This is a genomic window from Microbacterium sp. SORGH_AS_0505 (genome assembly GCF_030818715.1).
Lineage (GTDB): Bacteria > Actinomycetota > Actinomycetes > Actinomycetales > Microbacteriaceae > Microbacterium.
In genome coordinates this window covers 2,769,223-2,824,646 of sequence record NZ_JAUTAT010000001.1, presented here as the reverse complement: position 1 = coordinate 2,824,646, position 55,424 = coordinate 2,769,223, and the positions used below count along the sequence as shown (strand labels likewise).

Genomic DNA, 55,424 nt, shown 5'->3' with positions numbered 1-55,424 from the left:
TGATGTGCTGTCCGAACGCGGGCTCGCGGCGCGGACCGCCGACGCGATCACCGAGGTCCCCGACGCGGGCATCGCCGTGTCGACCGTCGCGACGCTCGAGGCGGGGTTCCTCTTCGCCGATGCGAAACTCGCCGTGTTCACCGAGAGCGACTTCTACGGGCGCACCATCGGCGGCGACAACCGCGTCGTGAAGAAGCTCGCCTCGCGCCGGCGCAACGTCGTCGACCCGCTGCAGCTGACGCCGGGTGACCACGTCGTCCACTCCACCCACGGCATCGGGAAGTTCGTCGAACTCGTTCAGCGCGAGGTGTCGTCGGGCGGACGGAACGCCGTGAAGAGCAAGCGCGAGTACCTCGTCCTTGAGTACGCGCCCTCCAAGCGCGGCCACCCCGGCGACAAGCTGTACGTGCCCACCGACCAGCTCGACCTGCTGTCGCGATACGTCGGCGGCGAGGCGCCGCAGTTGTCGAAGATGGGCGGGTCGGACTGGGCTGCGGCCAAGGGCAAGGCGCGCAAGGCCGTCCGCGACATCGCGGTGGAGCTCGTCAAGCTCTACTCGGCGCGCATGTCGTCGAAGGGCTACGCCTTCGGTCCCGACACGCCCTGGCAGCGCGAGCTCGAAGAGGCCTTCCCTTTCGCCGAGACGCCCGACCAGCTGCAGACGATCGACGAGATCAAGGCCGACATGGAGAAGCCGATCCCGATGGACCGCCTGCTCTCGGGCGACGTCGGCTTCGGCAAGACCGAGGTCGCCGTCCGGGCCGCCTTCAAGGCGATCCAGGAGGGCAAGCAGGTCGCGATGCTCGTCCCGACGACGCTCCTCGCCAAGCAGCACCTCGAGACGTTCTCCGAGCGGTTCGCCGGCTTCCCCGTCAAGGTGCGCCCGCTGTCGCGGTTCCAGACGGCGAAGGAGGCGAAGGACACTCTCGCCGGGCTCGCCGACGGCACGATCGACATGGTCATCGGGACGCACCGCATCCTCACCGAAAAGGTCGTTTTCAAGGACCTCGGCCTCATGATCATCGACGAGGAGCAGCGGTTCGGCGTCGAGCACAAGGACGCCCTGAAGAAGCTCAAGACGAACGTCGACATCCTCGCCATGAGCGCGACCCCCATTCCGCGCACACTCGAGATGGCGGTCACCGGTATCCGCGAGATGTCGACCCTCGCCACGCCGCCGGAGGAGCGGCATCCGATCCTCACCTACGTGGGGCCGCGCAGCGACAAGCAGATCGCCGCGGCCATCCGCCGCGAGTTGCTGCGCGAAGGACAGGTGTTCTTCGTGCACAACCGCGTCTCGTCGATCCAGCGGGTCGCCGCGCAGCTCGCCGAACTCGTCCCCGAGGCTCGCATCGCGGTCGCCCACGGCCAGATGGGCGAGCACGCCCTCGAGCAGGTCGTCGACGACTTCTGGGAGCGCCGGGCAGACGTCCTCGTCTCGACCACCATCATCGAGACCGGCCTCGACATCGCGAACGCGAACACGATGATCATCGACCGCGCCGACAAGTACGGCCTCTCGCAGCTGCACCAGCTGCGCGGCCGCGTCGGTCGTGCCCGCGAGCGTGCGTACGCGTACTTCCTGTACGACGAGAACAAGCCGCTGAGCGAGACCGCCGCCGACCGTCTCGAGACGATCGCGGTCAACAACGACCTGGGGTCGGGCATGCAGGTGGCGCTCAAGGACCTCGAGATCCGCGGTGCCGGAAACCTGCTCGGGGCCGAGCAGGCCGGCCACATCGCCGGCGTCGGTTTCGACCTCTACCTCCGCATGATCGGAGAGGCGGTCGCGACCTTCCGCGGCGAGGACACCGAAGGCCCCACCGAGCTGCGCCTCGAGCTGCCCGTCCAGGCCCGCATCCCCGAGTCGTACATCGACAGCGAGCGGTTGCGTCTGGAGGCCTACCAGAAGCTGTCCGCGGCGGCATCCGTCACGGCGGCGCCCGATGCGATCGACCTCGTCCTCGAAGAGCTCCGTGACCGATACGGCACGCCGCCCGCGGAAGTCGACGGCCTGATCGCGATCGCGCGACTGCGTCGCCGCGCCGCACAGTCGGGGCTCTCCGACGTCGTCGCGATGGGACCGAACCTCCGGATCGCCCCCGCGCACCTCGCGGACTCGATCCGCGTGCGTCTGCAGCGGCTGCACCCGAAATCGAAGGTCGTCTCGGGCGGCGAGGCCATGGTCGTGCCGCTGCCGACCGCCGGGGGAGAGGCGCTCGCGGACACGGACCTCATCGCGTGGACGAGCACGCTGCTCGATCAGATCTTCCCGCTGCCGACGGGCGACGCCACGGCCTGACTCACAGAACGGCCCGAACGAGGAACGCCCCGCCCGACGTCGTGTCGGGGCGGGGCGTTCCTCGTTTCGAGGGTCTCAGCCGGTGTTCTGCAGGCCGGCCGCGACGCCCGACACCGACAGCAGCAGCAGGCGCTGCAGGTCGGGGTCGACCTCGACGGCAGACGAGTCGCGGAGGCCGCGGAGCGCCCGCAGCTGCAGGAGCGACAGGGCGTCGACGTACGGGCTCCGCATCTTCACCGCGCGGCCGAGGACCGGACGGTTGGAGAGGAGTTCGGTCCCGCCGGTGAGCGTCACGACCCAGGCGCGCGTGAGCGCCATCTCGTCGCGGACGAGCGCCGCGAGGTCCTCGCGGTCCCCGAGTTCGAGGTAATGGCGGGCGATGCGGTCGTCGGTCTTCGCCAGGCTCATGGCGACGTTGTCGATGAGGGTGCGGAACAGCGGCCACTGCTCGTACGCCTCGCGGAGCGCATTCTCGTCGCCCACCGCGTCGAGCGCCGTGCCCAGGCCGAACCAGCCGGCCAGGTTGATGCGCGCCTGCGTCCACGCGAACACCCACGGGATGGCGCGGAGGTCCTCGAGGGACTCGACCGACAGTCCGCGACGCGCGGGGCGGGACCCGAGCGCGAGCAGTCCGATCTCCTCCATCGGCGTGACCTGAGCGAACCACGGAGCGAACCCGGGCGCCTTGACGAGGGCGAAGAACCGCTCCCGGGATGCCGCATCCATGACGCGGGCGATGCCGGCGTACCGCTCGGCCGCCGACCGGTTCCGCTCCTCGATCGAGGGTGCCGAGGCGAGCAGCATGGCGCCCGCCACCTGATCGATGTGTCGCATCGCGATCGAGCGGTCGCCGTAGCGGGCGAAGATGACCTCGCCCTGCTCGGTCAGCTTGAATCGGCCGTCGACGGAGTGCGGCGGCTGCGCGAGGATCGCGGAGTTCGCGGGACCGCCGCCGCGCCCGAGCGCACCGCCGCGGCCGTGGAACAGCGTCAGTTCGATGCCCTGTTCGACGGCCCACGCCGAGATCTCGGCCTGGGCCTCGTAGAGCGCGAGGTTCGCGGCAACGGGCCCCACGTCCTTCGACGAGTCGGAGTACCCGAGCATGACCTCGAGCCGCCGGCCGGTCGAGGCGAGGCGCGACGCGAACTGCGGGTGCTCGACGATCTCGGCGAGGATGCCGGGGGCCGCCTGCAGGTCCGCGAACGTCTCGAACAGCGGGATGACGTCGAGCACCGCGGGAGTGCCGCCGGGGCCGACGGCGTGCCGCGCGAGCGTGTGCACGGCGGCGAGATCCTCGGCCGACCGGGTGAAGGACACGATGTAGCGGCCCGCGGCGCGCGGCCCGTAGCGCTCCTGCAGGAACGCGATCGTGCGGAACACCTCGAGGACTTCGTCGGCGAGCTCGGAGCGCGTCGAACCGCCTTCTTCGAGCTCGGCGAGCACTTTCGCGTGCACGGCGGAGTGCTGACGCACCTCGAGCTCGGCCAGGTGGAACCCGAAGGTCTCGACCTGCCAGATGAGCTGCTGCAGGTGGCCGTAGGCCTGACGCGGCGCGCCGGCGTGCACCAGCGCGTCCTGCACGATGCGCAGATCCGCGAGCAGGTGCTCGGGATCGGCGTACGCGAGGTCCGCGTTCCGGGTGCGGGTGGCGGCGATCTTGCGTGCGAGCAGCAGCAGGATGCGGCGGTACGGCTCGTTCGGCGAGCGCTTGGCGATCTCGGCCGCTGCGTCCTCGTCGGCATCCTTCAGCTTCTGCCAGAGGGCGAGCGCGGCGGACGTCGGCGGGGTGGTCGTGGCGTCCAGGGTGAGGGTCCGGCCCACACGGCCCGCGGTCCGCTCGAGACCGAGGAGGACGTGCTCGCTCGCGATGCCGGCGGCTTTGCGGGTCGTCTTGGCCGTCACGAACGGGTTGCCGTCGCGATCGCCGCCGACCCAGGACCCGATGCGGACGAAGGGTTTCACGAGCGGCGGGCGGGCACCGGCATCCTCACCCTGCAGCGCGTCGTCGACGCGGCGGTACACATGCGGGATGGCGGTGTAGAGGGTCTCGTCGAAGACGCCCATGACCGAGCGCACCTCGTCGGTCGGCGAGGGCTTCTCAGCGCGCAGCGGCGCGGTCCGCCACAGGGTGTCGACCTCTTCGAGCATGCGGCGCTCCGCGCGACGACGGTCGGCGCTCTCGGCGTCGGTCGCGTCGCGGTCGGCGAGCAGCTCGGCGAGGCGTCGGATGCTGGAGGACACCGCTCGGCGTCGTGCCTCGGTCGGGTGCGCCGTGAAGACGGGGTGGAACCGGAGGCCCTGAAGGCGCTCGCGGGCGGCGTCCTCACCGATCTCGGATGCCAGGCTCCGGTAGGCCGCGGTGATCGAGTCGCTCGCGTTCTTCTCGTTCCCGCGGCCGCCGCGCTCGCGGAGGATGCGGACACGCTGGTGCTCCTCGGCGAGGTTCACGAGGTGGAAGTAGCACGTGAACGCCCGGGCGACCTCCTCGGCGCGTGCGAGCGTGTAGGACTCGGCGATCGCGGCAGCGCGGGCGAACGCCTCAGGATCGTCGTCGGTGTAGGCCTGGATCGTGGCGATCCGGAGGCGCTCGACGTCCTCGAACAGGCCCGGGGAACCGCTCTCGCGGAGTACTCGGCCCAGGAGCGAGCCGAGAACGCGCACGTCGGCGCGCATCTGTTCCGGGATGTTCTGCTCCGCCTCGTACCGTCCGACGAGGTCGATCGCTTCGGTGTTCGTGAGTTCGTGCACCGTCTCACGCTAGCGGGGGTTCTCGGGGCTTCCTGACACGATGACGCGGTGCGACCGCGTGGGCCCGGGCTCCGTCAGATCGAGATGGCGCCGGTTGCGATCAATGCGACGGCGGCCGCCGCGCCGGCCGCGGCGAGGCCGAAGAGCCCCCACTCGGCGGGCGTGAACACCCGGGCCCTCTGCTCGCGTCGGCCGATCACGTAGAGGATCGTGCCCGGCACGATGATCACCAGGCACAGCAGCAGGTAGGTGAGCCCCGCAGCCCAGAGCAGGTAGGCCGTGTAGATGGTCGCTGCGGCGGAGATGATCAGTTCGCCGGTGCGGCGCGACGCGCCGTCCTGGATCGCGAGCTTCAGCCCGTAGGCCGCTGAGAGGAAGAACGGGATGAGGACAAGCGCGCTCGTGAGCTCGAGGGCGGCGTCGAACGCGTTCTGCGCGAACAGGACGACGACGAGCATGACTTGCGCCAGCACGGTAGAGAGGGTCAGTGCACCGATGGGCGTGTCGTTCTTGTTGGTGCGGCGCAGGAACGCGGGGAGGTCGCCGGCCTGCGCCGCGGACAGAAGGACCTCCGCGGCCATGAGCGTCCACGCGAGGTACGCGCCGAGGACGGCCACGATGAGGGCCACCGCCACGAACACGGCGCCCCAGCCGCCCACGGCCTGCTCGAGCACGCCGCCCATCGAGGGCTGTCGGAGCGTCGCGAGCTCGGCGCGGGGGAGAACGCCGTAGGACACGATCGTCACGGAGGCGAAGACGGCGAGCACACTCACGAATCCGAGGACGGTCGCCCGTCCGACGTCGCTGCGACGGCGGGCGTGACGGGAGTTGACGCTTGCGCCCTCGATGCCGATGAAGACGAAGACCGTGACGAGCATCGTCGCGCGGATCTGCTCGCCGAGACCGGTCATGTCGCCGCCGCCCCAGTTCGCCGCGAAGACGGCGGGGTCGAACACCGTCAGGCAGAGCACCACGAAGACGACGATCGGCAGGACCTTCGCGACCGTCACGATGCGGTTGAGCGAGGCCGCCTGCCGCACGCCGCGGCGGATGAGCAGGAAGAACAGCCAGATCCCGACCGACGAGACGGCCACCGCGAGAAGCGTGTTGCCCTCACCCAGTTCGGGGAAGACGCCGCCGAGGGTGGAGGTGATGAACACCCAGTAGAAGACGTTGCCAACGCACGCACTCGCCCAGTAGCCGAACGCCGAGAAGAAGCCGAGGTAGTTGCCGAAGCCCGCCTTCGCGTAGCTGAAGATCCCCGCATCGAGATCGGGGCGGCGGAGGGCGAGCCGGTGGAAGACGAGCGCGAGCATCAGCATCCCGCCGCCCGCGATCGCCCACGAGATGAGCGCGCCGGCGACACCGGTCGATTCGGCGAAGGTCGAGGGCAGCGAGAACACGCCGGCGCCGATCATCGATCCCACGACGAAGGTCGACAGCGTGAACATCGAGACACGGGTCCCGCCGGCCGCGGGCGTCGCCGTCGAGACGGGGGAGGTCATCGAACCAGGGTACGTCGGCCGTCCCGGATGCCGCGGTCCGGCATCCCTCGTATCGTTGCGGTCATGTCGCAGCCCCTTCCCTCGTCCAGCGACGCTCTTCGTCGCGCCGCCGAGACGATGCACGCCGTCCGCGACCGGTGCGTCTGGACGCAGCGGATCGACCACGACGACCTCGTGCCGTACCTGCAGGAGGAGGCGGCCGAGCTCGTCGACGCCGTCGAGACCGGCACGCGCGCAGACCTGAAGGAGGAACTCGGCGACCTGCTGTGGCAGGTGCTCTTCCACGCCGAGATCGCGTCGCGGGACGATCAGGACCCCTTCGACATCGACGACGTCGCCGATGCGCTCGCCGAGAAGATGATCCGCCGGCATCCGCACGTGTTCGGCGACGCGGTCGCCACGACGCCCGAGGAGGTCCTCGTCCACTGGAACGCGGCGAAGGCGGCTGAGAAGCGGACGCGCACGAGCGTGCTCGACGGGGTCTCGACGCACATGCCCTCCCTTGCGCTCGCGCAGAAGATGCTCGGGAAGGCGTCGCAGGTGGGGGTGACGGGGTCGCCGGCACCGGCGGACCCCGCGGACGAGTCCGAGCTCGGCGACGCGCTCCTCGCCCTCGTCGCCCGTGCCCGTTCGGAGGGGTGGGACGCCGAGCGCGCCCTGCGGCAGCGACTGCGCGCGCTCGCCGACGAGGTGCGCGCGGCCGAGTCCTCCTGAGCGAGCGCCGCGGTCTGGAAGAATGGGGCCGTGCCCTCCGTGAACCCGCCGCGCGGTATGCGCGACTTCCTCCCCGCCGACAAGGCCCGCCGCGAGCGCGTGCTCGCCGTCATCCGTGACCGCTACCGCGCCCACGGCTTCGACGAGATAGAGACGCCCGTCGTCGAGGACTACGAGCGGCTGCACTCGGGGATCGGCGGCGACAACGAGAAGCTCGCCTTCAACGTCCTCCGTCGCGGTCTCGACGCCGACGCGATCCGGGATGCCGCGGACGACCCGGCGGCGCTGTCCGACCTCGGTCTGCGCTACGACCTGACGGTGCCGCTCGCGCGGTTCTACGCGACCAACCGCGCTCAGCTCCCGTCCGTGTTCCGCGCGATCCAGATCGCGCCGGTGTGGCGTGCGGAGCGCCCCCAGAAGGGCCGGTACCGCCAGTTCGTGCAGTGCGACATCGACATCATCGGCGACGCGACGCCGCGCGCCGAGGTGGAGCTCCTGACCGCGAGCCTCGACGTCCTCGACGCGCTCGGCCTCGAGGGGGGCACGATCCGGATCAACGACCGTCGCGCGCTCGACGCGATGCTCGCGGTCTTCGGCTTCGCCGACGCCGACCGCGCGGGCGTCCTCATCACGATCGACAAGCTCGACAAGGTCGGCGCCGACGGCGTCGTCGCCGAACTCCGCGACCGGGGAGCCGACGAGGCCGCCGTCGCCGCGCTGGAGGCGTTCCTGACCCGCCCGCAGACCCGCGAGTATCTGCCGTTCGGTGAGGCGCAGATCCGCAACGCGCTGCCCGACGGGGTCCCTGATGATGTGGTCGCGCACCTGGTCGGGATCGGCGAGGCGGTCGCCGCCGCGCGCGGCGAGACCGACGTGCCACTGCGGTTCGATCCCTTCCTCGTGCGCGGGATGGGCTACTACACCGGCACGATCTACGAGCTCGCCCACCCGTCGGTGTCGTACTCGCTCGGCGGCGGCGGTCGCTACGACGGCATGATCGGCCGGTTCCTCGGGCAGGACGTCCCCGCCGTCGGGTTCTCGATCGGCTTCGAGCGTATCGTCGACCTCGTGGGAGCGGCGGAGGATGCGGCATCCGCTGCCGTCGTCCTCATCGCCGACCGCGACGTCCCGCTCGCGGAACTGGCGACCCATAAGGCGTTCTTCGTCTCGCAGGGTGCCCGTGTGCGCCTCGAGCAGCGCACGAAGAACCTCAAGGGTCTGCTGGAGCGCTCCGCAGCCGACGGGTACACGTCGTTCGCGACCGTGTCGGCCGGCGCGGAATCGTCCTCGCTCCAGACGCGTCCCCTCGGGTGACACGGCAGGGTCCCGCTGCTAGCGTGCGGCCATGACCCTCCACGTCCGAACGGTGCTGCCGAAGAACGGGCCCGCCACCGCGATCGAACTGACCGACGAGCAGGTCGGGGACCTCGGCGGCGGCAAACGCGCCGCAGTCGTCGTCACGATCGACGGGCGTACCGCGCGCCTGCGTCTGGGCGTCATGGGCGGACGCACCCTCATCGGCCTGTCGAAGGCCGCGCGCGCCGAGCTCGGCGTCGAGATCGGTGACGAGGTCGACGCGCAGATCGACCTCGACGGCGAGGAGCGTGCCATCGAGGTCCCGGAAGACCTGGGACGCGCCCTGGATGCCGAGCCGCAGGTCCGCGCCGCCTTCGACGCCCTCGCGCCGTCGAGGCGCAAGGAGATGGTGCGCTCCGTCGTCGAGGCCAAGAAGGCGGAGACCCGCGAGAAGCGGATCGCGTCGGCCGTCGATTCGCTGCGGTCGCCCGGGAGCGTCTGAGGGCTCCTCCGTGACGCGTCGCCCGCCCGATACCGGCGCGTCGGATGCCGTTCACCCTCCCGGTGTGTGCTGTCCGCGTGGCACGGACGACGCGGACCCCCCTCAGACTCACCCTGCTCGCCTCGGGCGGCGCCGTGGCCGGAGCGCTGGCCGTCGGCATCCGTCTAGGGCTCTCGCGCCAAGCAGCGCTCGCGCGGCGACGGATCGGCAAGCCCCTCGGTGAGACTCCGCCCGTGGCCGATCGCGTCTGGCGGTCCGGACTCGGCGGCGAGCCCGTCGACCTGCTGATGCTGGGGGACTCGATCGCCGCGGGACTCGGCGCCCAGCACCGCAAGGAGACCCTCGGCGGCCGGCTCGCGAAGGCGCTCGCGGGGGAGCTCGACCGACCGGTGCGGCTCATGACAGGGGCTGTGGTCGGCGCCGAATCGTCCGACCTGGCGGGTCAGCTCGCCGCGCTGCCGAAGGACTACCGCGCCGACGTCGCGGTGATCATCGTCGGGGGCAACGACGTCACCCACCGCGTTCCGGTCTCCGTGGCGACCGCCCACCTCACGGACGCGGTCCGGCGGCTGCGAGAGATGGGCACCGCCGTCGTCGTGGGGACGTGCCCCGACCTCGGAGCGCTCCGTGCCGTGCCCCAGCCTCTGCGGAGCATCGGCTCGCGTGCCTCGCAGCAGCTCGCCGAGGCGCAGTCCGAGCACGCGCGTTCCGCGGGCGCGGACATCGTGTCGCTGCGCCGGGCCGTTGGACCGTTCTTCCGCATCGATCCCGACGGCATGTTCAGTCTCGACCGATTCCACCCCAGCGCGCTCGGGTACCGGCGGACGGCGGAGGCGCTCCTCCCCGTGGTGAGGGATGCGTTCAGGCGCGCTGACGCCGAAGCCGCAGCATCCGATACCCCAGCCCCACCAGGAGCACCCCGACCCCGACGGGAACAGCCGGCCACGGCAGCGTGACGACGAGCGCGGCGCACCCGGCCGCCCCGACGATCTGCAGGACGCGCGGATAGCGTCGGGCGTCGCCTGTCTGTCGGAAGGCGGCGATGTTGGCTACGAGGTAGTAGAGCAGGACGCCGAAGGACGAGAACCCGATCGCGCCGCGGACGTCCCCCAGGGCGACGATGACGACGACCACCGCGATGACGGCGATCTCCGCATTCCGCGGCACCCGCCACCGCGCATCCACCGTCGCCAGGATCCGCGGGAGGTCGCCCTCCCGAGCCATTGCGAACGAGGTGCGCCCGACCCCGGCTATCAGGGCCAGGAGGGCACCGAGGGATGCCGCCGCCGCACCGATCCGCACGGCCGGCGCAGCGGCATCCCACCCTGCGGCCCGAACGACGTCGACCAGCGGCGCGGAGGACGCCGCGAGCGCGTCGGGCCCCAGGACGCCCAGCGCGACGACGCCGATGAGGGCGTAGACCAGCAGGGCGCCCGAGAAGGCGAAGACGATCGCGCGCGGGATGGTGCGTTCGGGGTCGCGGACCTCCTCACCGAGGGTCGCGATGCGGGCGTACCCCGCGAAGGCGAAGAACAGGATGCCGCCCGCCTGCAGGATTCCGAGAGGTCCTGCTGCGAGGGGGCCGGCGCTCCACCCGCCAGCGGACGGCGCCGCGGAGAACCCCGCCACGGCGACGAGCGCCAGGATCACGAGCACGACCGTGACGAGGATGCGCGCCACCTGGGCGGTGCGGGTGATCCCGAACAGGTTGACGGCGCCGAGGGCGACGGCGGCGAGCGCCGCGAGGGGGCGTTCCCATCCGGGCGGTGCGACGTAGGCGGCGAAGGTGAGGGCCATCGCGGCGCAGCTCGCTGTCTTGCCGATGACGAAGCCCCAGCCCGCGAGGAATCCCCACCACGGACCGAGCTCCGCGCGACCGTACGCGTAGACCCCTCCCGACGTGGGGTGCACGGCGGCGAGCTGTGCTGTCGAGGTCGCGTTTCCGAAGGCGACGACCGCCGCGATCCCGAGCCCGATGAGGAGCCCGCTGCCGGCTGCCTGCGCCGCGGGGCCGAATGCGGCGAACACCCCCGCACCGATCATGGCTCCGAGACCGATGACGACGGCGTCGCCGACACCGAGGCGACGGGACAGGCCGGGGGAGGACACGGCGCGAGAGTACCGGACACGAGCAAACGTTCTGATAGTTATAGTTGCGCTATAATTAACGCATGCTGATCCGCGTCGACCCGCAGAGCACGGTGCCGTTGTTCGCGCAGATCGCCGACGCGCTCCGCGCCGATATCACCGGGGGTCGCCTCGCCGCCGGCGAGCGTCTGCCCGCCGCCCGGGACGTGGCCGAGGCGCTGCACGTGAACCTCCACACCGTGCTGCACGCCTACCAGGACCTCCGCGACGAGGGTCTCGTCGACCTCCGCCGCGGTCGCGGGGCGGTCGTCACCCCCGCCGGTGCGGCGCTCGCCGGCCTCCAGGCCGAGATCGTCGCGCTGGTCGACAAGGCGCGGTCTCTGAACGTCTCGCCCGACACCCTGTCCGCCCTCGTCAAGGAGGCTGCTCGTGACCGCTGACACCCTGAACATCGCCCGCCGCCGGTTCACTCTGATCGCCCTGGTCGTGCCGGCCGCCGTGACCGTCGTCACGGCCGCGGTGCAACTGCTGCTCGTGGCGCGCGTCCCCTCGACGGTCGCGACCCACTGGGGGTGGAGTGGCGCGCCGGACGGTTTCGCTCCCGCCTGGACCGTCCCCCTCGCCACGGTGCTCATCGGGATCGGGATGCCCGTCGTCCTGTTCGCCGCCAGCGTCGGAGGACTCCGCCGCGGCGACCACGGCGCGGCCTATCGCCTGCTGGGCGCAGTCGCCACGGGTGTCGCCGTCCTGGTCGGTGCGCTCGGCACGGCGACCCTCGGCATCCAGATCGATCGGACGGACCCCGCCGTGACGCTCCCGGTCCTCCTCATCCCGACCGTGATCCTCGCCGCTGTCGCCGCGGGCCTCATCGGGTGGGCGGTCCAGCCCCACGTGCCGTGGCGACCGACTTCGGCGGGCGCGGCGATCGACGTGCCGGTCCGGGCGGGGGAGCGGGTCGTCTGGCTGCAGGGCGTCACGCTCGCACGGGCGGGCGCCGTCGTCCTGTGGATCGCCTTCGGGATCGGATGCCTCGCGGTCCTGCCCGTGCTCTTCCTCGGAGACCTCGTCTCGGCGGTCATCGCGGGAATCGTGGTCGTCGTCTTGTTCGTGGTCGTCGCCACGACGCTCCGCTTCCACGTGCGCGTCGACCCGGAGGGACTGACCGCCGTCTCGGCGGCGGGGTGGCCCCGGGTCCACGTCCCGAGCGCCGACATCGTCTCGGCCGAGGTCGTAGAGGTCTCACCCATGGGCGAGTTCGGCGGCTGGGGCATCCGCTGGGCGTCCGGCGGACGTCAGGGAGTCGTCCTCCGCACTGGTGAAGGCGTGCTCGTCCGCCGGCGCGACGGACGCACGCTGACCGTCACCGTCGACGACGCGGCCACCGCTGCCGGGCTCCTCACCGCCTACGCGGCGTTGACGCCCGGGCGCGGGACCGATTGAGTGGCGGCATGGTCCATCCCGCGCCCCTCGATCCCGTGCCCGACCGATGGAACGGCGTCGACACCTACCTGACCGAGACGCTCGTCGCCCAGGACGACGCGCTCATCGCGTCGATCGCGTCACTCGCGGCGGAGGGGATGCCGGAGATCGAGGTGGCGCCGCTGTCGGGCAAATTCCTGCATCTGCTGGCGCGACTCGCGGGTGCCCGGCGCGTCCTCGAGATCGGCACGCTCGGCGCCTACTCGACGATCTGGCTCGCCCGCGCCCTCCCCGAGTGCGGACGCGTCGTGACGATCGAGGCGGAGCCACGCAACGCCGCCGTCGCCCGCCGAAACCTCGAGCGCGCCGGCGTCGCAGGCCGCGTCGACGTTCGGGAGGGGCGCGCCGCGGACATCCTCCCGTCCTTGGCGGGATCCGAGCCGTTCGACCTCGTCTTCATCGACGCCGACAAGGAGTCCAACGTCCTCTACCTCGACTGGGCGGCGAGGCTCGGGCGCTCCGGCGCCGTAATCGTCGTCGACAACGTCGTGCGATCCGGGCATGTCGTGGAGACGGATGCCGGGTCCCAGGTCGACGGCGTCCGCGCCGGGCTCGAGATGCTCCGCGATGATCCGCGGTTCGAGGCGACGGCGCTCCAGACCCTCGACCGCAAAGGCTGGGACGGCCTCGCGATCGCGCTCCTCGTGTGACACCCGGTCCTGTGCGGCATCCCTCGCCTCACTAGACTCGATGGCGGACCGAAGACGCTCCCGTTCCATCCTCCACAAGCAAGGAGAAACCCCCGTGGCATTGATCGAGGCAGTAGGCGCACGCGAGATCCTGGACTCGCGCGGCAACCCGACCGTCGAGGTGGAGGTTCTGCTCGACGACGGCATCGTCCAGCGCGCAGCCGTCCCCTCCGGCGCGTCCACCGGCGCCTTCGAGGCGTATGAGCTCCGCGACGGCGACAAGAGCCGCTACGGCGGCAAGAGCGTCCTGAAGGCCGTGAACGCGGTCATCGACGAGCTCGGCCCCGAAATCGAAGGCATCGACGCCAGCGAGCAGCGCATCATCGACGAGGTCCTCATCGCGACCGACGGGACCGAGAACAAGTCGCGCACCGGCGCGAACGCCATCCTCGGCGTCTCGCTCGCCGTCGCGAAGGCCGCCGCCGACAGCGCCGACCTGCCGCTGTACCGCTACCTCGGCGGACCCAACGCGCGCGTCCTGCCCGTGCCGCTGTTCAACGTCATCAACGGCGGCGAGCACGCGGACAACGGCATCGACATGCAGGAGTTCTTCCTCGCACCCATCGGCGCCGAGACCTTCTCCGAGTCGCTGCGCTGGGGCGCGGAGGTCTACCAGGTCCTCAAGAAGGAACTGCAGGCCGCCGGCTACGCCACGGGCCTGGGCGACGAGGGCGGCTTCGCCCCCGACCTCCCCAGCAACCGCGAGGGCCTCGACTTCCTCGTCAAGGCGATCGAGAAGGCCGGCTTCACCCCCGGGCGCGAGATCGCCCTCGGCCTCGACGTCGCCGCCACCGAGTTCTTCTCCGACGGCGTCTACCGCCTCGAGAACAAGGGACTGGTCCGCCGAGCAGCTCGTCGACTACTACGCCGACCTCGTCGACTCGTTCCCGATCGTCACGATCGAAGACGCGCTGGCCGAGGACGACTGGGAGAACTGGACTGCTCTGACCGAGCGCCTCGGCAGCAAGGTGCAGCTGGTCGGCGACGACCTGTTCGTCACCAACCCGCAGCGTCTCGCCGATGGCATCAAGCGCGGGGCCGCGAACTCGCTCCTCGTCAAGGTGAACCAGATCGGCACGCTGAGCGAGACGCTCGACGCCATCGACGTCGCGCACCGCGCGGGGTACACCACGATGCTCTCGCACCGCTCCGGCGAGACCGAGGACACCACCATCGCCGACCTCGCCGTCGCGGTGAACTCGGGTCAGATCAAGTCGGGCGCGCCCGCTCGGAGCGAGCGCGTCGCGAAGTACAATCAGCTTCTGCGCATCGAGGAAGACCTGGGCGAGGCAGCGGAGTTCATCGGCGCCGCCGCGTTCCCGCGCTTCACCGCCTGACCCGCGAGCGCACCGCACCGACATCCACGAGAAGGGGGAGCCATGGACAGACCATCGGCTCCCCCTTCCCGCGTCTCCAGGTCCCGACGCGGCCGGGGTGATGGGGCGTCGGAGCGCCGCGTAAACGTCCGCGACTGGGTCGGCGGCATCCGGATGTCGGGGTTCATGGGCATCATGCTCGGACTCGTGGTCCTGGCTTCTCTGGTCCTCGTCCCGACGATCGGGACGTACGTCGATCAGCGTCAGCAGATCGCGGCGCTGCAGCACGACGTGAAGGCGACGCAGGACGAGATCGCCGAGCTGACCGCGGAGCGCGAGCGCTGGCGCGACGAGTCCTACATCGTCGCCCAGGCGCGCGAGCGTCTGTACTACCGGCGTCCGGGCGAGGTGGTCTACCTCGTCGCCGACGACCGGCCCGCCGACGTCATCGAACCCGAGCAGCGCCCGGTGAGCGGAAGCGTCCAGGAGACGCAGCGCGACTGGATGACGCAGTTCCTCCGGTCCGTCACCGAAGCAGGCCTCGCCAAGACCGTCGCGCCTGGCTGACACCCAGCCCCGACGTGCGTCGCCGGGTACCCTTGAGCGGTGCCCCATCCGACACTCTCGCCCGCGTCCGCTGCTGACCACGAGACCATGCGCGAGCAGCTCGGTCGGCCGATGCGAGGCGTCATCGGAATCGCGGCCCGGTGCGCCTGCGGCAATCCGACGGTCGTGGCCACCGAGCCGCGGCTGCCCGACGGCACGCCGTTCCCGACGTTCTACTACCTCACTCATCCGGGTGCGACCGCAGCCATGTCGGCGCTGGAAGCCACCCAGGTCATGCGCGAGATGAACGACGAGCTGGCTGAGGACGACGAGCTCGCCGCCGCATACTCCGCTGCGCACACCGCGTACCTCGCCGACCGAGAGGTCCACGGCACGGTTCCGGAGATCTCCGGAGTGTCCGCCGGCGGGATGCCGACCCGCGTGAAGTGCCTGCACGCCCTCGCCGCGCACGCTCTTGCGGCGGGTCCGGGGGTGAATCCCATCGGCGACATTGCTCTCGCCCGGGGATCGTGGTCGCCGGAGCGCTGCACATGCGCGACACCGAGGACGACCGGATGAGGGCAGTCCGCGCCGTCCTGGCCACCATGCTCGTCGCCGTCACGGCTGCGCTCACGGCCGCTGCGCCCGCGCCCACGCCCACGGCCGCCGTCGACCCTGTCCGCAACATGGAGTACTGGCTCACGGAGTACGGGATCTCCGACGCCTGGAAGACGACCAAGGGCGCGGGGACGACGATCGCGGTCATCGACACCGGCATCGCGAGCGGCCCGAAGGAACTGGACGGAGCCGTCGTCGGCGGCGCGGACTTCTCGGGCGTCGGCAAGGCCGACGGTCGCACCCCGGTGGGTGAAGAGGACCGCAATCACGGCAGCTGGGTCGCGTCCCTGGCCGCAGCCCGCGGAACCGGGGACGACAAGGGCATGATCGGGGTCGCGCCCGAGGCCGACCTCCTCTCGCTGTCGATCGGGTTCGGTGAAGATGCGAGCGTCCCGTTCGTCGATCAGGTTGCCGAGGCGATCCGGTGGGCGGTCGACCACGGCGCGGATGTCATCAACCTCTCCTTCACGACCAACACCCTTGACTGGGACCGGTCGTGGGACGACGCGTTCCTGTACGCCGCCGACCACGACGTCGTCGTCGTCGTCGCTGCCGGCAACCGCCAGAGCGGAACGGAGGAGGTGGGTGCCCCCGCCACGATCCCGGGAGTCCTCACCGTGGGCGGCGTGGACAAGGAGGGTCGCGCCAGCAGCACGGCATCGACCCAGGGCATCACGATCGGGGTCTCTGCCCCCAGTGAGGAGCTGCTGGGCGTCTCGCCGAACGGCGACCTCGTCATCTGGGACGGCACGAGCGGCGCCGCGCCCATCGTCGCGGGTGTCGCTGCCCTCGTCCGATCCGCCCACCCCGATCTCGACGCGGCCAATGTGATCAACCGCATCGTCCGCACCGCGACGCCGTCCGACCGCGAGAAGAAGGTGCCGAACGCGCTGTACGGGTATGGACTGATCAACGCGGCGAAGGCGGTCGCGGCGCCGGTATCGGCGGTGTCCGTCAACCCGATGGGCGACCTCCGCGAGTGGATCCGGCTGTATCGCCGCGCCGAATCGACGCCGGCCGCCAGTCCCACCCCGACACCCTTCAGTGTCGCGCCGCTGCCCGAGGCCGAGCCTCCTCGTGCGGTCGTCTCACCGCTTCTCCCCAGCAATGAATCACTGCGCTACGGTACGGTGCCGCTGATCGCGCTCAGCCTGGGGACTATACTGGTCGTGCTCGGGGTCACCGCTGCTGCCCGGCGCATCCGATCGGCGCGCACCCCGCGACCGCCGAGCCGTTGAATCAAGGAGTTCTTCCGACTGTGACTACCACTGTGCCCAAGATCCTGGTCGTCGGAGGCGGCTACGCCGGTTTCTACACGGCGTGGAAGCTCGAGAAGCACCTCCGCAAGGGCGAGGCCGAGGTCACCATCGTCGACCCGCTTCCGTACATGACGTACCAGCCCTTCCTCCCCGAGGTCGCGGCCGGTGAGATCGAGCCCCGCCACGTCGTGGTCGGTCTCCGTCGTCACCTGAAGCGCACCCGTGTCGTGATCGCCAAGGTCACCGGGATCGACCATGCGAACAAGACCGCCACCATCACTCCCGAGCTCGGTGAGCCGTGGCAGGAGCAGTACGACCAGATCGTCGTCACCGCAGGTGCCGTCTCGCGGACCTTCCCGATCCCTGGCATCGCGGAGAACGCGATCGGGCTCAAGACGATCGAAGAGGCCGTCGCCATCCGCGACCGCATCCTCACCAACTTCGACCGCGCCGCCAGCCTCCCGCCGGGGCCGGAGCGCGATCGCCTGCTGACGGTCGTCGTCGTGGGGGGCGGCTTCGCGGGCATCGAGGTCTTCGCCGAGACCCGTGCCTTCGCCAGCGCACTGCTGAAGGACTACCCGAACATCACGTTCGAGGAGACCCACTTCCACCTCATCGAGGCCATGGGCCGCATCATGCCCGAGGTGTCGCTGAAGACCAGCGAGTGGGTGCTCAAGGACCTCGCCAAGCGCGGCGCGAACGTGCACCTCGACACGCAGGTGAAGGGCGCCGTCGACGGCAACGTCGAGCTGTCGACCGGTCAGGTCATCCCGACCGACCTCATCATCTGGACCGCCGGTGTCATGGCGAACCCGACCGTCGTCCGCGGCGGCGACCTCCCCGTCGAGGAGCGCGGTCGCCTGCGCGCCCGTGCCGACCTCCGCGTCGGAACCCCCGAGGAGTTCGTCGAGGGCGCCTGGACCGCCGGTGACGTCGCGGCCGTCCCCGACCTCTCGGGCGGCGGCGTGGGCGGGTTCTGCGTGCCCAACGCCCAGCATGCCGTGCGTCAAGGCAAACTGCTCGCGAAGAACGTCGTGGCGGTGCTCCGCGGTGAGGAGCCCAAGGAGTACTTCCACAAGAACCTCGGGGCCGTCGCCGGTCTCGGCCTGTACAACGGCGTCTTCCAGTCCGGCAAGATCGCCCTCAAGGGGTTCGTCGCCTGGATCGCGCACCGCGGCTACCACGGCCTCGCGATGCCGACCTTCGAGCGCAAGTTCCGGGTTGTCGGCGACTGGTGGCAGAACTTCTGGCTCGGCCGCGACAACGTCTCGACCGAGACCCTCCAGAACCCCCGCCAGGTCTTCGAGGAGTTCGCCGCGCGCCCGCGGCCGGCCGCTCCGGAGAACCCCGCGATCGACCCGAAGACGGTCGCCGCGGAGAAGACCGGCAAGGTCGCCGCGAGCTGACCTCACCGCATCGAGCGACCCCCGCGACGGCACCCGCCGAACCGGGGGTCGCTCTGCGTGACCGCTGGGTCGGGATACCCTGGCCGCGGGCCCCCATAGCCCAATGGCAGAGGCAGGCGACTTAAAATCGCTTCAGTCTGGGTTCGAGTCCCAGTGGGGGTACGGTCCTAACCGGCGAGGATGCTGGGCGGATCGGCATCCCGCCATCTTTCGATCGTCTGCGTCGTCCAGAACACGGCGAATGCCGTTAGGGCGACGGTCTCGCCGATGAGCACTCCACCGTCCTCGGGGCGGACGATCGCCGCGACGACGGTCAGCACCAGGGCGACCGCGATGAGGAGGGCGACGGTCAGGTAGATGAGGCGGTATCGCCTTTCCGTCCGTTCCGCAGAACCGAACGCGGTGATCAGGGGGATCGCCGCGAACATCGCGAAGAAGCATATCGTTGCGACGAGGTGGAGATTCACGCGCCCCGCGAACGGGAACGACTCCGACACCCCCGGTGCGAAGGCGAGTACCGCGAGCGCCGCGGACACCGCGCCCGCGATACCCCCGACGATCGCGACCCGCCGCCAGGCCACCTCGCCCCGCGTCGCGAGGATCACGGCGAGCACGAGGAGGGCGGCGACCATCACGAGGTAGACGCCGACGCCGTTGCGAACGGTCGGCAGCACGTCCGCCGGGACGAACGGCTGGCCGCGGTAGCCGGTGGGGATGATCGCGATGAGTGGCGCGAACACGGCGGCGACATCGAGCATGATCGACTCCGTGTCGCGACCGGACAGCGCCAGCAAGGCGACGGAGGCAGCCGTGAGCCCGCCGACGAACACGCCCCTGGCGGGGGAGTAGAAGTAGTCGCTGATGGACGGCAAGAGGACCCAGCCGTCCTGCGCGAGCTGGATGAGGACGGATGCCGCGATCGCCACCGCGACGGCGACCAGAGCGAGCCGAAGAGAGCGATGCGTGCGCAGACCCGTCACACAGCGACCCTACAAGTGCCGCCCCGTGTGGAACGTCTGAGAAGAGGCATCCTCCATCCGCACGGGCGCCACCCGCGTCGTTAGGATGAGGAGGCTATCGATCGGAGATTCATGGAATACCTCATCCCGGTCCTCGTGGTCCTCGCCCTCCTCGTCATCGTCGGCGTCTACCTCTGGGCCACCTACAACTCCCTCGTCGCCCTCGCGGTGCGCGTGGATGAGGCGTGGAGCGACATCACCGTCCAGCTCAAACGCCGCGCCGACCTCCTGCCGAACCTCATCGAGACGGTGAAGGGCTACGCGGCTCATGAGAAGGCGGTCTTCGAGAACGTCACGCATGCGCGCGCGGAGACCCTCACCGCGACGACGCCCGCTGATGCGGGGGTTGCCGAAGGGCACATGCAGCAGGCGCTGAAGTCGCTGTTCGCCGTGGCCGAGGCTTATCCCCAGCTCCAGGCGAGCCAGAACTTCCTGCAGCTGCAGCAGGCCGTCGTCGACACCGAGGACAAGATCCAGGCCTCGCGACGCTTCTACAACGGCGGCGTGCGGGAGCTGAACACGAAGATCAAGGTGTTCCCCAACAACCTCTTCGCCCGGCGACTCGGCTTCGGGGAACGCGAGTTCTTCGAGGTCGTGGACGGCGCAGCGATCGCCGAGCCGCCACGGATCCAGTTCTGACGTCCGCCGAGCGGGGCGGGCGTCCCCTCGAAGCGCCGAGTCCTAGGATGGGCCAGTGAGCGGTACCGACGACAAGCCCCGAGGCGGGTTCTTCGACTCCCTGCGCGTGCGGACGGTGTCCACGGACGTGTCGGGCACGGTTCCGCGCGGTCTGAAGATCGCGACCGCGTACGCGTGGCGGTTCCTCGTTCTGGCAGCGGCGATCGCCGTCCTCGTGTGGATCGTCATCCAGCTCCGGCTCCTGATCATCCCGTTGCTGGCGGCCATCCTCGTGACGGCTCTCGTCTGGCCGCTCTTCTCCCTCCTGCTGCGACGCCTGCCGCGATGGCTGTCGCTCATCATCACCCTGCTTCTGACCGTCTCCGTCATCGCGGGACTCCTCTGGGTCGCGATCTGGCAGATCACACGCGACGCGGCATCCGTTCGGGACCGCACCGTCGCCGGTATCGGTCAGTTCCGGGACTTCCTCATCGAGGGCCCGCTGCATCTGACGGGCGGCCAGATCGACGACGCCGTCCGGCAGGGGTTCGGCATACTCCAGGAACAGGCGCAACTGCTGTGGTCGGGGGCACTCGCGATCGGGTCGACGCTGGGGCACGTGGCCACCGGCATCCTGCTGACGCTCTTCATCCTCATCTGCGTCCTCGCCGACGGTGCGGGGATCTGGCGCTGGGTGGTGCGCCTGTTCCCGACCCGCGCCCGTTCCGCCGTGGACGGTGCGGGGCGGGCCGGATGGCGGACGGTCATCACCTACGCGCGTACACAGCTGCTCGTCGCCACGATCGACGCCATCGGGATCGGGGTCGGCGCGGCACTCCTCGGCGTTCCGCTGGCGGCACCCATCGGCGTGCTGGTGTTCCTCGGCGCCTTCGTCCCCTTCGTGGGAGCCGTCCTGACGGGCGCTCTCGCCGTCTTCCTCGCGCTCGTCTACAACGGCCCGTGGATCGCCCTCTGGATGCTCGTGATCGTCCTGGGCGTCCAGCAGGTCGAGGGACACATCCTCCAGCCCCTCCTCATGGGCGCCGCGGTGAAGGTGCACCCGCTCGCCGTCGTCCTCGCCGTCGCGGGCGGCGCCATGGTCGCAGGTATCGCGGGCGCCGTCTTCGCCGTCCCCCTCGCGGCGTTCGTGAACGTCGTCTGGCTGTATCTGTCCCGACGCGGGTGGGAACGTCCGGTGGATCCCGGGCCGGACGACCTCATCTGGAGCACCGTGCCGCGAGCAAGAAGGACGACCGCGTGAGCGAACAGACGAAGATCATCGCCCCGACCCTGGCCGAGTTCGAGACGGCCGCCGCGGAGCTCGCGGGCGTCGTGTCCCGGACGCCCGTCGAGGATTCCGAGTTCCTGTCCGGCGTTCTCGGAGCGCCGGTCCACCTGAAACTCGAGAACCTGCAGCGCACGGGGTCGTTCAAGATCCGGGGAGCGACGTATCGCCTCTCACGATTGACGGACGAGGAGCGTTCGCGCGGCGTGGTGGCGGCGTCGGCGGGGAATCACGCGCAGGGAGTCGCTCTCGGCGCCCAGACGCTCGGCATTCCGGCGACGATCTTCATGCCGCTCGGTGTTCCCGTCCCCAAGCTCCTCGCCACACGCGGGTACGGCGCAGACGTGATCCTCGAGGGGGCGACCGTCGAGACGCCGCTTCGCCTCGCCCAGGAGTTCGCCGAGCGCACGGGAGCGGTCTTCATCCCGCCGTACGACAACCACGACATCATCATCGGTCAGGGCACGCTCGGTCTCGAGCTGATGGACGAGATCCCGGGGCTCGACACGGTCGTCGTGGGAATCGGCGGGGGAGGCCTCGCTGCAGGCGTGGCCGCCGCCGTCAAGGCCCGCGCCGCAGCGGAGGGTCGCACGATCCGCGTGATCGGTGTGCAGGCTGAGAACTCCGCCGGCTACCCCGGCTCCCTGGTCGCAGGAAAGCCGCTCGACGCCGAGCACGTCTCGCCCACGATCGCCGACGGCATCGCCGTCAAACGGCCGGGGACGATCCCGTTCGACATCATCCGAGACCTCGTGGACGAGGTCGTGACCGTGAGCGACGACGACATCGCACGCGCGATCCTCGTCCTCATCGAACGCGCGAAGCAGGTCGTCGAGCCCGCCGGTGCCGTCGGCGTCGCCGCGATCCTCACGGGCAAGATCAGCGCGTCCGGCCCTACGGCCGCGATCCTGTCCGGCGGGAACATCGATCCGCTGCTGCTGCAACGCGTCGTCGCGCACGGGCTCGCGGCATCCGGTCGCTACATGACCATCCAGGTGCCGCTGCCCGACCGTCCGGGGCAGCTGGCCCGCGTGTCGGAGCTCCTGTCCGTCGTCGGCGCGAACGTCATCGAGGTCCTGCACACACGACACGGTCAGGGACTGCAGATCAGCGAGGTGATCCTGCAGCTGAGCGTCGAAACCCGAGGCGAGGAGCACCGGGCGCAGGTCCTGGCGATCCTGCAGGACGCCGGCTACGCTCCGACGGTCGTCCCGAACTGAGCGTGCCGGCGCCGGCGCGTCACTGACCCGAGTAGGTCTCGACCTTGACGATCTCGACCGAGATCTCCTTGCCGTTCGGCGCGGTGTAGCTCGTCTTCTCGCCCTCGCGCAGGCCCATGATGGCCTCGCCGAGGGGGGATGCCTCGCTGTAGACGTCCAATTCGCTGTTGGCGCCGATCTCGCGGTTGCCGAGGAGGAAGACCTCTTCACCGCCGGCGACGATCGCCGTGACGACCGTGCCTGACAGGACCGTGCCGTCGGACTCCGGTGCGACGCCGACCTTCGCGTCCTTCAGCAGCTGCTGGAGGGTGCGGATGCGCGCCTCCTGCTTGCCCTGCTCGTCCTTCGCCGCGTGGTAGCCGCCGTTCTCCTTGAGGTCGCCCTCTTCGCGCGCGGCTTCGATGCGCTTGGCGATCTCCTCACGGCCCGCCGTCGAGAGCTGCTCGAGCTCGGCGGCGAGGCGGTCGTAGGCCTCCTGGGTCAGGAACGTCTCGGACACGTGATCTCCCGGTGCGGTCGATGGGTAAGCCAAACGCCCCGGCAAGTCACCGGGGCGCGAGAACCCTCAGCTTAGAGGATCCAGCAGGAGCGGACAAAACCCGTCGTCGCCTCTGCGGTGGTCGGGATGCGTTCGATGAGGGTGCGCGTGTGATCGGTCGAGGGAGCGAGCTCCACGACCTTGAAGCCGACGATCCCGTGATCGGGATCCTGCGCCTCGAGCGCGCACGCGACCTCTGTGTCGGGTCGGATGGACACCTGGAACCGGACCTCGACGGAGTGCTCGTCCACGACGTCGAATCCGGTCGCGTCGGCGTCCACCGAGTTGATCGCGTTCGAGACGGTCGACCACCCCAGCAGCCCGGTGGCGGCGACGGCGACGACACCGACGATCACCCAGGTCAGGCGCCGGGATGCGGACGACCGGGTGCGTCCGTACCGCTCCGCGAGCTTGCGGTCGAGGTCGGTCGGGGTCATGCGGCATCCGTTCTAGGCTGGAATCCCAGGCTATTCGCTCTGGCTGAGGAATGAGGTCACATGCCGGATCTGCGATGGCTCGCCGCCACCCCGTCGCCCACCCCCACCGGTCCGCCGGCCGAGGCGGTGACGCCCGGCGTCGCGGGGTTCATCGCGATCGCGCTCGTCGCCGTCGTGATCGTGCTCCTCGCAATCGACATGCTCCGTCGCATCCGGCGCGCGCAGTACCGCTCGGACGTCAACGAGATGCTCGACGCCGAGGAGGCCGCCGCGCGGGAGGGCGACGTTCCCGACGGGAACGACGGGAGCGGCTCGGGCGAGATCAGGCCGGAAGGCCCAACGAAGGGCTGAGCGGCTCGAGCGAGATCAGCAGACACGCGGCCCAGTGGCAGAGGAACGCCAGGACCGTGCAGACGTGGAAGATCTCGTGGAATCCGAAGTGCCCCGGCCACGGGTTGGGGCGCTTGAGGGCGTAGACGATCGCTCCGCCTGTGTACAGCAGACCCCCGACGATCACGAGCACCATCATCGCGACGCTCGCCCGAAGCAGGTCGCCGAGGTACATGACGGCCGCCCACCCGAGGAGCAGATACAGGGCGACGTACAGCCATCGCGGAGCGCCGATCCAGAAGACCCGGAAGAGGATGCCGAGCAGGGCACCGGACCAGACCAGGATGAGCAGCAGCGTGCCCTGCGGGGGCAACAGGGCGAGCGTGGCGATCGGTGTGTAGGTGCCGGCGATAAGCAGCAGGATGTTCGCGTGGTCGATCCGCTTGAGGACGATCTTGGTCCGCGGGCCCCAATCGAAGCGGTGATACAGCGCCGAGTTGCCGAACAGCAGCAGCGACGTCGCCATGAACACGGCAGCCGCCCATTTGGCGGGAGCACCCTGCGCCAGGGTGATCAGCACGATCCCGGCGGCGATCGCGACAGGGAAGGTCCCGGCATGGATCCACCCGCGCCAGGTCGGTCGGATCTCGACCTGGGTGTCGACCGCCGCCGCTTCGAGGAGGGGCAGCTGAGGCATCTCGGCCCCGTCGTCGGAAAGGTGTCGGGTCACAGGGCTGAGCCTACGCGCGCCGTCATACCCACCGCTGAATACGCGGCCATCCCGTCCTGGCGGTGCGGTCGGAGTAGCGTATCCCTGTGACCCGCGCATCCTCGACCCAAGGCCGAGGGCTCCTCTACCGCCTGTACAGCTCGAGGCTGCGGCGGGAGATCGAGGCGGGGACGGTCCCACACCATGTGGCGATGATGATCGACGGCAACCGTCGGTGGGCGAGGCAACTCGGTTTCACGACGGTCTCGCACGGTCACCGCGCCGGCGCCGCGAAGATGCACGAATTCCTGCGGTGGTGCGACGAGCTCGGCATCCAGGTCGTGTCGCTGTATCTGCTCTCCACCGACAACCTCGTCAAGCGCGATTCGCAGGAGCTCACCGATCTCATCGAGATCATCGCCGACCTCGCCGAGACCCTCTCGCACGAGCCCGGCTGGCGGGTGAAGCACGTGGGCCGCGCCGAGATCCTGCCGCCCGACCTCGCCGCGGGCCTCCGCACAGCTGAGGAGCGGACACGCGAGAACACGGGACTGCACGTCAACCTCGCGGTCGGTTACGGCGGCAGGGGCGAGATCGTCGATGCCGTCCGGAGCATCATCGCGAAGCACAACGAGAAGGGCGGGTCGCTCACCGAACTCGCCGAGAGCCTCACACCCGAGCAGATCGGCGAGCACCTGTACACCGGCGGTCAACCGGATCCGGATCTCGTGATCCGCACGTCGGGCGAGCAGCGTCTGAGCGATTTCCTGCTGTGGCAGTCGGCGCACAGCGAGTTCTACTTCGTCGAGGCTCTCGGTCCCGACCTCCGAGAGGTGGACTTCCTCCGCGCGATCCGCGATTTCGGCGACCGGGACCGGCGCTTCGGGAGCTGATTCCCCGAGGCGCTTATTCTCCGAGGCGCTGCGGAGGTCGCACCAGCGGCATCCGTGGGAAAATCTGTCGGTGAGTGATCTGCAGTCCTATCTGGCCGGCTTCGAGGTCGAGACGGGCTACCTCAACTGGGCCTCGTTCGGCCCGCTGTCCGTCGCGGTCCGTGAAGAGGCACGAGCCGACGAGGAGCTCTCGGCGTCGGGACGGCCGTCCGGCATCGACCTCGTCGCGTCGCATGTCGACGAGGCTCGCGCGCTCGTGGCGTCGATGCTGGGCGCGGATGCCGACGAGGTCACCCTTGCACCCTCGACGACCGACGCGATGTTCCACGCCCTGTTCGGGCTGTCGGGAACCGTCCTCCTCTCCCCGAACGAGTACCCGACGATCCCGGTCGCGGCGCGCCGCGCCGCGGACCTCCGAGATCTGCTGAGCGTGCGCGAGCTCGATCGAACGATCACGCGTGTGACCCCCGACGCCGTCCGCGCCGCCCTCACCGACGAGGTGACGGCCGTCGCGGTCAGCCTCGTGGACTACCGGACCGGGTACGTCGCCGACCTGCCGGCCCTCCGCGAGGTCGTCGGCGATCGACTGCTGATCGTCGACGCCATCCAGGGCTTCGGCGTCGTCGACACCGACTGGGCGGCGGCGGACGTCGTCGCCGGGCACGGGTACAAGTGGATCCGCGCGGGCCGGGGCACCGGGTTCGCCCGATTCTCGGCCCGCGCCCGCGAACGCATCACTCCCGTCCTGGCCGGAGTCGCCGGCACTGCGGCCGAGCTCGGCGACCTCGAGGTGGGAGAACCCCGCGACGGTGCCGCCGCCTACGCGATCTCCCGCCCCGACCCTCAGGCGGCGGGACGATTGAGTGCCGCGCTCCGGGAGGTGACGGATGCCGGGGTGCCGGCCATCGCCGCGCTCGTCGCCGAGAAGGCTCGCCGCGTGATGGAGATCGCCGACAGCCACGGCATCCCGGTGCTGACCGATCGCGATCGCCACGCGGGGATCGTCGCCCTGACTCCGGAGCCGGAACGCACGGGCGCCATCGCTGCGGGACTGGTCAACGCCGGGATCACCGCGACCGTCCGCGGCGGGATCGTCCGGATCTCGCCGCACGCGGGGACATCGGACGATGTGTTCGGGCTGCTGGATGCCGCGCTGGCGGCGTCACGCGTCGGCCCCGTCGTGACGCCTCCCTCTGTTCCGCTTCCACTCGAGCCCTAACACGGAGAGTTCACGCGTCGGACACATCCGGCGGCGTGTCGCGACCGTGCCGCGTCGCCGGGCGACCCTAGGTTCATCCCAACGGGCAGAGCGCCTGTTCGAGTCGGCCTCTCACGACTCGTGACCCCTGGTCGACTCGTGACTGCCGGGTGGGTTCCCACCCGGGGCGGGAGTGGGTTGTGACTACACGAGCACCTGAGAAGCAGCGTCGCCAGCACGAGTCCGTGGAGGCGGCTCAGGACCAGGAACTCCGCACCTACGTGCTGGACACCTCCGTCCTGCTGAGCGATCCGCGCGCGCTGTTCCGTTTCGCCGAGCATTCCGTCGTGCTGCCGGTCGTCGTCGTCACGGAGTTGGAGCGCAAGCGCCACGACCCCGAAATCGGGTACTTCGCCCGCCAGGCCCTGCGCCACCTGGACGAGCTGCGCGTCGAGCACGGCCGTCTGGACTTCCCGGTCCCCGTCGGTGCCGACGGGACCCTGCGTGTCGAGCTGACGAACACCGACCCCACCGTCCTCCCCGCCGGCATGCGGCTCGGCGACAACGACACGAGGATCCTGTCGGTCGCCATGCACCTCAGCCAGGAGGGACAGGCCGTCACCGTCGTGTCGAAGGATCTGCCGATGCGGGTGAAGGCCGCGTCGCTCGGCCTCAACGCGGAGGAGTACCTCGCCGAGCAGGCCGTCGACTCGGGGTGGACGGGGATCGCCTCGATCGACCTCTCCGGCGACGAGGTCAGCGACCTCTACGACAGCGAGGTCGGAGTGAGCGAGGATGTGCGGGGTCTTCCGGTCAACACGGGCCTCGTCATCCATTCGGAGCGCGGGTCGGCGCTCGGCCGCGTGACCGGCGACGGGTCGTACAAGCTCGTCCGCGGCGATCGCGACGTCTTCGGTCTGCACGGCCGATCGGCGGAGCAGCGCATCGCCATCGACCTGCTGCTGGACCCGGAGGTCGGGATCGTGTCACTCGGCGGGCGCGCCGGCACGGGGAAGTCGGCTCTCGCGCTCTGCGCGGGGCTCCAGTCGGTCCTCGAGCAGCAGCAGCAGAAGAAGATCATCGTCTTCCGCCCGCTGTTCGCCGTCGGCGGGCAGGAGCTCGGCTACCTCCCGGGCGACGCGCAGGAGAAGATGAACCCGTGGGGTCAGGCGGTGTTCGACACCCTCGGCTCGGTGGTCACGGGCAACGTCCTCGAGGAGGTCGTCGCGCGCGGCATGCTCGAGGTCATGCCGCTCACCCACATCCGCGGACGCTCGCTCCACGATGCGTTCGTGATCGTGGACGAGGCGCAGTCCCTCGAGCGGAACGTGCTCCTCACCGTCCTCAGCCGCATCGGCCAGAACTCCCGGGTCGTGCTGACCCACGACGTCGGCCAGCGCGACAACCTCCGGGTCGGACGCCACGACGGCATCGCCTCCGTCATCGAGACCCTCAAGGGCCACGACCTGTTCGGACACGTCACGCTCGTGCGTTCCGAGCGTTCGGCGATCGCTGCGCTCGTCACGGACCTGCTGGAGGCCGGCGAACTCAGCTAAAGCTCCTCGGACGCAGGACACCCCCGGCCGCGCGGCCGGGGGTGTCCTGCGTCACCGGGTCACTGGTCACTCCCAGAGGTAGCCCTCGCCGCGCACGGTGACGATGTGATCCGCTCCGAGCTTGGCCCTCAGATACCGGACGTAGACGTCCACGACGTTGGATCCCGGGTCGAAATCCAGCCCCCAGACGCGGCTCAGCAGGACCTCGCGGGTGAGGACCTCGCCCGCGTTCCGGACGAACTGCTCGGCCAGAGCGAACTCCCGGCTGGAGAGTTCCACCTCTCGCCCCGCGACGCTCGCTCGACGCGCCAGGATGTCGAGCGTCACATCGCCGCGGGTGAGCGAGGTGGGCGCACTCGCGGCCACGTCCCGCAGGCGTGATCGCACGCGCGCCATGAGCTCGGCCACCGCGAACGGCTTCGGAACGTAGTCGCTCGCCCCGGCATCCAGTCCTTCGATCGTGTCGTCCGTGCCGCTCCGTGCCGTGAGCATGATGACGGGCGTCGTGTGCCCTGCTCCCCGGAGCTCCCGCAGCACCTCGAAACCGTCCATCGTCGGAAGCCCGACGTCGAGCACGATGAGGTCGATGTCGCCGGCGAGGGCGATCTCGAGGGCGTCAGGGCCGTCCTCGACGCCCACCGCCTCGAAGCCCTCGGCGTGGACCGCACGCGAGACGAGCGAGACGATGTGCGGCTCGTCGTCGACGATCAGGATGCGGGTCATTCGGTTGCCTCTCGCTGCAGCAGTACGTCGCCAGCGCGGATGGGGGACGGCAGCGCCCCACGCGTGCCGATCGGTATCTCCAGGGTGAACGTAGCACCGCCGCCGGGGGTGTCCGCGACAGTGCAGTGTCCGCCATGCGCTTTGGCGATGACATCGACGATCGCAAGACCCAGTCCGGACCCGCCGATGTGACGTTTTCCCGCGCCGCGGTCGAAGCGGCGGAAGATCCGGTGACGGACGGCAGGAGGGATGCCGGGGCCGTGATCGCGGACCCAGAGCTGCGCGCCGGCGGCGTTGACCGCACTGCCGATCTCGATCGCCGTCCCGGTGGGGGAGTACTTCGCGGCGTTGTCCGCCAAGGCCACCCACGCCTGCAGGAGGCGATCCCCGTCCGCGCGGATGACGGCGTCCGCCGACTGCTCGACGCGCCAGGCATGGTCGCCGATGACGCCCACCATCTCGAAGACCCGCTGCGTGAGCGCCGCGAGGTCCACGTCGCCGCGCGAGAGCCGTCCGCCCTCGACCGCCGCGAGGACGTCGATGTCGCCGATCAACCGCGTCATCCGGTCGAGCTCCGCGATGCCGAGGGCGCGGATCGACTCGACGTCGTCGGAGTCGGCGGCATCCATCATCTCCAGGTGGCCGCGCACGATCGTGATGGGCGTCTTCAGCTCGTGCCGGACGTCGTCGAGCAGTCGCTGCTGGGTCTCGAACGCGCCCTCGATGGAGTCGGCCGTGATCGCCGCGGCGAGACCGCGCCGCTCGAGCACCGCCCATCCGACGACACCGATGCCCGCAAGCGCCGGTACTGCCGCGACGGTCCACGCCAACGCCGTCCAGCCCGCGGCCTGAGGTGCGACGAGCAGGACGACGACGAACGCCGCCGCACCCACGCCGACGAGGCCCGCTGCGGCGACGGCGAGAAGGATCCCGAGTCCCGGCGTGCCCCGTCGCGGCGGTGCGGCGGCGCTGTTCACGCTCCGATTATCACCCCGGGTGCGTCATCGAGAGGAGGTCGAGCTTCTCGTCGAGCTGCTGCTCGGTGAGCTCGCCCCGCTCGACGTACCCGAGGTCGATGACGGCGTCGCGGACGGTGATGCCCTTGGCGACCGAGTGCTTCGCGATCTTCGCAGCCGCTTCGTAGCCGATCAGCTTGTTGAGCGGCGTCACGATCGAGGGCGACATGCCGGCGTATGCGGCCGCGCGATCCACGTTCGCCTCGAGACCGGACACCGTCTTGTCCGCCAGGACGCGCATCGCGTTGGAGAGCAGGCGGATGGACTCGAGCAGGGCGGTTCCCATCACCGGGATCGCGACGTTCAGTTCGAACGATCCGGATGCCCCGGCCCAGGCGACCGTCGCGTCGTTGCCGATGACGCGCGCCGCGACCATGAGGGTCGCTTCGGGAACGACCGGGTTGACCTTGCCGGGCATGATCGAGGAGCCGGGCTGGAGGTCGGGGATGTGCAGCTCGCCGAGGCCGGTGTTCGGGCCCGAGCCCATCCAGCGGATGTCGTTGTTGATCTTCGTCAGCGACACCGCGATGGTGCGGAGCGCACCGGATGCCTCGACGAGACCGTCGCGGTTGGCCTGAGCCTCGAAGTGGTCCTTCGCCTCGGTGATGGGCAGCTCGGTCTCGGCAGCCAGCAGCTCGATGACCTTCTGCGGGAAGCCGAGGGGCGTGTTGATGCCCGTGCCGACGGCGGTGCCGCCGAGGGGGACCTCGCCCACGCGGGGGAGGACCGACTGGACGCGCTCGATGCCGAGCCGCATCTGCCGGGCGTAGCCGCCGAACTCCTGACCGAGGGTCACCGGGGTTGCATCCATGAGGTGGGTGCGGCCGCTCTTGACGACGCTCTTCCACGCGTCGGCCTTCTCTTCGAGCGCCACGGCGAGGTGGTCGAGCGCCGGGATCAGGTCGTCGATGAGCGCCTGCGTGACCGCGATGTGGACCGAGGTCGGGAAGACGTCGTTCGACGACTGCGACGCGTTGACGTGGTCGTTGGGGTGAACGGGGCTGCCGAGCTTGCGGGTGGCGAGCGTCGCGAGCACCTCGTTCATGTTCATGTTCGACGAGGTGCCCGAGCCGGTCTGGTACGTGTCCACGGGGAAGTGCGCGTCGTAGGCCCCGGTGACGACTTCGTCCGCCGCCCAGGCGATCGCGTCGGCGATCGCTCCGTCGAGCGTGCCGAGGTCCTTGTTGGCGAGCGCTGCGGCCTTCTTGATGCGCGCCAGCGCCGCGATCTGCGTCGACTCGAGGCCGGACCCGGAGATGGGGAAGTTCTCGACCGCTCGCTGGGTCTGCGCGGCGTAGAGGGCGTCCTTGGGTACGCGCACCTCACCCATCGTGTCGTGCTCGATGCGGTAGTCGGTCTCGTCGGTCATGGTGGTCAACGTCCTCGCTTCACGTGTGTGCGGTGGGAAAGGAGTGGTCAGCCGGCTTCGCCGACGACCACGTCGGGGATGGCGGTCCCATCGGCCAGGCGGTAGTTCGCGCCGACGACGGCCAGGCGTCCTTCGGCGACCGCGTCGCTGATGAGCTCGGAAGAGTGCAGGATGCCGGCGATAGTGTCGCGCAGGTGCTCACGACCGACCTCCTCGGCGTCCACCGTGGCGGATGTCGTGCCGGGGGATGCTTGGAGCACGCGACGGACGGCGGGGACGATGGGGGCCACCTGGCGCCAGATCCCCGCCGGGAGTGCCGGAGCATCCGGTGCGGTGGAGTCGATCGCCGCGCGGACGGCGCCGCATTCGTCGTGGCCCAGGACCACGATCAGGGGGACGCCGAGCACGGCGACGGCGTACTCGAGGCTGCCTACGACGGAGTCGGAGATGACCTGCCCCGCGTTGCGGATGACGAACAGGTCTCCGAGCCCCTCGTCGAAGATGATCTCCGCGGCGAGGCGGGAGTCCGAGCATCCGAAAAGCGCGGCCGTCGGGCGCTGTACGTGTGCGAGCTCGTGGCGACGCTCAGCGTCCTGCCGGGGGTGCTCGGGTTCGCCTGCGACGAACCGCCGGTTCCCGGCGAGCATCGAGGACCACACGTCGGACGGGGTCGGGTGTGCGCTCATCGCGCCTCCTCTCGCAGGGTGCGAATCTGGTCGCCGAGGCTCTCGGCGACGGTTGCGGCGGCCGAACGATCAGTGGACTCGGACAAGCCGATGATCACCGTGTCGGAGCCGATGGTGGTGGCCAGCGCGTAGTCGATCTGCTGGACGGGGCTCGGGAGCTCGTACACGTCCCAGTCGACTGCGTCGATCGTGGTCGTACCGGTCGGCGCGAATCCGCCCAGCTCGCGGGAGACCCAGCCGTCCGGAGCGCTGAAGGACTGGGTGACCTCGACATAGCCCCGAGCGGGGGCGTAGACGATGCGCCACTCTCCGCCCTCGACGAGCGCGGAGTTGGCACGCCAGGCATCCGGGACATCGGGGATCACCACGCCGTGCCCCGCGACCTTCTCAGCCTGCGCCGCAGATGCGGCGACATCGGCTTCGGGGACGTCGGCGGGGGTCCCGCGCGGCACGCCCAGGTAGACGACCGCCATGATCCCCACGCACACGATGAGGGCGGCGATGAGGTTCCGGAAGGTCTTGCTCGACCGGTAGCGCTGAGACGCCGCCGCCTTGCGCGCGGCGGTCTCCGCCGGGGTCTCGGGCCGTCCCAGCTCGGCGACGATGCGCTGCCTCGCCATCAGGACCCGGCCTCGCCATCCGGGCGGGCTTGGTCGAGCCGGCGTTTGGCGCCGAGGAGCCACTCCTCGCAGCGGGCGGCCAGTGCTTCACCGCGGGTCCAGAGCGACAGCGACTCCTCGAGGGTCGGTGACCCCTGCTCCAGCTTCGCGACGACCTGCACGAGCTCATCGCGGGCCTGTTCGAAGGAGAGGGCCGACACATCCCCGGCGTCGCTCGTCATGTCTCCCATCCTAGATCGCGGAGTCGGCGGCATCCGTCTCCGCCACCTCGCCGGTCGACCGCGCAGCGAACGATCCACGGCCGACGGTGACCACGACGTCCGCGCCTGCCGGCGCCTGCTGTGCGTCGCGGACGATGCCGCCGCCGGGAAGGTGCGCGATGGCATAGCCCCGGTCGAGGGTCGCGCCGGGGGAGAGGGCGCGCAGAGATGCGCGCAGCTCCGCCGTCGTGCGGGCCGCGGCATCCCACCGCCTGGCCATCACGTCGCGACCGCGTGACGAGAGCGCGACGACCTCCTGCGCACGGCTCGTGAGGAGGGACTCGGGATCTCTCAGCACCGGACGCGAGCGCAGCTGCGCGAGAGCGGCGATGTCGTGCGTCACGCGCTGGGTGAGCCGGGTACGCGCTCGGCTGCGCAGCTGCTGGACGAGGGCGCGCTGCTCCGACACGTCGGGGACGACGCGCTTGGCGGCATCGGTGGGCGTCGATGCGCGCAGGTCGGCGACGTCGTCGAGGAGGGGATGGTCGTTCTCGTGCCCGATCGCCGAGACGACGGGGGTGGATGCCGCGGCCACCGCTCGGAGCAGTCGCTCGTCGCTGAAGCCCAGCAGTGTCTGCGGGTCGCCGCCGCCTCGGGCGATGACGATGACGTCGACCTCGGGGTCGTCGTCGAGGGTCCGTAGCGCGGCGAGGGTCTCGGGGACGCAGCGGTCGCCCTGGACCGCCGCGTGGATCGTGCGGAAGCGCACGTGCGGCCAGCGCAGCTCGGCGTTGCGATGGACGTCCTTCTCGGCGTCGCTGCGTTCGCCCGTGATGAGGCCGATGACGTGCGGGAGGAAGGGGAGCGGCTTCTTGCGGGCTGCGTCGAACAGGCCCTCCGATCGCAGCGTCGCCCGCAGCCGTTCGAGACGCTCGAGCTGATCGCCGAGGCCCACGTGGCGCATGGCCGACACGGTGAAGCTGAAGTCGCCGGTCTTGACGAAGTAGTCGGCCTTGACGCAGGCGACGACGCGGTCGCCCACCTTGAGGTCGCCCGGGGTGCGTTGCAGGGTCGAAGACCACATGCGGAACGAGAGCATGCCGTCGGCGTCGGCATCCTTCAGCCGCCCGAACACGTGGCCGCCGCGAAGGTTCCACGCGGTGATCTCACCCTCGACCCAGACCGCGCCCCACTTCTGCACGAAGTCGCGGATCGTCTCGTTGAGCCGGGAGACCGACGTGGGCGTGTCGGGAGAGGAGTCCCGCGGGTGCACCGCATCCGGCGGGGGGACGGCTCCCGCCTCGGTCTGGAAAGTGGTCACGGACACCCATCTTGGCCTACACGTCCCCCACCCAGCCGGGGGTTCGTACAATCGAGGGGTGACCTCACCAGCCGTTTCGCTGCCGATGCCCCGTATCCCGGGAGCCCGCGGGCGGCTCGTCGACCTCCCCGTCCAGGGCGACAAGCGCGTCCTCCTCGCCGCCCCTCGGGGGTACTGCGCCGGCGTCGACCGGGCGGTGATCGCCGTCGAGAAGGCGCTCGAGCGCTACGGCGCACCCGTCTACGTCCGCAAGCAGATCGTCCACAACATCCACGTCGTGACCGAGCTCGAGTCTCTCGGGGCGATCTTCGTCGACGAGGTCGATGAGGTCCCCGAGGGCGCCCACGTCGTCTTCAGCGCCCACGGCGTCTCGCCCGCCGTCGTGAACGCCGCGGCGGACCGCGGTCTTCAGGCCATCGACGCGACCTGCCCCCTCGTGACGAAGGTCCACCGCGAGGCCGTGCGCTTCGCCCGCGACGACTTCGAGATCCTCCTCATCGGACACGACGGTCACGAGGAGGTCGAGGGCACCGCCGGTGAAGCTCCCGAGCACGTGACCATCGTGAACTCTCCGGAGGACGCCGACACGGTCGTGGTGAAGGACCCCGACAAGGTCGTGTGGCTCTCGCAGACGACCCTGTCGGTCGACGAGACGATGGACACCGTCCGGCGCCTCCGCGAACGCTTCCCGAACCTCCAGGACCCGCCGTCGGACGACATCTGCTACGCGACGCAGAACCGTCAGGTCGCGATCAAGAAGGTCGCGCAGGATGCCGACCTCGTCATCGTCGTCGGCTCGGCGAACTCGTCGAACAGCGTCCGCCTCGTCGAGGTCGCGCTCGAGTACGGCGCGAAGGCCGCCTATCGCGTCGACTACTCCCATGAGATCAAGCAGGAGTGGCTCGACGGCGTGCAGACCGTCGGCGTGACGTCCGGTGCATCGGTTCCCGAGGTGCTCGTGACGGAGGTGCTCGAGGATCTCGCAGGAGCGGGGTACCGCGACGTGGCCGAGGTGAAGACCGCGGAGGAGGACCTCATGTTCTCACTGCCGAAGGAACTGCGGCAGGACCTCGAAGGCCGCCGCGACGAGCGCGCTCTCGGGGGGCGGAACCGCTCGTGAGCGACGAGCCCCGACCGCGACCGCAGTACGGGGAGTACGCGACGCCCGAGGAGCAGCGGGCCGCCATCCGTCAGCCCACGCCGGAGCCTGCGGCACCCGTCGATCCGCCGCATCCGCCGACCGCACCGGCGACGACCGTGGCCGCGCGTCCGACGCGGATGGCCGATCGCGTGATCACCCTCGCGCTCCTCGCGTACGGATTGGTCACGGTGATCGGCGCGATCCCGCAGCTGGTCGACTACGGCTCGTTCGCGAAGACGTGGATGGAGGTCGCCGGCGTCAGCGGCGAGTTCACCAACACGGACCAGGGAGCCCTCTGGGGTGGGATCGGTGCGACGGTGTTCGCGGTGGGGTGGCTGCTGACCGCGATCCTGTCGTGGTGGTCGTTGTCGCGCGGGAGGCTGAGCTGGTGGATTCCGCCCGTGGGTGCCATCGTGACGTTCCTCATCGTCAGCGTGTGTCTCGTCGTGCCGCTGTTCGGCGACGCGGATCTCCTGCGGGGGATCGCGCTCGGCTCGTGACCGCCGTTCCCGCCCACGCGGATGAGCGGTAGGAGACCGTTCGCCTGACCTGGTACTTTTACGGCTGGTGCGGGCTCTCCCTCGCGCGTCGGATTCGGGAGGAGAACCGTGACCAGAACCCGGAGGATCGCCTCCCTCTCGATCGCTGCGGCGTCGGCCGTGGCCCTGCTGCTGTCTGCGCCGAGTGCGGCGACCGCAGCGCCCGGGGCACTCTCCCCATCGAGCATCACCGTGGCGCCCGCCGCGACCCAGGCCGCCTTCACGCGGGCCCCCGCACCCACCATCAGCGGTACCGCCGTCGCCGGCAACGTGCTGACGGTCACCGCGGGTTCCTGGCAGCCCGCACCCAGCCGGCTCGACATCCAGTGGCGAGTCGACGGCAACCCCGTCGATGGTGCGACGGGAACCGAGTGGGAGGTTCCGACCGGGGTCGCGGGCCGCTCGGTCTCGGTCTCGGTCTCGGCCAGTCGCGCGGGGTATCAGACGAAGACGACGACCTCGGCGGCTCGCGCCGTCTCGTGGTCGCTCGGATCCGTGATGACGCCGGGAACCATCCTCCGGCCCGGGGTGAAGCTGACCTCGCCGGACGGCCGGTACGCCTTCGGCATCCTCGGCGACGGCAATGTCGCGCTCACCCGGGGGACCGCTCTCGTCCGCACCGCGAAGACGACGCTCGTGCTCGACGGCAGGCTGTCCTTCACGAAGGACGGTGAGCTGCTGCTGCTGAATCAGTACGACGTCGCGCTTTGGAGCTCGGAGACCGGCGGACTCGGCGCCACGGGCGCGGTCCTGGGCAACGATGGTGTGCTACGTCTCGTCGACGGCAACAGGGACGACGTGTGGACGAGCGCGAAGATGGCGGCGCAACCGGACGCGACCGCAGCCGCGGCATCCGTCCCCGGTCGTTTCGGTTGGGCCTACCCCTTGCGTCCCTCGGGCACGTTCACGACCTACGCCGGCCACAGCGGCGATGACATATCGGCCGCGACCGGGACACCGATCTATGCGATGCGTGGCGGTACGGTCTCGGTTCGCGAGCTCTGGATCACCTCGGGCTGCCCCTCCTGGGCGCCGAACACCACGAAGCAGAAGGAGGTCGTCGTCACCTCGACCGTCGACGGCCGCCGGCTCGAGCAGGTGTACGCGCACCTCAGCGCCTTCTCGGTCAAGACCGGGCAGAGCGTGACCGCCGGGCAACGCATCGGTTCCGTCGGATCGACGGGCTGCTCGACCGGCCCTCACCTCCACACGGCCTTCACCGTCGACGGGGTGAGGTTCGAGCTCTACCCGCGCGACGTCCTGGGCGGGTCGAGCTACTGATCTGCACGGTCCGCCCGCCTACGACGAAGCCCCGGTCCGATGCGGACCGGGGCCTCGTCGTGAACGGGAGATCAGACGCCGAGCGACTTGCCCGCTGAGCCGAGCTGCTGCGTCGCGGCGACGACGCGCTGAGCCATCGCGGACTCGGCGACCTTGCCCCAGGCGCGCGGGTCGTACTGCTTCTTGTTACCCACTTCGCCGTCGAGCTTCAGGACACCCTCGTAGTTCGCGAGCATGAAGCCGGCGACCGAGCGAGTGAACGCGTACTGGGTGTCCGTGTCGATGTTCATCTTCACGACGCCGTTCTGGACGGCCAGGGCGATCTCTTCGTCGGTCGAGCCGCTGCCGCCGTGGAAGACGAGGTCGAGGGGCTTCGGGCCGGTGCCGAAGTGCGCGGCGATTCCCTCCTGGATCTCGCCGAGGAGCTCGGGGCGCAGCTTCACGCCGCCCGGCTTGTACACGCCGTGGACGTTGCCGAAGGTGAGGGCCGAGATGTAGCGGCCGTTCTCGCCGAGGCCGAGGGCCTCGACGGCCTTGGTCACGTCTGCGACGGTCGTGTAGAGCGCATCGTTCGAGCCCTCGTGCTGGACACCGTCCTCTTCGCCGCCGACGACGCCGACCTCGATCTCGAGGATGGCGTTGATGTTCTTCATGCGGGGGAGCAGGTCCTTCGCGATCTCGATGTTCTCGTCGAGGGGAACGGCCGAGCCGTCCCACATGTGCGACTGGAAGATCGGGTTGCGGCCGGCCTTGACCTCGGCCTCCGAGGCCTCGATGAGCGGCAGAACGAAGCCGGGGAGTGCGTCCTTCGGGCAGTGGTCGGTGTGGAGGGCGACCGTGATCGGGTAGTTCTTCGCCACCTCGGTGACGTACTTCGCGAACGCGAGGGCACCGGTGGCGCGGCCCTTGACCGTGTGGCCGGCGAAGTAGTCCGCACCGCCGGTGGTCACCTGGAGGATGCCGTCGGAGCCGGCCTCGGTCAGGCCCTGCAGCACAGCGTTGATGGTCTGCGAGCTCGACACGTTGATCGCGGGGTAGGCGAAGCCGCCTGCCTTCGCGCGGTCCAGCATGTCGGCGTACTGGTCGGGTGTGGCGACGGGCATGTCAGCTCCTCAGAGAAGTCGGTGATTCGCTGCAACTCTATCGAAGGGATGCCGCCCCCTCCGGAGCGTGACTGCTGATCGAGAAGGTGCCCTCTCTTCCGGATCGGAAAGAATCCGCATTCCTTCGTCGCCGTGGGGCGAGAAACCGGCGGCGGACCAGGCTGGCAGTCCTAGGCTGAGCGCATGGTGAGCCTGACTGCCGATATGAGCCCTCTGCACCCCGACCGGAACCTCGCGCTGGAGCTCGTCCGCGCGACCGAGGCGGCGGCGATCCGCTCCGTTCCCTTCATCGGGCGGGGGAAGAAGGAGCTCGCCGACGGCGCCGCGGTCGACGCGATGCGCGCCTTCCTCACGACCGTCAATTTCGACGGCGTGATCGTCATCGGCGAGGGCGAGAAGGACAACGCGCCGATGCTGTTCAACGGCGAACGCGTCGGCACGGGCAGGGGACCGCAGTGCGACATCGCCGTCGATCCGATCGACGGAACCACACTGACGGCGGAAGGGCGCAACAACGCTCTGTCGGTCATCGCCGTCGCCGACCGAGGCGCGATGCTCGACGCATCCACCGTGTTCTACATGGACAAGATCGTCACCGGACCCGAGGGCGTCGGCGTCGTCGACATCCGCCTCCCGATCGCGGAGAACATCCGTCGTCTCGCGAAGGCTCTCGGCAAACCCGTCGAGGAGCTCGTCGTGTCGGTGTTGAACCGGCCCCGGCACGCTCAGCTCATCGACGAGATCCGGGATGCCGGTGCAGGAACGCGCCTCATGAGTGACGGCGACGTTGCCGGCGGGATCAATGCGGCGCGCCACAACGCGCGCACCGACATGTGCGTCGGCGTCGGCGGGAGCCCCGAGGGCATCGTCACCGCCTGTGCCATCAAGGCGCTAGGCGGACACATCCAGGGTCGCCTCTGGGCCCGCGACGACGACGAGAAGCAACGGGGGATCGACGCGGGACTGAAGCTCGACGATCACGTGTACGAAGCGGACGACCTGGTCCGGGGGAACAACACGCTGTTCGTGGCGACGGGTGTCACCAACGGCGAGCTCGTGGCGGGGGTGCGCCGTGCCGGCGACTTCGTGTACACCGAGAGCGTGGTGCTCCGTGGGGCCTCGGGCACGCTCCGTCGCATCTCGTCGGAGCACCTCACGTCGAAGTGGCTGTGACCCCATGACGAGCAGCCGAGCGCTGTAGCGGACACGCGCGCGGAGCGTCAACCCAGGATCGCGGACGTCCCCTCTGGCACAATGGGCGGTGGTGTCAGCGGTCCCCGGCACTCGTCACCGCCCCTCAGGAGTCCCCATGTCCACCGCATCCAGTGACCCGCGCACAGGTCAGCTCTCGCTCACCGGTCACCTGCCCGTCACGCCGACGGGGCAGATCCCGATCGTCGGTCAAACGGCGGGCGGCGTACGTCCGGTGACGGCACAGGTCCCTGTCGTCGACGACCCCGCGCGTCGCCCCGACGTGCTGCTGCGTCGCCGCATGCCTCCCGGCCATGAGATCAGTGCGTGGTGGATGATCGGCGCGTTCGTCGCCGTGTCCCTCAGCGTCATCGGGCTCATGACGTTCTTCCCGGCCTGACCTCCCCGTCGCGTTCCAGCCTCTCCCGCAGGTCGCCGAGGTCCGCCGGCTGGGGGATGTCGTCGAGGAGTTCCGGCGCGGTCAGCCGACGAGTCGTGGATTCGATGGGCTGCGGCGTGGACAGTGTCTCGAGCTGCGTGTCGTCGATTCCGGGGAACCTCCGCGCGCTGACCAGAACCCGCGTCTCGAGAGACCCGGCGAATCGGTTGTAGCTGTCGACGGTCCGTTCGATGGCTCGACGCAGGTCGTCCGCATGTCCGGCGAGCGATCCCAGTCGGTGGTAGAGCTCGTTCCCCAGGTCGAAGAGCCGTCGAGCCTCGGTGGACACCTCCTGCTGCGTCCACGTGTAGGCCACCGTCTTCAGGACGGCCCAGAGGTTCACCGGGGAGGCGAGTGCCACCCGCCTGCCGAAGGCGTACTCCAGCAGCGCGGGATCCTCCTCGAGAGCGGCCGCCAGGAGCGATTCGCTCGGGATGAAGCAGACGACGAATTCGGGGCTCGACGGCATCCCGGCCCAGTACCGCTTCTTCGCGAGGGCGTCGATGTGGGCACGGACGGCAGCCACATGCTTCGCGAGCAGGCGCGATCGGCGTGCCGCTTCTTCTCCGACCGCGGTGACGGGGATCGCGCTCGCTTCGAGGTAGGCGTCGAACGGGGCCTTCGCGTCGACGGCCAGCGCCTTCTGGCCGGGGAGGCGGACGATCAGATCGGGTCGTCCGCTCCCGGCATCCGAGGAGATGGATGCCTGCGTGTCGAAGTCGACGTAACGCGTGAGGCCCGCGGACTCGACGATACGGCGCAACTGCGTCTCGCCCCAGACTCCCCGGGTGCCGTTGGAGCGGAGCGCCCCGGCGAGCGATTCGGTCGTCGCGCGCAGGGCCTCGTCGGATTCCGCGGAGCGCCGCAGCTGCTCGGCGAGAGAGCCGAACTGCTCCTGCCGGTCGCGCTCGAGGTGGTCGACCTTCTGCTGCATGGCGGAGAGCGTCTCCTGCACGGGAGCGAGAGCGCGCAGGACGGTCTGCTCGCGTCGTTCGCGTTCATCGCGTGCGGCTTGCTCGGCGTGCACCCGGCTGGTCACGTCGCGATGCAGAGCCCGCTGCTGATCGAGCTGGGTCTGGAGGGCGTCTCTCGCCGCTTCCGCGGCGGACGCGCGCGCCCGCAGGCCGACGCGGCGATTCGCCTCGCGTGCGGCGATGAACGCCCCGGCCGCGAGCGCGCCGACGATGAGGCACACGAGAGCGAGGACGGTGACGAAGGCGGCATCCATGTCGTCCATCGTGGCGGAGGCCACCGACATCGAGGCGCCGCCGCGCGGTCCCGCTCGAGTCAGGCCGCCGAAGCGGGCACCGGGTGCGGGATCTGGGGGATGCGGACGCCGAGCAGCATCGCGAGCTCCACGAGGTCCTCAGCGCCGGCGCGAACGGCGGAGTCGATGACGACCTGGGCGCACGCCAGGGCGTCGGCGGTCGCATCGTGATGCGCGAAATCGAGGTGACCGGCGGCGGCCGCGACGAAGGGCAGTCGGTAGGAGGGCAGATCGTAGGTCTTCCGGGCGACGTGCAGGCTGCAGAGGTAGCGAGCCGGCGGTGCCGCATGACCCGTGACCTCGCACGCTGTGCGGAGCACCCGCATGTCGAAGCCGGCGTTGTGGGCCACCAGGATGTCGTCGCCGACGAAGTCGAGCAGGCGGGGAAGCTGGTCGGCCCACGTGTCTGCGGTCCGAACGTCGTCCGCCTGGATGCCGTGGATGCCGACGTTGATCTCGAAGAACCGGTCGTGACCCGCCGGCGGGCGGATGAGCCATCCCTCAGAGGCCACGACCCGGCCGTCTCTGACCCGGGCGAGTCCCACGGCGCAGGCGGAGGCGTTGGAGGAGTTCGCCGTCTCGAAGTCGATCGCGGTGAAGTCCAGACCCATGCGCCCAGCCTCTCCGCCGGCATCCCGGCTCAGGGGGAGGCGCGCCGCGGGTGGTCTCAGCCGGCCTTCGGCGCAGGCTCCGGCCCGCCCGCCGCGTAGAGTGGATGCCCGTGGCTCTCACCATCGGAATCGTCGGACTGCCCAACGTCGGCAAGTCCACCCTCTTCAACGCCCTCACCAAGAACGACGTGCTCGCGGCGAACTACCCGTTCGCGACGATCGAGCCGAACGTCGGCGTGGTGAATCTGCCGGACCCGCGCCTGGACGTGCTCGCCGGGATCTTCTCCTCGGAGCGAATCCTCCCCGCGACGGTCTCGTTCGTCGACATCGCCGGCATCGTCCGCGGCGCGAGCGAGGGTGAGGGGCTCGGCAACAAGTTCCTCGCCAACATCCGCGAAGCCGATGCGATCGCGCAGGTCGTTCGCGGCTTCGCGGACGACGACGTCGTCCACGTCGACGGCGCGGTGAACCCGAAGAACGACATGGAGACGATCAACGCGGAGCTCCAGCTCGCCGACCTCGAGACGCTCGAGAAGGCGATCACCCGCTATGAGAAGGAAGTCCGGGGCAAGAAGCTCGACCCGACGGTCCTCGAGACCGCGAAGGCCGCGCAGGATGCGCTTCAGCGCGGTGAGCTGCTCGCGGCGTCCGGGATCGACCTCGCACCGATCCGCGAGCTCGGCCTCCTCAGTGCGAAGCCGTTCATCTTCGTCTTCAACGTCGACGAGGCCGTGTTGACGGATGCCGCGCGCAAGGCGGAGCTCGCCGCGCTCGTCGCGCCCGCCCAGGCCGTCTTCCTCGACGCCAAGATCGAATCGGAGCTCGCGGAGCTCGACCCGGAGGATGCCGCGGAGCTGCTCGCGTCCACCGGCCAGGACGAGTCGGGCCTCGACCAGCTCGCCCGCGTCGGCTTCGACACCCTGGGCCTGCAGACCTACCTGACGGCGGGCCCCAAGGAGGCTCGCGCCTGGACGATCGGGAAGGGCTGGAAGGCTCCGCAGGCTGCCGGGGTCATCCACACCGACTTCGAGAAGGGCTTCATCAAGGCGGAGGTCATCTCGTTCGAGGATCTCATCGCGACGGGGTCCGTCCAGGAGGCACGTGCCAAAGGCAAGGCGCGCCTCGAGGGCAAGGATTACGTCATGCAGGACGGCGACGTCGTCGAGTTCCGCTTCAACAACTAGTCGCGACCGCTGATGGACGACGTGTCACAGTAGCGGGGTGACATCCCACGTGACCTCGACCGAGGCGATTCGCAGGCTCCTGAGGGCCGGCCGCGCGCACGAGATCGGTCACGTGCTGGCTCGTCTCGAACCGACGGAGCGCCGTGTCGTGTGCTCGCCGCTGACGCGGCAGGCGAAAGCCGTACTCAACGCCCGTTTCGGATCGACGGTGGCCTCGTGGTTGGGTGACCTGCGGGAGGACTATCCCGGTGGTCACGGGCAGTTCATCGACGCGTGGACGGGACGGTTGAGAGCCGGGCATTGGGATGCCGCCACCACGGTTCTCCTCGGGGCGAAGACTGCAGGTCAGGCCGCCAGGGTGTGGCCCATCCCCGAGGACCAGGCGTTCGCACGGTGGATCTACCCCGCATTCTTTCCAAACGAGGTCGCAGAGTTCGTCGAGCGGTGGTCGGCCGATTTCGCGTCGAACCCCACGCACTGGGATCGCAATCGTGGCCGTGCCGTGATGTACGAGTGGATCGAGAGCGGTGTCGTCGAGACTCCACGTCATGACGGCGCGGTTCTCATGCTCGTCGGCGGCTGGGCTGCCGATCCCGGCAGGCCGCTGCTGCGCTGGCTGCTCGCGCGGCCGAAGGTCACCGCCGGGATATTCACCCGCATCTTCTCGACACCGGGCGTCAGGGGTGCGTCTCTCGAACAGATAGACCATCCCTCGGTCGACCATCCGATGAGGACAGTGGTGGTCCCGGGACTCGTGACGGCGGGCGTCTGGAAACGTGATTTCGTCGTTGCAGGTACCCGATCAGCCTTGAGCGGCGATCTGCCCGCCTACCAGCGTCGCTGGTTCGCCCGGCTCGCGACAGATCTCGGCGTGTGACGGGCCGACGAGCGTCACCCGAGAGCCGTGAACATCACAGTGGCAAGCGGGTCTCGTCGGTGATCGGGCTGAATCGCCGGACGTAGGCGCGTTGTACGAGGCGGTCGACCAGCGAATAGCCGTGGATGTCCCGCACCGGGCCGCTGATCGGCATACCCAGCTCTACGAGGAGCCGTCGCGCCTGTGGGGTCCAGCGAGCCGTTTCGGCCATCTGCAGCGCCCTATCGGCGAGGACGTCCTTGTCGTGCGCTTTCGCAAGCTTCCAAGCGTGCGCGATCTGGTACGGCCTCGCGAGAGCGGTCGTGGAAGCCTTGATCTCTCCCGCGAGCCACATCGCTATCACGGACTCGATTGACGGGAGGCGTGTGATGAGGGGGATCAGCAGCGCTTCGACATCGAGGAGCAACGGGTCCCGCGCGGCTTCATCTGTGTCCCGGTACCTGCGTCGCGAAGCGCCGGGGAGGTCCGGCAACCCGAGGCTGACGGCATGCATGGCGTCCTCCAGGAGCTGACCGTCTTCCAAGACGGTCGCGCCCACCGAGAGCTCGTGTTCATGCGGATCGAACTTGGCGGTCCCCAGGTGCACCCACCACCGCAGCTCGGATGTCTCGAGGATCCATTCGTCGCCGCGTCGATCGAACCCCGCTCGCGTGAAGACTCGGGTCAGTTCCCGGGTTCGCATGCCTCGTGACCATTTCTTCGTCGGTACCGGGTTCGTCATAGTGCGAGGCTAGCTGGGTCCCCGTCAGGGCCCACTCGCTCGGCGCGACGGAGCGCCCGTGCTCGCTCGGGTAGGGTTTCCTGTTGGTCAGGCACTCCGTGCAACCGACCCGTATTGCGGCGTTCTCGTCGAGTTCCGCGTCAACAACCGAGGATCCTCCCCATGACACAGATTCAGCGCCAGGTGTTCGACGCCGAGGCTCGTGCCATCCCGTTCATCGACGAGGGCGACGGCCCTGCCCTCGTCCTCGTTCCGGCGCAGGGGCTCGACGTCGCCTACCTCGGTGGGCTCGCGAGCATCCTCGAGGAGGAGGGCTTCCGGATCGTCCGCATCGGCTCCCGCCGTTCCGGCGAGTCGGTGCCCTCGATGCACGACCTCGCGCAGGACGTCGTCGACGTCCTCGACCACGTCGGCATCGGTTCCGCATGGATCGGGGGCCACGCGTTCGGTGGCGCCGTCGCCCGCACCGTCGCGCTCGACCACCCCGGCCGCGCCAGCGGTGTCCTCCTGCTCGGCGTCGAGGCGGCCCGCGCGCTCGACGACGACGCAGCCCGCGCCCTGCACAGTGCCTTCTCGGCACCCGTCGAGGCCCCGGACACCGCCGCCGTTCGCACCCTGGTCGGGCCCGGCATCTCCATCCCCGTCGCCTGGGACGTCTTCGCGCGGTCGCGCGACCTCGATGTCGAGGAACTGCAGAGCGCCGCCCTCGCCTCGACACCCGTCGCCGAGTGGGCGAGCCTCGCCGCGTCGCTGCCGATCCTCATCATCCAGGGCGCCGAGGACCCGATCACGCCGCCCGCGAATGGCGACGACCTCCAGGCGACGGCGGCCGACCGGACGAGTGTCGTCCGTCTGCCGGATGCCGGACACCTGTTCCCGATGACGCACCCCGGTGAGACGGCGTTCCAGATCGAGGACTACCTCGGCTGGGACTGAGCCCGGGGCGACGCGTCAGCGTCGGAGCGTCGCGTGGGGCTGCTCGCCGAACTCCACGCGATAGTGCTGAGCGAAGCGCGGGAGATGGACGAAGCCCCAGCGCCGGGCGACCTCGGCGACCGTCGTGGCGTCGGCATCCGACCTCACGAGGTCCCGTCGCACGGCCTGCAGCCGCTGAGCCCGGACATACGTCGCCGGCGTCACGCCGAGGGTGCGCTGGAAGGCGCTCTGCAGACCTCGGACGCTCAGCTTCGCAGCCGCAGCGATGTCCGCGACGCTCAGGGGGTCGCCGAGGTTGTCGTCGATGAACGCCGTGGCGCGGTGGACGGCACGTGAACCCACGGCTGCCCTCTCGGCATCCGCATCGATGCCGAAGGTGCTGATCGTGGCCGCGAACACGGCGTCGACGGCCGCCTGACGGATCAGGTCGTTGTGAAGCAGTGCGGCGTCGTCGAAGATCCGGCCGACGTGGGTGATCGTCGACTCCCAGTGGCGCTGCAGATCCGGCGTGAGCGCGCAGGAGTGCGGAAAGCGCCCGTGGCTGCCGAGGTCCATGCCGGTGAAGGCTCCGAGCGCGGAGAGCCCGATCCCGACGACCTCGGCGTTGACGGCGGAGGACCAGGTCTCGGCCGAGCCCGGACCGAGCAGGAACGGAGCGTCCACATCCACGCGGGAGCCGTTCGACTCGGCGCGGAGGCCTCCGTCGTCGAGCCGCGCCACGCCGACGTAACCGCGGATGTCGATGTGCGAGTGCAGGAAGCCTGTGGTCTGGAACCGCGTGACCTGCAGCCGCTCGTCGCCCACGATCCGCTGGCGCAGCGAAAAGGCATCATCCGACTCGCGGATCGACGCTCCCGCAGCGACCTGTTGCAGCAGAGCGGCGGCGGCGTCGACGTCGAGAGCCTCGCGCGTGACATCGACGACGCGCGACTCCTGTTCACTGGACATGGATCATCTTTACGGGGTCATTCCATGGCGTCGCTGGGCGTGCGGGTGGCGGATCCCTGCGGTTCCGGGATGACGTAGAGACCTGTCGGCGAGTTCGCGACGTGGCTGAGCGCGTCCAGCCACGCCGGATTCAACGTCGGCTGGCGGCTGCCGAAGTACTGCCAGTTGAGGTCGGCGCCGGGATGCAGCCACACCACCTGTCGACCGTCGCCGAGGCTCTGGTCGTTGCGCCACATGAAGGTGAACGCTTCGCCACGTCGCAGCTTCGTGGTGATCACGAGCTGCAGGTGCGCGAGGAGCCGATCTTCGAACTCGGCCCGGATGCGGTCGTTGTAGATGAACTTGCCCACTGTGTCCTCTCGGGGATCGTAATATCCATTATGCGCACCTCATCCGTATTGCGCAGAATGCCGTCGATCCCCGGCACGCCCGGGAGACGTAGGCTCGGATCAGGTCCCGTCGGACCGCAGCCGACCGGGGAAGAAAGGGACAGCGTGCCTGCGCTTCGTGAGCATTTCCGCTCCGCCGATCTCGGCGAGGCGGAGGCGTACATCAACCGCAGTTACGGGAGCGTCGATCTCGATGCGCAGGACCTCGTGTTCGAGGAGTCCAGCGTGGGCGACGATCGCTTCGGGCTCCGGCGATTGAACATCCGCGGCGGCTACAGCGCGGAGTGCGACCTCGACGCGATCATCGTCGTGCACAGCGACGCGCGCTACGAATGGGAGATCGACGGGGAACGTGGCGACGCGGCGGACCCGGTCCTCTTCCAGCCGGGCTCGACCCTCGCCTGCCGGCTCCAAGACACGCGCGTGCAGGTCATCGCGCTGCCGATGGACGCTCTCACGGACCTCGCACGGACCGTCTACAACGACGACACCGTCACGGTGCGTTTCGACGGTACGCGTGCCGCCGACCCCGCTCTCCTGCGCGCGTGGCAGTCGGCGTCCGCGATGGCGTTCGCCGCCGAGACAGCCCTCGACAACGACCTCGCGCGGGCGTCGCTCTTCCGCTCGATCGCGGTGTCGACGCTCGAGGCATTCCCCCTCATCGGTGATCGCGCCGAGCGCAGGGAGACCGTCGCCCAACAGCAGCGGGCTTACCGCGCGGCGGTCGCGTTCTTCGAGCAGAACGCGTCATTGCCGATCACGGTGGACGATGCAGCTGCGGCGGCCGGCGTCGGCAGCGCGGCGCTTCGACGCGCCTTCCGCGCGCACTCGGCTGCCGGACGCACTCCGATGGAGCACCTCACCACCGTGAGGCTCGACGCCGCCCGTGCCGAGATGGTCGGGACGCCCATCGGCTCGGTCGACGACCTGAGCGAGATCGCCTCGCGTTGGGGGTTCTCCGTCGCCGGCCTGAGGCGGCATCACCTCGCGGCGTACGGGAACAGTCCCGAGGATCTGCTCGGCCTCTGAGGCGTCGCCCGGGCGGGCTCGGCGTCACTCGGCGTCAGCCTCGGACTGCCCTTGGCCGGGGCCGGGCCGGAAGGTCGCGTCGTCGGCGATGTCCACCCGAGTGACGCCGTCGTGCTCCGTCACGAGGTAGTGCGACTCGGCGGAGGGTGCACCGCGGTCCTCGGGACGCTCGAGGTCGGGGGAGAGGTCCTCCGGATTCGTCTGCGCGTCGCTGTCGTCGATGTCCATGTGGTCGTCCTTCCAGGATGTCGTCACGGCCACGGTAGACGCGGGGGCGACGCGTCCGCCGGGGGTTGCTCGGCAGCCGCGCGGGCGGTACGCCGACGCGGAAGGTGCACAGCGTCCGATGGCAGGCTGGAGTCATGTCCGCCGCGTCGTCCCGCACTGCCTCCGTCCGTCTCGCGCTGTCCCGCATCCTGGCGGTCTCCGCCGGCATCGCGGCCCTCCTGGTTCTCGGAGTCGCCACTCCGGCCCTCGCGCACGACGAGCTCATCGGCAGCACCCCATCGCCCGACGAGCAGGTCAGCACAGCGCCCACGTCGGTGGTGCTCACGTACTCGGCCGCGATCATGCCGGAGGGGGCCGAGGTCATCGTGGTGGATGCCGCGGGCAAGGACTGGACCGATGGCGCGCCCGTCATCGACACCAACACCCTGACCGCCCCGCTGGCTTCCGGTATGCCCGAGGCGGGCTACCTCGTGGAATGGCGGGTCGTCTCGAGCGACGGCCACCCGATCAGCGGCACGATCCCCTTCGCCGTCGGGCAGGCATCGCCCCTGCAGTCGTCGCAGGCGACCCCGGACGCGGGTGCTGATGGGATGTCGGCCGTTCCGTTCGTCGTCGGGGGCATCGTCGTCGTGGTCGCCGTCGTGGTGGTGGTCGCCCTCGCGATGGCCCGTCGACGCACGACGCCCCCGACGCGCGACTGAGTCGCGGACGGGGGCGCCGGGTTGCCGGTGTCAGACGGTCTGGGCCGCGTGGGGGCCCTCGGCGATCTCCTCGACCAGCTTCGCGTTGAACGCCGGCAGGTCATCCGGAGTCCGGCTCGAGACGAGGCCGGCGTCGACCACGACCTCTTCGTCCTGCCAGGTGGCGCCCGCGTTGACGAGATCGGTGCGGAGGCTGGGGTAGCTCGTCAGGGTGCGCCCGCCGAGGACGTCGGCCTCGACGAGGAGCCAGGCGGCGTGACAGATCGCGCCGACCGGCTTGTGCTGCGCGAAGAAATCGCGGGCGAAACGCGCGGACGCGGCGTCCAGGCGCAGGTCGTCGGCGTTCACGACGCCGCCGGGGAGGACCAGGGCGTCGTACTCGGCGGCTTCGGCATCCGCCGACGTGGCGTCCACGGACTGTTCGTGCCCGTTCTTGCCGGTGATGGTGCCCGCCTCGGGGGCGATCATGACCGCGGTGGCCCCGGCATCCGTCACTGCCTCCCACGGGGAGGTCAGCTCGCTGTCTTCGAATCCGTCGGTCGCGAGGAACGCGACGCGCTTTCCGCTGAGGGTGCTCATGCCGTCGACGGTAGGCGTCGGGCGGCCCGGTCTTCAGGCCCTTGACCACCGCGCCGGTGCGGGTTACGCGGGCGTAGCATGGAGACCATGGCCACCTCGAACCTGCCTACCCCGTCCCTGCAGCCGATCTCGACGCTCCAGAACGCGACGGAGGAGACGGACGCCGTCGACCTTCTCGACGAGGGCGCGTCGTGCTGCGGCGGAGGATGCTGCAGCACGAAGTGAGCTGTCGCACCGACTGATCAGTGGGCGAGTGGGGCTCCCTCGTCCGCGGACCCCTCGGCCGGCTTGCGGACGAACAGCGCGAGCACGACCGCGGCGCTCGCCACGATCGCACCGACGAGGAACGCGGCATGTACGCCGCCGGCCTTGGCCAGCACCTCGGTATGCCCGTCGGCCAGTCCGGCCGCCGTCGTCACGGTCATGATGGTGACGAACAGCGCGGTCCCGGCGGCGCCCGCGACCTGCTGCAGGGTTCCCACCGTCGCCGAGCCGTACGGGTAGTAGCGCCGGGGGAGCGAGCCGAGCGCCGACGTCAGCAGCGGCGTGAATGTGAGACCGAGCCCGAGGTTGAGGGCCAGGTGTACCGCGATCACGAAGGGGACGCCCGTGTTCGCGTCGAACAGGGTCATTCCCCACAGGGCTGCGGCGGCGATGATCATGCCCGGGATGACGAGCGGAGTCGGCCCCACCCGGTCGAAGGCGTTGCCGACGAAGGGCGCCATCGCACCCATGAGGATGCCGCCGGGAAGCAGCATGAGACCGATGCCGAGGACGTCGAGCCCCAGCACCTGCTGGAGGTAGATCGGCAGCAGGACGATCGAGCCGAACAGCGCGGCGAACACGACGACCACGAGGACGACCGCGAGCGAGAACGCACGGGTCTGGAACGTACGGAGGTCCAGCAGTGCGCTGTCGGTCTTCTGCAGGTGCAGCTGGCGGAGGACGAAGAGCACGAGTGCCAGTGCGCCGACGACCAGCGGGATCGCGACCGGGACCGGGGCGTGCCCCGACGCCGACTCGCCGATCGCGCTGAAGCCGTAGATGAGGCCGCCGAAACCGAGGGCGGACAGCGGGACGGACAGCACGTCGAAACGCGCGTCCGGGCGGGTCTCGGTGACGTTCTTCACCCATACGGCGCCGAGTGCGATCGCGATGAGGGAGATGGGCAGCATCACCCAGAAGATCGCATGCCAGGTGAGGGTCGAGAGGATCAGGCCCGAGACGGTAGGCCCGATCGCCGGGGCGACGGCGATCACGACGGTGATGGTGCCCATCATCCGGCCGCGGTGCGACGGGGGCACGATGTTGAGGACCGTCGTGAACAGCAGCGGCATCATGATCGCCGTGCCGCTGGCCTGCACGATCCGGCCGGCGAGGAGGAACTCGAAGCCCGGTGCGAGGGCGGCGATCAGGGTTCCGGCCGAGAACAGGGTCATGGCGGCGAAGAAGACGGTCCGCAGCGTGAACCGCTCCAGCAGGTACCCCGTCAGCGGGATGACCACGGCCATCGTCAGCAGGAAGCCGGTCGTCAGCCACTGGCCGGTGGCGACGGTGATGCCGAGGTCGGCGACGATGTCGGTCAGGGCGACACTCATGGTCGTCTCGTTCAGGATGACGACGAAGGCGGCGACGACGAGCAGTGCGATGACCGGACCCGTCCTCGTCGGCGCCGGAGCGGGTGCGGCGGTGGGCGTGGATGCAGTGTCCGAGAGGGGCACGAGAGTCCTTCGAGTGGGAGGGGCGGTCGGCGCGGCGGAGACAGGCACACGCGTCTCGCGAGTCGTTCAGCCTAACGGATCCGGGTTGCGCTTCATTCCCCGGGCCGGCGAGGATCGCGCGGGGTTATGGTGACGAGATGAGCATGGGCGGACCCGGAGGCTTCCGAGGAGGGTTCCGCGGAATCGATGAAGACACGCAGCGGGAGCAGAACGCGTCGGCTCCCCGCATCCCGGATCTCGGCCGGCGTGTGGTCGCCCTCTTCCGCCCGTACCGCCGCCGACTGGTCGTCACCGCGGCGCTCGTGATCCTCGGCGCGGCGGTCGGCGTCATCCCGCCGCTGCTGGTCCAGCGCATCTTCGACGACGCCCTCTTCCCGGTCGACGGCTCGCCTCCCCAGCTCGGGCTCCTGGGTGTCCTGGTGCTCTCGATGATCGGGCTGTTCGTCCTCGGCGCGGCGCTCGGGATCGCGCAGACCTGGCTGACATCGACGGTCGGCAACCGGGTGACGGGCGATCTGCGCGTGCGGATGTTCGCCCATCTGCAGGCGATGGACCTCGGGTTCTTCACGCGGACCAAGACAGGCGTCATCCAGTCGCGGTTGCAGAACGACGTGGGCGGGGTGTCCGGCGTCCTCACCAACACGGTCACGAGCATCCTCGGCAACACCGTCACGGTCATCTCCGCGCTGGTGGCGATGCTCCTCATCGACGTGCGACTCACCCTCATCGCGGTCGTCATGATGCCCGTGCTGATCCTCGTGCAGCGACGGGTCGGTCAGGTGCGCGCACGTATCGCCGGTCAGACGCAGGAGTCGCTGTCGGAGCTCAGCGCCATCACCCAGGAGACCCTGAGCGTCTCCGGCATCCTGCTGTCGAAGTCCTTCAACCGCCAGCGGACCGAGTCGGATCGCTACGCCGCCGAGAACCGGACCCAGATCGGTCTGCAGGTGCGGCAGGCGATGAGCGGGCAGGGCTTCTTCGCTGTCGTGCAGATCATCATGTCGTCAGTCCCCGCGATCATCTACCTCGTCGCCGGGTTCTTCATCACGGGGGACGCGGTCCCCATCACGGCGGGAGCCGTCGTCGCGTTCACGACGGTGCAGGCACGGCTGCTCATGCCGCTCATGGGACTGATGCGCGTCGCGCTCGACGTGCAGACCTCGCGCGCGCTGTTCGCCCGCATCTTCGAGTACCTCGATCTGCGCCCCGCGATCGCCGACGCCGCCGACGCGCTCGACGTGGCGGACGCCCCCGGCCCGGTGGGGCGGATCGAGTTCCGGGACGTTTCGTTCCGATACCCGGATGCCGGCCCCGACAGCCCTGCGACCCTCGACGGCGTCTCCTTCGTGGCCGAGCCCGGGCAGCACGTCGCCTTCGTGGGACCCTCCGGCGCCGGAAAGACCACGATCCTGTACCTCGCGCCGCGCCTCTACGAGCCGACCGCGGGGACCGTGCTGTTCGCCGGAGCCGATGTGCGCTCGCTCTCGCAGGCATCGATCATCGACCGGATCGGCATCGTGTCGCAGGAGACCTACCTCTTCCACGCGTCGATCCGCGACAACCTCCGCTACGCGAAGCCCGAAGCGACGGATGCCGAGATCGAGGCCGCCTGCGTCGCGGCGAACATCCACCACGTCATCGCCGGCTTCGAGGACGGCTACGACACCGTCGTCGGCGAGCGGGGGTACCGCTTGTCCGGCGGAGAGAAGCAGCGGATCGCTATCGCGCGCGTACTGCTGAAGGATCCGCCCGTGCTGCTGCTCGACGAGGCGACCTCGGCGCTCGACACCGTCTCGGAGCGGGTCGTGCAGGAGGCCATCGACGAGGCGGCGCGGGGGCGGACGACGCTGTCGATCGCACACCGGCTCTCGACGGTGATCGCCGCCGACGTCATCCACGTCGTCGAGGCGGGGAGCATCGTCGAGTCGGGCACGCACACGGAACTGCTGGCGGCGGGCGGTCTCTACGCTGAACTCGCGGCGCAGCAGGTCGCGGCGGCGCGTATCGACGGCGCCGGCTGAATCCTCACCAGGCCTGTGCGGCGGCCAGCAGGGGAGCGGATGCCTCGTCGAGGACGACGCCCTCGTTCTCGGCGCGATCGAGGAGGTCTCGCGTGAACGCACCCAGAAGCTGCCGATAGGTGTCGTCGGGGTGGTGCTCGGCGACCCTCACGAGGGCGGGGACGTCCATGTCGAGGATGAGGTGGACGCGGGAGCGGGCGGCGTCGTCGAATCCCGCGTCATCGAGGACCGCGAGGCCTCCCCGCATACCGTCGAGGTAGTCCTGCAGGACGGGGACGGCGTGGCGCCGCTGCGTGATCGAGGTGCCGTCTGCTCGCTCGCGCCAGTGCACCACGACGTCGGGGATCACGTCGATGGCTCCGGCCGCCGCATAGAGCTGCTGCGCGACGACCTGGTCCTCGTACGCCCGCTCCTCGGTGAAACGCAGACCCTCGCGACGCCACAGGTCGATGCGGCTGACCTTGGACCACGCGACGATGTTCCCCGAGACGTCCGGGTGCTCGGCGAGGGTCGTGCGACGCCGGGCGGGCGAGGTGGATGCCGCGACCCAGGGCTGGACGATGCCGGGGGCGTAGCGACCCGAGGCATCCGCTCGCAATCGGACGTAGGCGCCGACGGCGATGTCGCTGCCGGATTCCTCGAGGCTGCCCACGAGGGTGGCGAGCCCTCCCGGCAGCATGACGTCGTCGGCGTCGAAGAAGCCGACATAGGGGGTGCCCACGAGATCGAGCGCCTCGTTCCGGGAGGTGCCCAGGCCGCGGGCGACGTCGTGGCGCAGCACCGTGAAGCGAGGATCAGCGGCGGCCGTCGCGGCGAACACCTCGGCCGTCCGATCGCGTGAGGCGTCGTCGACGAGGATCGCGCGGAAGTCCTCGTGCGTCTGCCCGCGGAGGGAGGCGAGGGCCTCGTCGGCGAACGCGCCGACGTCGCGTCCGGGAACGATGACGGTGACGGTCGGGGTGCTCATCACCGCGATCGTACCGCCGCCACCGAGGCGGCGACGGCGTCGGCGAGGGGGGCGGGGTCGATCGTCGCGTGGTGGCCGAAGCTGAACCGGACCGACGTTTGGGCGACGTCGGGTGCGATGCCGAGCGCCAGGAGCACATGGGAGGGTTCGTCGCTGCCGGCTGCGCAGGCGGATCCGCTCGAGGAGACGACGCCGCGCCGTTCGAGTTCGAGCAGGACGGCTTCGCCGCTGACGCCCGAGAACGTGAAGCTCGCCGTCCCCGGCAGACGGCGGGATGCGTGACCCGTGAGCCGCGCCTCGGGGATCAGCGCGAGAACGCGGGCGACGAATGCGTCGCGCGCCGCTGCGACGCGCGCCGTCGCGTCGAGTCGCTCCGCCTCGGCGAGTTCGAGTGCGACGGCGAGGCCCACCGCGCCGGCGACGTTCTCCGTGCCGCTGCGACGATCGCGCTCCTGACCGCCGCCGTGGAGGAGTGGTTCCAGGGAGACGCGTCCGCGGATCGCGAGGGCCCCGATCCCCTGCGGGGCTCCGATCTTGTGGCCCGCGATCGAGAGGGCTTCCGCACCGGTCCCCGCCAGGGGCAGCCACCCCGCTGCCTGGACGGCGTCGAGGTGGAGCGGGACGCGCGCCGCTGTGGAGACGGCCGCGAGGGCGGCGGCATCCTGCACCGTCCCGACCTCGTTGTTGGCGTACCCGAGCGAGACGAGCACGGTGTCCTCCCGAAGGGAGGCCGCGAGGTCGTCGGGGGAGACGAGCCCATCCGCGTCGACCCGCAGCCGGGTCACCGCCACCCCGTGGACGCGCTCCAGGAACTCCGCCGACGCGAGCACCGACTCGTGCTCGATCGCGCTCGTGACGAGGTGTCCGGGCCGCCCGGTGCGCAGGAGTGCTGCGACAGCGACCCCCTTCAGCGCGAGATTGTTCGCCTCGGTCGCCCCGGAGGTGAAGATCACGTCTCCCGGCCGCATCCCGAGGACGGCTGCGACCCGGCGACGCGCGTCGGTGAGGGCGGCGGCGGCATCCTCGCCGACCGTGTGGTGGCTCGACGGGTTGCCGTAGCGCTCGCCGAGAAAGGGGAGCATCGCCGCCCGCACCTCGGGACGGACGGGTCCCGTCGCCGCGTGGTCGAGGTAGAGCACCTCAGGCCTCGATGCGGACGTCGAGTCCCAGGTCGAGCGCCCGCGCCGAGTGCGTCAGCGCGCCGACCGAGATGACATCGACACCGGTCTCGGCGATCGCCCGGACGGTGTCGAGGGAGACCCCGCCGGATGCCTCGACGGTCGCCCGCCCCGCCACCTGCGCGACACCCGTCCGGAGGCCCGCGAGGGTGAAGTTGTCGAGCATG

General features: G+C 69.9%; 57 protein-coding genes, 1 tRNA gene and 1 pseudogene (2 of these 59 only partly in view). 33 read left to right on the top strand and 26 right to left on the bottom strand.

Translation table 11 applies throughout. The features are described from left to right. Positions 1-2,302 carry the 3' portion of a transcription-repair coupling factor gene (gene mfd / locus QE428_RS14120; protein WP_307470410.1) on the top strand. Its footprint begins 1,286 nt before the window's first position, so 2,302 of the gene's 3,588 nt are visible here — the last part of the coding sequence; its start codon lies off the left edge, out of view; its stop codon occupies positions 2,300-2,302. 75 nt (positions 2,303-2,377) lie between these two features. On the opposite strand, the gene QE428_RS14115 is transcribed toward mfd, so the two are convergent. Continuing rightward, positions 2,378-5,050, bottom strand: a complete 2,673-nt coding sequence (locus QE428_RS14115; protein ID WP_307470408.1) for a phosphoenolpyruvate carboxylase — start codon at positions 5,048-5,050, stop codon at positions 2,378-2,380. Positions 5,051-5,124: 74 nt separating this feature from the next. Then, positions 5,125-6,555 carry a basic amino acid/polyamine antiporter gene (locus tag QE428_RS14110; RefSeq protein WP_307470406.1) on the bottom strand — a complete coding sequence of 477 codons (1,431 nt, stop codon included), beginning with the start codon at positions 6,553-6,555 and terminating at the stop codon, positions 5,125-5,127. Positions 6,556-6,618: 63 nt separating this feature from the next. Here QE428_RS14110 and QE428_RS14105 point away from each other — a divergent pair, with 63 nt between their 5' ends. The 4 genes from QE428_RS14105 (at position 6,619) to QE428_RS14090 (ending at position 10,023) form a co-directional block, all read left to right on the top strand. Next, on the top strand, positions 6,619-7,269 hold the full coding sequence (locus QE428_RS14105) for a MazG family protein (RefSeq protein ID WP_307470405.1): 651 nt from the start codon (positions 6,619-6,621) through the stop codon (positions 7,267-7,269). 57 nt (positions 7,270-7,326) lie between these two features. Then, the gene (gene hisS / locus QE428_RS14100; RefSeq protein WP_307470779.1) at positions 7,327-8,583 is read left to right on the top strand and encodes a histidine--tRNA ligase; all 1,257 of its coding nucleotides are present in this window, start codon (positions 7,327-7,329) and stop codon (positions 8,581-8,583) included. 31 nt (positions 8,584-8,614) lie between these two features. Beyond that, entirely contained in the window at positions 8,615-9,067 is a 453-nt protein-coding gene (locus QE428_RS14095; RefSeq protein WP_307470403.1) for a YdeI/OmpD-associated family protein, read from the top strand. A 77-nt stretch (positions 9,068-9,144) separates the two neighbouring features. Beyond that, entirely contained in the window at positions 9,145-10,023 is an 879-nt protein-coding gene (locus QE428_RS14090) for an SGNH/GDSL hydrolase family protein (RefSeq protein ID WP_307470401.1), read from the top strand. On the opposite strand, the gene QE428_RS14085 is transcribed toward QE428_RS14090, so the two are convergent. After that, the gene (locus tag QE428_RS14085; RefSeq protein WP_307470400.1) at positions 9,929-11,176 is read right to left on the bottom strand and encodes an APC family permease; all 1,248 of its coding nucleotides are present in this window, start codon (positions 11,174-11,176) and stop codon (positions 9,929-9,931) included. The genes QE428_RS14090 and QE428_RS14085 overlap by 95 nt on opposite strands. Positions 11,177-11,238: 62 nt before the next feature. Between QE428_RS14085 and QE428_RS14080 the strand changes: the two genes are divergently transcribed. From QE428_RS14080 to QE428_RS14040, 9 genes and pseudogenes are all read left to right on the top strand, one after another. Beyond that, positions 11,239-11,595 (top strand): GntR family transcriptional regulator, encoded by a 357-nt coding sequence (locus QE428_RS14080; protein WP_307470398.1) that lies wholly within the window; start codon positions 11,239-11,241, stop codon positions 11,593-11,595. Further along, complete coding sequence (locus tag QE428_RS14075; protein ID WP_307470396.1) at positions 11,585-12,595, top strand: DUF1648 domain-containing protein; 1,011 nt, start codon at positions 11,585-11,587, stop codon at positions 12,593-12,595. The genes QE428_RS14080 and QE428_RS14075 overlap by 11 nt, the downstream gene beginning before the upstream one ends. Positions 12,596-12,603: 8 nt before the next feature. Then, on the top strand, positions 12,604-13,284 hold the full coding sequence (locus tag QE428_RS14070) for an O-methyltransferase (RefSeq protein ID WP_307470394.1): 681 nt from the start codon (positions 12,604-12,606) through the stop codon (positions 13,282-13,284). Positions 13,285-13,378: 94 nt separating this feature from the next. Beyond that, positions 13,379-14,660 (top strand): annotated as a pseudogene (eno, locus tag QE428_RS14065) (phosphopyruvate hydratase). Between the two features lie 153 nt (positions 14,661-14,813). Further along, entirely contained in the window at positions 14,814-15,206 is a 393-nt protein-coding gene (locus tag QE428_RS14060; protein WP_307470393.1) for a septum formation initiator family protein, read from the top strand. An 87-nt stretch (positions 15,207-15,293) separates the two neighbouring features. Further along, positions 15,294-15,764 carry a DUF501 domain-containing protein gene (locus QE428_RS14055; protein ID WP_091354650.1) on the top strand — a complete coding sequence of 157 codons (471 nt, stop codon included), beginning with the start codon at positions 15,294-15,296 and terminating at the stop codon, positions 15,762-15,764. Beyond that, positions 15,761-17,041 carry a S8 family serine peptidase gene (locus QE428_RS14050; protein ID WP_133399872.1) on the top strand — a complete coding sequence of 427 codons (1,281 nt, stop codon included), beginning with the start codon at positions 15,761-15,763 and terminating at the stop codon, positions 17,039-17,041. The genes QE428_RS14055 and QE428_RS14050 overlap by 4 nt, the downstream gene beginning before the upstream one ends. Before the next feature lie 32 nt (positions 17,042-17,073). Continuing rightward, positions 17,074-18,468, top strand: a complete 1,395-nt coding sequence (locus QE428_RS14045) for an NAD(P)/FAD-dependent oxidoreductase (RefSeq protein WP_091354646.1) — start codon at positions 17,074-17,076, stop codon at positions 18,466-18,468. Positions 18,469-18,557: 89 nt separating this feature from the next. Then, positions 18,558-18,630: transfer RNA gene (locus QE428_RS14040), tRNA-Leu, on the top strand. 5 nt (positions 18,631-18,635) lie between these two features. Here QE428_RS14040 and QE428_RS14035 read toward each other — a convergent pair. Further along, entirely contained in the window at positions 18,636-19,448 is an 813-nt protein-coding gene (locus QE428_RS14035; RefSeq protein WP_307470388.1) for a hypothetical protein, read from the bottom strand. 111 nt (positions 19,449-19,559) lie between these two features. Here QE428_RS14035 and QE428_RS14030 point away from each other — a divergent pair, with 111 nt between their 5' ends. Genes QE428_RS14030 through ilvA form a run of 3 tightly spaced genes read left to right on the top strand, consistent with a single transcriptional unit; the run spans position 19,560 to position 22,610 of the window. Beyond that, on the top strand, positions 19,560-20,126 hold the full coding sequence (locus QE428_RS14030) for a LemA family protein (RefSeq protein ID WP_091354640.1): 567 nt from the start codon (positions 19,560-19,562) through the stop codon (positions 20,124-20,126). A gap of 55 nt (positions 20,127-20,181) precedes the next feature. Continuing rightward, a complete protein-coding gene (locus tag QE428_RS14025) occupies positions 20,182-21,366 on the top strand; it encodes an AI-2E family transporter (protein WP_133399817.1) in 1,185 nt (394 codons plus the stop codon). Next, positions 21,363-22,610: a threonine ammonia-lyase gene (gene ilvA, locus QE428_RS14020; RefSeq protein WP_133399816.1), complete on the top strand. Its 1,248-nt coding sequence runs from the start codon at positions 21,363-21,365 to the stop codon at positions 22,608-22,610. Before QE428_RS14025 ends, ilvA begins: the two co-directional genes overlap by 4 nt. A gap of 19 nt (positions 22,611-22,629) precedes the next feature. Here ilvA and greA read toward each other — a convergent pair whose 3' ends face one another. Both greA and QE428_RS14010 read right to left on the bottom strand, forming a co-directional pair. Continuing rightward, entirely contained in the window at positions 22,630-23,109 is a 480-nt protein-coding gene (gene greA, locus QE428_RS14015) for a transcription elongation factor GreA (protein ID WP_091354631.1), read from the bottom strand. A 71-nt stretch (positions 23,110-23,180) separates the two neighbouring features. Beyond that, positions 23,181-23,585, bottom strand: a complete 405-nt coding sequence (locus QE428_RS14010; protein WP_307470383.1) for a DUF4307 domain-containing protein — start codon at positions 23,583-23,585, stop codon at positions 23,181-23,183. Between the two features lie 60 nt (positions 23,586-23,645). Between QE428_RS14010 and QE428_RS14005 the strand changes: the two genes are divergently transcribed. Further along, positions 23,646-23,936 (top strand): hypothetical protein, encoded by a 291-nt coding sequence (locus tag QE428_RS14005; protein WP_133399815.1) that lies wholly within the window; start codon positions 23,646-23,648, stop codon positions 23,934-23,936. Here QE428_RS14005 and QE428_RS14000 read toward each other — a convergent pair. Then, entirely contained in the window at positions 23,908-24,612 is a 705-nt protein-coding gene (locus QE428_RS14000; RefSeq protein WP_307470775.1) for a hemolysin III family protein, read from the bottom strand. The genes QE428_RS14005 and QE428_RS14000 overlap by 29 nt on opposite strands. Before the next feature lie 119 nt (positions 24,613-24,731). On the opposite strand from QE428_RS14000, the gene QE428_RS13995 reads away from it, so the two are divergent. The 3 genes from QE428_RS13995 (at position 24,732) to QE428_RS13985 (ending at position 28,271) form a co-directional block, all read left to right on the top strand. Next, positions 24,732-25,517 (top strand): isoprenyl transferase, encoded by a 786-nt coding sequence (locus QE428_RS13995; RefSeq protein ID WP_091354618.1) that lies wholly within the window; start codon positions 24,732-24,734, stop codon positions 25,515-25,517. A 70-nt stretch (positions 25,518-25,587) separates the two neighbouring features. After that, positions 25,588-26,736, top strand: coding sequence for an aminotransferase class V-fold PLP-dependent enzyme (locus tag QE428_RS13990; RefSeq protein WP_307470381.1), 1,149 nt, complete (start codon positions 25,588-25,590; stop codon positions 26,734-26,736). 179 nt (positions 26,737-26,915) lie between these two features. Continuing rightward, positions 26,916-28,271 (top strand): PhoH family protein, encoded by a 1,356-nt coding sequence (locus QE428_RS13985; RefSeq protein ID WP_307470379.1) that lies wholly within the window; start codon positions 26,916-26,918, stop codon positions 28,269-28,271. A 66-nt stretch (positions 28,272-28,337) separates the two neighbouring features. Here QE428_RS13985 and QE428_RS13980 read toward each other — a convergent pair whose 3' ends face one another. Genes QE428_RS13980 through xseA form a run of 7 tightly spaced genes read right to left on the bottom strand, consistent with a single transcriptional unit; the run spans position 28,338 to position 34,206 of the window. Then, a complete protein-coding gene (locus tag QE428_RS13980) occupies positions 28,338-28,994 on the bottom strand; it encodes a response regulator transcription factor (protein WP_091354606.1) in 657 nt (218 codons plus the stop codon). Then, positions 28,991-29,971, bottom strand: coding sequence for a cell wall metabolism sensor histidine kinase WalK (locus QE428_RS13975; RefSeq protein WP_307470377.1), 981 nt, complete (start codon positions 29,969-29,971; stop codon positions 28,991-28,993). Before QE428_RS13975 ends, QE428_RS13980 begins: the two co-directional genes overlap by 4 nt. A gap of 10 nt (positions 29,972-29,981) precedes the next feature. Next, the gene (locus QE428_RS13970) at positions 29,982-31,379 is read right to left on the bottom strand and encodes a class II fumarate hydratase (RefSeq protein WP_307470375.1); all 1,398 of its coding nucleotides are present in this window, start codon (positions 31,377-31,379) and stop codon (positions 29,982-29,984) included. 47 nt (positions 31,380-31,426) lie between these two features. After that, positions 31,427-32,065 (bottom strand): carbonic anhydrase, encoded by a 639-nt coding sequence (locus QE428_RS13965; RefSeq protein WP_091354600.1) that lies wholly within the window; start codon positions 32,063-32,065, stop codon positions 31,427-31,429. Next, positions 32,062-32,685 carry a DUF4245 family protein gene (locus QE428_RS13960; protein ID WP_307470373.1) on the bottom strand — a complete coding sequence of 208 codons (624 nt, stop codon included), beginning with the start codon at positions 32,683-32,685 and terminating at the stop codon, positions 32,062-32,064. Before QE428_RS13960 ends, QE428_RS13965 begins: the two co-directional genes overlap by 4 nt. Further along, complete coding sequence (locus tag QE428_RS13955) at positions 32,685-32,906, bottom strand: exodeoxyribonuclease VII small subunit (RefSeq protein ID WP_307470371.1); 222 nt, start codon at positions 32,904-32,906, stop codon at positions 32,685-32,687. Before QE428_RS13955 ends, QE428_RS13960 begins: the two co-directional genes overlap by 1 nt. A gap of 10 nt (positions 32,907-32,916) precedes the next feature. After that, positions 32,917-34,206 carry an exodeoxyribonuclease VII large subunit gene (gene xseA, locus QE428_RS13950; RefSeq protein WP_307470369.1) on the bottom strand — a complete coding sequence of 430 codons (1,290 nt, stop codon included), beginning with the start codon at positions 34,204-34,206 and terminating at the stop codon, positions 32,917-32,919. 85 nt (positions 34,207-34,291) lie between these two features. Here xseA and QE428_RS13945 point away from each other — a divergent pair, with 85 nt between their 5' ends. The 3 genes from QE428_RS13945 to QE428_RS13935 all read left to right on the top strand — a co-directional run bounded on the left by QE428_RS13945 (position 34,292) and on the right by QE428_RS13935 (position 37,167). Next, a complete protein-coding gene (locus tag QE428_RS13945) occupies positions 34,292-35,326 on the top strand; it encodes a 4-hydroxy-3-methylbut-2-enyl diphosphate reductase (protein WP_091354594.1) in 1,035 nt (344 codons plus the stop codon). Further along, complete coding sequence (locus tag QE428_RS13940; RefSeq protein ID WP_307470367.1) at positions 35,323-35,847, top strand: DUF6264 family protein; 525 nt, start codon at positions 35,323-35,325, stop codon at positions 35,845-35,847. Before QE428_RS13945 ends, QE428_RS13940 begins: the two co-directional genes overlap by 4 nt. A 108-nt stretch (positions 35,848-35,955) precedes the next feature. Beyond that, entirely contained in the window at positions 35,956-37,167 is a 1,212-nt protein-coding gene (locus QE428_RS13935; RefSeq protein ID WP_307470365.1) for a M23 family metallopeptidase, read from the top strand. A 71-nt stretch (positions 37,168-37,238) separates the two neighbouring features. Here QE428_RS13935 and fbaA read toward each other — a convergent pair whose 3' ends face one another. Then, positions 37,239-38,270: a class II fructose-bisphosphate aldolase gene (gene fbaA / locus QE428_RS13930; protein ID WP_307470363.1), complete on the bottom strand. Its 1,032-nt coding sequence runs from the start codon at positions 38,268-38,270 to the stop codon at positions 37,239-37,241. A gap of 183 nt (positions 38,271-38,453) precedes the next feature. On the opposite strand from fbaA, the gene glpX reads away from it, so the two are divergent. Beyond that, the gene (gene glpX / locus QE428_RS13925) at positions 38,454-39,443 is read left to right on the top strand and encodes a class II fructose-bisphosphatase (protein ID WP_307470361.1); all 990 of its coding nucleotides are present in this window, start codon (positions 38,454-38,456) and stop codon (positions 39,441-39,443) included. A 136-nt stretch (positions 39,444-39,579) separates the two neighbouring features. Continuing rightward, positions 39,580-39,861, top strand: coding sequence for a hypothetical protein (locus tag QE428_RS13920; protein ID WP_091354578.1), 282 nt, complete (start codon positions 39,580-39,582; stop codon positions 39,859-39,861). Here QE428_RS13920 and QE428_RS13915 read toward each other — a convergent pair. Both QE428_RS13915 and QE428_RS13910 read right to left on the bottom strand, forming a co-directional pair. Beyond that, on the bottom strand, positions 39,839-41,158 hold the full coding sequence (locus tag QE428_RS13915) for a DNA recombination protein RmuC (protein ID WP_307470359.1): 1,320 nt from the start codon (positions 41,156-41,158) through the stop codon (positions 39,839-39,841). The genes QE428_RS13920 and QE428_RS13915 overlap by 23 nt on opposite strands. A 29-nt stretch (positions 41,159-41,187) precedes the next feature. Beyond that, entirely contained in the window at positions 41,188-41,778 is a 591-nt protein-coding gene (locus tag QE428_RS13910) for a 3'-5' exonuclease (RefSeq protein WP_091354569.1), read from the bottom strand. Positions 41,779-41,888: 110 nt separating this feature from the next. Here QE428_RS13910 and ychF point away from each other — a divergent pair, with 110 nt between their 5' ends. Together ychF and QE428_RS13900 are read left to right on the top strand one after the other, a co-directional pair. Beyond that, positions 41,889-42,962, top strand: coding sequence for a redox-regulated ATPase YchF (gene ychF, locus QE428_RS13905; RefSeq protein ID WP_307470358.1), 1,074 nt, complete (start codon positions 41,889-41,891; stop codon positions 42,960-42,962). Between the two features lie 37 nt (positions 42,963-42,999). Next, positions 43,000-43,839 (top strand): hypothetical protein, encoded by an 840-nt coding sequence (locus QE428_RS13900; protein ID WP_307470356.1) that lies wholly within the window; start codon positions 43,000-43,002, stop codon positions 43,837-43,839. Between the two features lie 34 nt (positions 43,840-43,873). Here QE428_RS13900 and QE428_RS13895 read toward each other — a convergent pair whose 3' ends face one another. Then, positions 43,874-44,377 (bottom strand): hypothetical protein, encoded by a 504-nt coding sequence (locus QE428_RS13895; protein ID WP_307470354.1) that lies wholly within the window; start codon positions 44,375-44,377, stop codon positions 43,874-43,876. A gap of 345 nt (positions 44,378-44,722) precedes the next feature. On the opposite strand from QE428_RS13895, the gene QE428_RS13890 reads away from it, so the two are divergent. Further along, positions 44,723-45,496 (top strand): alpha/beta fold hydrolase, encoded by a 774-nt coding sequence (locus QE428_RS13890; protein ID WP_307470353.1) that lies wholly within the window; start codon positions 44,723-44,725, stop codon positions 45,494-45,496. Positions 45,497-45,511: 15 nt separating this feature from the next. Here the strand turns inward: QE428_RS13890 and QE428_RS13885 are convergent, their stop codons facing one another. Both QE428_RS13885 and QE428_RS13880 read right to left on the bottom strand, forming a co-directional pair. Beyond that, positions 45,512-46,444, bottom strand: a complete 933-nt coding sequence (locus tag QE428_RS13885) for an AraC family transcriptional regulator (RefSeq protein ID WP_307470351.1) — start codon at positions 46,442-46,444, stop codon at positions 45,512-45,514. Positions 46,445-46,461: 17 nt separating this feature from the next. Next, complete coding sequence (locus QE428_RS13880; RefSeq protein ID WP_091354551.1) at positions 46,462-46,794, bottom strand: ATP-dependent DNA ligase; 333 nt, start codon at positions 46,792-46,794, stop codon at positions 46,462-46,464. A 144-nt stretch (positions 46,795-46,938) separates the two neighbouring features. Between QE428_RS13880 and QE428_RS13875 the strand changes: the two genes are divergently transcribed. Then, entirely contained in the window at positions 46,939-47,862 is a 924-nt protein-coding gene (locus QE428_RS13875; RefSeq protein ID WP_307470348.1) for a helix-turn-helix domain-containing protein, read from the top strand. Positions 47,863-47,886: 24 nt separating this feature from the next. Here the strand turns inward: QE428_RS13875 and QE428_RS13870 are convergent, their stop codons facing one another. Beyond that, positions 47,887-48,117, bottom strand: coding sequence for a hypothetical protein (locus QE428_RS13870; protein ID WP_307470346.1), 231 nt, complete (start codon positions 48,115-48,117; stop codon positions 47,887-47,889). Positions 48,118-48,224: 107 nt separating this feature from the next. Here QE428_RS13870 and QE428_RS13865 point away from each other — a divergent pair, with 107 nt between their 5' ends. After that, entirely contained in the window at positions 48,225-48,791 is a 567-nt protein-coding gene (locus tag QE428_RS13865; RefSeq protein WP_307470344.1) for a copper resistance CopC family protein, read from the top strand. A gap of 30 nt (positions 48,792-48,821) precedes the next feature. On the opposite strand, the gene QE428_RS13860 is transcribed toward QE428_RS13865, so the two are convergent. Continuing rightward, positions 48,822-49,370: a type 1 glutamine amidotransferase domain-containing protein gene (locus tag QE428_RS13860; RefSeq protein WP_307470342.1), complete on the bottom strand. Its 549-nt coding sequence runs from the start codon at positions 49,368-49,370 to the stop codon at positions 48,822-48,824. 87 nt (positions 49,371-49,457) lie between these two features. On the opposite strand from QE428_RS13860, the gene QE428_RS13855 reads away from it, so the two are divergent. Beyond that, positions 49,458-49,595: a hypothetical protein gene (locus tag QE428_RS13855; protein WP_307470340.1), complete on the top strand. Its 138-nt coding sequence runs from the start codon at positions 49,458-49,460 to the stop codon at positions 49,593-49,595. A gap of 17 nt (positions 49,596-49,612) precedes the next feature. Here QE428_RS13855 and QE428_RS13850 read toward each other — a convergent pair whose 3' ends face one another. Continuing rightward, positions 49,613-51,091 carry an MDR family MFS transporter gene (locus QE428_RS13850; RefSeq protein ID WP_307470337.1) on the bottom strand — a complete coding sequence of 493 codons (1,479 nt, stop codon included), beginning with the start codon at positions 51,089-51,091 and terminating at the stop codon, positions 49,613-49,615. A 143-nt stretch (positions 51,092-51,234) separates the two neighbouring features. Here QE428_RS13850 and QE428_RS13845 point away from each other — a divergent pair, with 143 nt between their 5' ends. Next, positions 51,235-53,112 carry an ABC transporter ATP-binding protein gene (locus tag QE428_RS13845; protein WP_373457709.1) on the top strand — a complete coding sequence of 626 codons (1,878 nt, stop codon included), beginning with the start codon at positions 51,235-51,237 and terminating at the stop codon, positions 53,110-53,112. 4 nt (positions 53,113-53,116) lie between these two features. Here QE428_RS13845 and QE428_RS13840 read toward each other — a convergent pair whose 3' ends face one another. The 3 genes in view from QE428_RS13840 to nadC are tightly spaced (at most 1 nt apart) and all read right to left on the bottom strand, a layout consistent with a single transcriptional unit that may run on beyond the window. After that, positions 53,117-54,079, bottom strand: coding sequence for a glycosyltransferase family 2 protein (locus QE428_RS13840; RefSeq protein WP_307470333.1), 963 nt, complete (start codon positions 54,077-54,079; stop codon positions 53,117-53,119). Beyond that, a complete protein-coding gene (locus QE428_RS13835; RefSeq protein WP_307470331.1) occupies positions 54,079-55,218 on the bottom strand; it encodes a cysteine desulfurase family protein in 1,140 nt (379 codons plus the stop codon). Before QE428_RS13835 ends, QE428_RS13840 begins: the two co-directional genes overlap by 1 nt. Before the next feature lies 1 nt (position 55,219). After that, positions 55,220-55,424, bottom strand: partial view of a carboxylating nicotinate-nucleotide diphosphorylase gene (nadC, locus tag QE428_RS13830; protein WP_307470329.1) — the 3' end only. The gene runs 650 nt beyond the window's last position; the window shows 205 of its 855 coding nt (coding positions 651-855); its start codon lies beyond the right edge, outside the window; its stop codon occupies positions 55,220-55,222.

What these genes read in the sequence shown, in the direction of transcription:
- QE428_RS14110 (WP_307470406.1), bottom strand. Translation starts at nt 6,555, where the DNA reads ATGACCTCCCCCGTCTCGACGGCGACGCCCGCGGCCGGCGGGACCCGT.
- QE428_RS14105 (WP_307470405.1), top strand. Translation starts at nt 6,619, where the DNA reads ATGTCGCAGCCCCTTCCCTCGTCCAGCGACGCTCTTCGTCGCGCCGCC.
- hisS (WP_307470779.1), top strand. Translation starts at nt 7,327, where the DNA reads ATGCGCGACTTCCTCCCCGCCGACAAGGCCCGCCGCGAGCGCGTGCTC.
- QE428_RS14095 (WP_307470403.1), top strand. Translation starts at nt 8,615, where the DNA reads ATGACCCTCCACGTCCGAACGGTGCTGCCGAAGAACGGGCCCGCCACC.
- QE428_RS14080 (WP_307470398.1), top strand. Translation starts at nt 11,239, where the DNA reads ATGCTGATCCGCGTCGACCCGCAGAGCACGGTGCCGTTGTTCGCGCAG.
- QE428_RS14070 (WP_307470394.1), top strand. Translation starts at nt 12,604, where the DNA reads ATGGTCCATCCCGCGCCCCTCGATCCCGTGCCCGACCGATGGAACGGC.
- QE428_RS14060 (WP_307470393.1), top strand. Translation starts at nt 14,814, where the DNA reads ATGTCGGGGTTCATGGGCATCATGCTCGGACTCGTGGTCCTGGCTTCT.
- QE428_RS14055 (WP_091354650.1), top strand. Translation starts at nt 15,294, where the DNA reads ATGCGCGAGCAGCTCGGTCGGCCGATGCGAGGCGTCATCGGAATCGCG.
- QE428_RS14050 (WP_133399872.1), top strand. Translation starts at nt 15,761, where the DNA reads ATGAGGGCAGTCCGCGCCGTCCTGGCCACCATGCTCGTCGCCGTCACG.
- QE428_RS14030 (WP_091354640.1), top strand. Translation starts at nt 19,560, where the DNA reads ATGGAATACCTCATCCCGGTCCTCGTGGTCCTCGCCCTCCTCGTCATC.
- QE428_RS14010 (WP_307470383.1), bottom strand. Translation starts at nt 23,585, where the DNA reads ATGACCCCGACCGACCTCGACCGCAAGCTCGCGGAGCGGTACGGACGC.
- QE428_RS14005 (WP_133399815.1), top strand. Translation starts at nt 23,646, where the DNA reads ATGCCGGATCTGCGATGGCTCGCCGCCACCCCGTCGCCCACCCCCACC.
- QE428_RS14000 (WP_307470775.1), bottom strand. Translation starts at nt 24,612, where the DNA reads ATGCCTCAGCTGCCCCTCCTCGAAGCGGCGGCGGTCGACACCCAGGTC.
- QE428_RS13980 (WP_091354606.1), bottom strand. Translation starts at nt 28,994, where the DNA reads ATGACCCGCATCCTGATCGTCGACGACGAGCCGCACATCGTCTCGCTC.
- QE428_RS13970 (WP_307470375.1), bottom strand. Translation starts at nt 31,379, where the DNA reads ATGACCGACGAGACCGACTACCGCATCGAGCACGACACGATGGGTGAG.
- QE428_RS13965 (WP_091354600.1), bottom strand. Translation starts at nt 32,065, where the DNA reads ATGAGCGCACACCCGACCCCGTCCGACGTGTGGTCCTCGATGCTCGCC.
- QE428_RS13960 (WP_307470373.1), bottom strand. Translation starts at nt 32,685, where the DNA reads ATGGCGAGGCAGCGCATCGTCGCCGAGCTGGGACGGCCCGAGACCCCG.
- QE428_RS13955 (WP_307470371.1), bottom strand. Translation starts at nt 32,906, where the DNA reads ATGACGAGCGACGCCGGGGATGTGTCGGCCCTCTCCTTCGAACAGGCC.
- QE428_RS13945 (WP_091354594.1), top strand. Translation starts at nt 34,292, where the DNA reads ATGCCCCGTATCCCGGGAGCCCGCGGGCGGCTCGTCGACCTCCCCGTC.
- fbaA (WP_307470363.1), bottom strand. Translation starts at nt 38,270, where the DNA reads ATGCCCGTCGCCACACCCGACCAGTACGCCGACATGCTGGACCGCGCG.
- glpX (WP_307470361.1), top strand. Translation starts at nt 38,454, where the DNA reads ATGGTGAGCCTGACTGCCGATATGAGCCCTCTGCACCCCGACCGGAAC.
- QE428_RS13920 (WP_091354578.1), top strand. Translation starts at nt 39,580, where the DNA reads ATGTCCACCGCATCCAGTGACCCGCGCACAGGTCAGCTCTCGCTCACC.
- QE428_RS13915 (WP_307470359.1), bottom strand. Translation starts at nt 41,158, where the DNA reads ATGTCGGTGGCCTCCGCCACGATGGACGACATGGATGCCGCCTTCGTC.
- QE428_RS13910 (WP_091354569.1), bottom strand. Translation starts at nt 41,778, where the DNA reads ATGGGTCTGGACTTCACCGCGATCGACTTCGAGACGGCGAACTCCTCC.
- QE428_RS13890 (WP_307470353.1), top strand. Translation starts at nt 44,723, where the DNA reads ATGACACAGATTCAGCGCCAGGTGTTCGACGCCGAGGCTCGTGCCATC.
- QE428_RS13885 (WP_307470351.1), bottom strand. Translation starts at nt 46,444, where the DNA reads ATGTCCAGTGAACAGGAGTCGCGCGTCGTCGATGTCACGCGCGAGGCT.
- QE428_RS13865 (WP_307470344.1), top strand. Translation starts at nt 48,225, where the DNA reads ATGTCCGCCGCGTCGTCCCGCACTGCCTCCGTCCGTCTCGCGCTGTCC.
- QE428_RS13860 (WP_307470342.1), bottom strand. Translation starts at nt 49,370, where the DNA reads ATGAGCACCCTCAGCGGAAAGCGCGTCGCGTTCCTCGCGACCGACGGA.
- QE428_RS13855 (WP_307470340.1), top strand. Translation starts at nt 49,458, where the DNA reads ATGGCCACCTCGAACCTGCCTACCCCGTCCCTGCAGCCGATCTCGACG.
- QE428_RS13845 (WP_373457709.1), top strand. Translation starts at nt 51,235, where the DNA reads ATGGGCGGACCCGGAGGCTTCCGAGGAGGGTTCCGCGGAATCGATGAA.
- QE428_RS13840 (WP_307470333.1), bottom strand. Translation starts at nt 54,079, where the DNA reads ATGAGCACCCCGACCGTCACCGTCATCGTTCCCGGACGCGACGTCGGC.